Annotated in this window: 40 protein-coding genes, 7 tRNA genes and 1 pseudogene; 11 read left to right on the top strand and 37 right to left on the bottom strand. The window is 51.6% G+C overall.

The annotated features are described in order from the left end of the window. Positions 1-160: 160 nt before the first annotated feature. Together KU854_RS22550 and KU854_RS22545 are read right to left on the bottom strand one after the other, a co-directional pair. Positions 161-1,075, bottom strand: a complete 915-nt coding sequence (locus KU854_RS22550) for an acyltransferase (RefSeq protein WP_218360535.1) — start codon at positions 1,073-1,075, stop codon at positions 161-163. Positions 1,076-1,191: 116 nt separating this feature from the next. After that, positions 1,192-2,717: pseudogene (locus KU854_RS22545) on the bottom strand (YifB family Mg chelatase-like AAA ATPase). Positions 2,718-3,170: 453 nt separating this feature from the next. Here KU854_RS22545 and ilvG point away from each other — a divergent pair. Genes ilvG through ilvA form a run of 5 tightly spaced genes read left to right on the top strand, consistent with a single transcriptional unit; the run spans position 3,171 to position 9,443 of the window. Further along, entirely contained in the window at positions 3,171-4,817 is a 1,647-nt protein-coding gene (gene ilvG, locus KU854_RS22540) for an acetolactate synthase 2 catalytic subunit (RefSeq protein WP_218360534.1), read from the top strand. Further along, positions 4,814-5,062 carry an acetolactate synthase 2 small subunit gene (ilvM, locus tag KU854_RS22535; RefSeq protein ID WP_054780035.1) on the top strand — a complete coding sequence of 83 codons (249 nt, stop codon included), beginning with the start codon at positions 4,814-4,816 and terminating at the stop codon, positions 5,060-5,062. Before ilvG ends, ilvM begins: the two co-directional genes overlap by 4 nt. Before the next feature lie 20 nt (positions 5,063-5,082). After that, a complete protein-coding gene (ilvE, locus tag KU854_RS22530; protein ID WP_054780036.1) occupies positions 5,083-6,018 on the top strand; it encodes a branched-chain-amino-acid transaminase in 936 nt (311 codons plus the stop codon). A gap of 21 nt (positions 6,019-6,039) precedes the next feature. Continuing rightward, on the top strand, positions 6,040-7,881 hold the full coding sequence (ilvD, locus tag KU854_RS22525) for a dihydroxy-acid dehydratase (RefSeq protein ID WP_218360533.1): 1,842 nt from the start codon (positions 6,040-6,042) through the stop codon (positions 7,879-7,881). Between the two features lie 2 nt (positions 7,882-7,883). Further along, a complete protein-coding gene (gene ilvA, locus KU854_RS22520) occupies positions 7,884-9,443 on the top strand; it encodes a threonine ammonia-lyase, biosynthetic (protein ID WP_218360532.1) in 1,560 nt (519 codons plus the stop codon). A gap of 48 nt (positions 9,444-9,491) precedes the next feature. On the opposite strand, the gene KU854_RS22515 is transcribed toward ilvA, so the two are convergent. The 32 genes from KU854_RS22515 to rpmH all read right to left on the bottom strand — a co-directional run bounded on the left by KU854_RS22515 (position 9,492) and on the right by rpmH (position 33,415). Then, a complete protein-coding gene (locus tag KU854_RS22515; protein ID WP_218360531.1) occupies positions 9,492-9,863 on the bottom strand; it encodes a helix-turn-helix domain-containing protein in 372 nt (123 codons plus the stop codon). A gap of 226 nt (positions 9,864-10,089) precedes the next feature. Next, positions 10,090-10,461, bottom strand: coding sequence for a helix-turn-helix transcriptional regulator (locus KU854_RS22510; RefSeq protein ID WP_016960921.1), 372 nt, complete (start codon positions 10,459-10,461; stop codon positions 10,090-10,092). A gap of 301 nt (positions 10,462-10,762) precedes the next feature. Continuing rightward, positions 10,763-12,598: a glutamine--fructose-6-phosphate transaminase (isomerizing) gene (glmS, locus tag KU854_RS22505; RefSeq protein ID WP_218360530.1), complete on the bottom strand. Its 1,836-nt coding sequence runs from the start codon at positions 12,596-12,598 to the stop codon at positions 10,763-10,765. A gap of 12 nt (positions 12,599-12,610) precedes the next feature. After that, a complete protein-coding gene (locus KU854_RS22500) occupies positions 12,611-13,375 on the bottom strand; it encodes a DeoR/GlpR family DNA-binding transcription regulator (protein WP_218360529.1) in 765 nt (254 codons plus the stop codon). 215 nt (positions 13,376-13,590) lie between these two features. Further along, positions 13,591-13,675 (bottom strand) — tRNA-Leu (locus tag KU854_RS22495). A gap of 45 nt (positions 13,676-13,720) precedes the next feature. Beyond that, positions 13,721-13,807, bottom strand: a tRNA-Leu gene (locus KU854_RS22490). Positions 13,808-13,889: 82 nt separating this feature from the next. Further along, positions 13,890-13,966: transfer RNA gene (locus tag KU854_RS22485), tRNA-Met, on the bottom strand. 11 nt (positions 13,967-13,977) lie between these two features. Next, positions 13,978-14,052, bottom strand: a tRNA-Gln gene (locus KU854_RS22480). Positions 14,053-14,089: 37 nt separating this feature from the next. Then, a tRNA-Leu gene (locus KU854_RS22475) sits at positions 14,090-14,174 on the bottom strand. 36 nt (positions 14,175-14,210) lie between these two features. Beyond that, positions 14,211-14,287 (bottom strand) — tRNA-Arg (locus KU854_RS22470). Between the two features lie 4 nt (positions 14,288-14,291). Next, positions 14,292-14,366: transfer RNA gene (locus KU854_RS22465), tRNA-Gln, on the bottom strand. Between the two features lie 126 nt (positions 14,367-14,492). Next, complete coding sequence (gene glmU, locus KU854_RS22460) at positions 14,493-15,854, bottom strand: bifunctional UDP-N-acetylglucosamine diphosphorylase/glucosamine-1-phosphate N-acetyltransferase GlmU (protein ID WP_218360528.1); 1,362 nt, start codon at positions 15,852-15,854, stop codon at positions 14,493-14,495. A gap of 210 nt (positions 15,855-16,064) precedes the next feature. Beyond that, positions 16,065-16,487 (bottom strand): F0F1 ATP synthase subunit epsilon, encoded by a 423-nt coding sequence (locus tag KU854_RS22455; RefSeq protein WP_054780040.1) that lies wholly within the window; start codon positions 16,485-16,487, stop codon positions 16,065-16,067. Between the two features lie 18 nt (positions 16,488-16,505). After that, positions 16,506-17,909 carry a F0F1 ATP synthase subunit beta gene (gene atpD / locus KU854_RS22450; protein ID WP_218360527.1) on the bottom strand — a complete coding sequence of 468 codons (1,404 nt, stop codon included), beginning with the start codon at positions 17,907-17,909 and terminating at the stop codon, positions 16,506-16,508. 35 nt (positions 17,910-17,944) lie between these two features. Then, positions 17,945-18,811, bottom strand: a complete 867-nt coding sequence (gene atpG, locus KU854_RS22445) for a F0F1 ATP synthase subunit gamma (RefSeq protein ID WP_218360526.1) — start codon at positions 18,809-18,811, stop codon at positions 17,945-17,947. Between the two features lie 45 nt (positions 18,812-18,856). Further along, positions 18,857-20,398, bottom strand: a complete 1,542-nt coding sequence (gene atpA, locus KU854_RS22440; protein ID WP_054780041.1) for a F0F1 ATP synthase subunit alpha — start codon at positions 20,396-20,398, stop codon at positions 18,857-18,859. A gap of 16 nt (positions 20,399-20,414) precedes the next feature. Then, positions 20,415-20,948 (bottom strand): F0F1 ATP synthase subunit delta, encoded by a 534-nt coding sequence (gene atpH, locus KU854_RS22435; protein WP_054780042.1) that lies wholly within the window; start codon positions 20,946-20,948, stop codon positions 20,415-20,417. A gap of 15 nt (positions 20,949-20,963) precedes the next feature. Further along, positions 20,964-21,434 carry a F0F1 ATP synthase subunit B gene (atpF, locus tag KU854_RS22430; protein ID WP_054780043.1) on the bottom strand — a complete coding sequence of 157 codons (471 nt, stop codon included), beginning with the start codon at positions 21,432-21,434 and terminating at the stop codon, positions 20,964-20,966. Positions 21,435-21,479: 45 nt separating this feature from the next. After that, positions 21,480-21,734, bottom strand: coding sequence for a F0F1 ATP synthase subunit C (gene atpE, locus KU854_RS22425; RefSeq protein ID WP_002540812.1), 255 nt, complete (start codon positions 21,732-21,734; stop codon positions 21,480-21,482). Between the two features lie 71 nt (positions 21,735-21,805). Then, a complete protein-coding gene (atpB, locus tag KU854_RS22420) occupies positions 21,806-22,609 on the bottom strand; it encodes a F0F1 ATP synthase subunit A (protein ID WP_218360525.1) in 804 nt (267 codons plus the stop codon). Positions 22,610-22,617: 8 nt separating this feature from the next. Continuing rightward, complete coding sequence (locus KU854_RS22415) at positions 22,618-23,007, bottom strand: F0F1 ATP synthase subunit I (protein ID WP_054780044.1); 390 nt, start codon at positions 23,005-23,007, stop codon at positions 22,618-22,620. Between the two features lie 181 nt (positions 23,008-23,188). Beyond that, positions 23,189-24,082, bottom strand: coding sequence for a ParB/RepB/Spo0J family partition protein (locus tag KU854_RS22410; RefSeq protein WP_054780045.1), 894 nt, complete (start codon positions 24,080-24,082; stop codon positions 23,189-23,191). A 9-nt stretch (positions 24,083-24,091) separates the two neighbouring features. Beyond that, the gene (locus tag KU854_RS22405) at positions 24,092-24,892 is read right to left on the bottom strand and encodes a ParA family protein (RefSeq protein ID WP_218360524.1); all 801 of its coding nucleotides are present in this window, start codon (positions 24,890-24,892) and stop codon (positions 24,092-24,094) included. 22 nt (positions 24,893-24,914) lie between these two features. Beyond that, positions 24,915-25,529 (bottom strand): 16S rRNA (guanine(527)-N(7))-methyltransferase RsmG, encoded by a 615-nt coding sequence (rsmG, locus tag KU854_RS22400; protein ID WP_218360523.1) that lies wholly within the window; start codon positions 25,527-25,529, stop codon positions 24,915-24,917. Positions 25,530-25,535: 6 nt separating this feature from the next. Further along, positions 25,536-27,425, bottom strand: coding sequence for a tRNA uridine-5-carboxymethylaminomethyl(34) synthesis enzyme MnmG (gene mnmG / locus KU854_RS22395; protein WP_218360522.1), 1,890 nt, complete (start codon positions 27,423-27,425; stop codon positions 25,536-25,538). A 419-nt stretch (positions 27,426-27,844) separates the two neighbouring features. After that, the gene (gene mioC, locus KU854_RS22390; protein ID WP_218360521.1) at positions 27,845-28,291 is read right to left on the bottom strand and encodes an FMN-binding protein MioC; all 447 of its coding nucleotides are present in this window, start codon (positions 28,289-28,291) and stop codon (positions 27,845-27,847) included. Positions 28,292-28,356: 65 nt separating this feature from the next. Next, the gene (locus KU854_RS22385) at positions 28,357-29,484 is read right to left on the bottom strand and encodes a GGDEF domain-containing protein (RefSeq protein ID WP_255555692.1); all 1,128 of its coding nucleotides are present in this window, start codon (positions 29,482-29,484) and stop codon (positions 28,357-28,359) included. Positions 29,485-29,580: 96 nt separating this feature from the next. Then, positions 29,581-30,945, bottom strand: coding sequence for a tRNA uridine-5-carboxymethylaminomethyl(34) synthesis GTPase MnmE (mnmE, locus tag KU854_RS22380; protein WP_218360520.1), 1,365 nt, complete (start codon positions 30,943-30,945; stop codon positions 29,581-29,583). A 116-nt stretch (positions 30,946-31,061) separates the two neighbouring features. Beyond that, positions 31,062-32,681 carry a membrane protein insertase YidC gene (gene yidC / locus KU854_RS22375; protein ID WP_218360519.1) on the bottom strand — a complete coding sequence of 540 codons (1,620 nt, stop codon included), beginning with the start codon at positions 32,679-32,681 and terminating at the stop codon, positions 31,062-31,064. Positions 32,682-32,683: 2 nt separating this feature from the next. Then, positions 32,684-32,944 carry a membrane protein insertion efficiency factor YidD gene (yidD, locus tag KU854_RS22370; protein WP_218360518.1) on the bottom strand — a complete coding sequence of 87 codons (261 nt, stop codon included), beginning with the start codon at positions 32,942-32,944 and terminating at the stop codon, positions 32,684-32,686. After that, positions 32,908-33,267, bottom strand: a complete 360-nt coding sequence (gene rnpA, locus KU854_RS22365; RefSeq protein WP_218360517.1) for a ribonuclease P protein component — start codon at positions 33,265-33,267, stop codon at positions 32,908-32,910. The genes yidD and rnpA overlap by 37 nt, the downstream gene beginning before the upstream one ends. A 13-nt stretch (positions 33,268-33,280) precedes the next feature. Next, entirely contained in the window at positions 33,281-33,415 is a 135-nt protein-coding gene (rpmH, locus tag KU854_RS22360) for a 50S ribosomal protein L34 (protein WP_002540783.1), read from the bottom strand. A gap of 544 nt (positions 33,416-33,959) precedes the next feature. On the opposite strand from rpmH, the gene dnaA reads away from it, so the two are divergent. From dnaA to gyrB, 4 genes are read left to right on the top strand one after another with little or no spacing between them, the layout of a single operon-like run. Further along, positions 33,960-35,348 carry a chromosomal replication initiator protein DnaA gene (gene dnaA, locus KU854_RS22355; RefSeq protein ID WP_054780051.1) on the top strand — a complete coding sequence of 463 codons (1,389 nt, stop codon included), beginning with the start codon at positions 33,960-33,962 and terminating at the stop codon, positions 35,346-35,348. Between the two features lies 1 nt (position 35,349). Continuing rightward, entirely contained in the window at positions 35,350-36,450 is a 1,101-nt protein-coding gene (gene dnaN, locus KU854_RS22350; RefSeq protein WP_218360516.1) for a DNA polymerase III subunit beta, read from the top strand. 1 nt (position 36,451) lies between these two features. Further along, entirely contained in the window at positions 36,452-37,528 is a 1,077-nt protein-coding gene (recF, locus tag KU854_RS22345) for a DNA replication/repair protein RecF (RefSeq protein ID WP_218360515.1), read from the top strand. A 19-nt stretch (positions 37,529-37,547) separates the two neighbouring features. Further along, on the top strand, positions 37,548-39,965 hold the full coding sequence (gyrB, locus tag KU854_RS22340; protein WP_218360514.1) for a DNA topoisomerase (ATP-hydrolyzing) subunit B: 2,418 nt from the start codon (positions 37,548-37,550) through the stop codon (positions 39,963-39,965). Positions 39,966-40,527: 562 nt separating this feature from the next. Here the strand turns inward: gyrB and KU854_RS22335 are convergent. From KU854_RS22335 to glyQ, 3 genes are all read right to left on the bottom strand, one after another. Continuing rightward, positions 40,528-41,778, bottom strand: coding sequence for a valine--pyruvate transaminase (locus tag KU854_RS22335; RefSeq protein ID WP_218360513.1), 1,251 nt, complete (start codon positions 41,776-41,778; stop codon positions 40,528-40,530). A 282-nt stretch (positions 41,779-42,060) separates the two neighbouring features. Continuing rightward, positions 42,061-44,127, bottom strand: coding sequence for a glycine--tRNA ligase subunit beta (glyS, locus tag KU854_RS22330; RefSeq protein ID WP_218360512.1), 2,067 nt, complete (start codon positions 44,125-44,127; stop codon positions 42,061-42,063). Position 44,128: 1 nt separating this feature from the next. Next, on the bottom strand, positions 44,129-45,046 hold the full coding sequence (gene glyQ / locus KU854_RS22325) for a glycine--tRNA ligase subunit alpha (protein ID WP_054780054.1): 918 nt from the start codon (positions 45,044-45,046) through the stop codon (positions 44,129-44,131). Positions 45,047-45,406: 360 nt separating this feature from the next. On the opposite strand from glyQ, the gene KU854_RS22320 reads away from it, so the two are divergent. Both KU854_RS22320 and KU854_RS22315 read left to right on the top strand, forming a co-directional pair. After that, entirely contained in the window at positions 45,407-45,964 is a 558-nt protein-coding gene (locus KU854_RS22320; protein WP_218360511.1) for a TMEM165/GDT1 family protein, read from the top strand. Between the two features lie 100 nt (positions 45,965-46,064). Beyond that, the gene (locus KU854_RS22315) at positions 46,065-46,328 is read left to right on the top strand and encodes a hypothetical protein (RefSeq protein WP_218360510.1); all 264 of its coding nucleotides are present in this window, start codon (positions 46,065-46,067) and stop codon (positions 46,326-46,328) included. Positions 46,329-46,491 lie beyond the last annotated feature (163 nt).

The following is a 46,491-nucleotide window of genomic DNA, read 5'->3' as shown; positions in this document are numbered from 1 at the left end:
CGCGAGGGTAAGGGCTGTGGTCAATTGCAAAATAAAAGGCTCTAAGTATGGGGACTTAGAGCCTTTATAAGCCATCTGTTGGATCGTTCAACCGATCATTTATCTCTTAACTGATCGGCATTAGCCAGATGGCCCTTTTTTGTTTTCTCTTTCCGGATTATCACGCGATACGTTTAGCTTCAGCCGGCTCAGATACCACTGCTGGCTCCGGCGCATAAATAGCCCCCAGAGTCCGGTCTTTACGTTCCCAAACCCCATTCAGCCATTGGTTGAACTGGCGCTTGTACACTTTGTCATTGAAATAGTCCCCAGTCACCGAAGCATCCACCGGTAAGGCATCAATACGCACCACGATTTTTTTCATCTTGCCGCCAAGCAGGTCTTTAAACGGCAGCTCACGGTTTTCCGGGTAAGCCATGGTCACATCAATAATGGCATCAAACTGATCGCCCATCGCGCCCAGGGTGTAGGCGATACCGCCGGTTTTCGGTGGCAACAGATAACGGTAGGGTGAACGGGTCGACGTTTTCTTGTCTGCGGTAAACCGGGTGCCTTCAACAAAATTGACCACTGTAGTCGGGGTATGACGGAACCGCTCGCAGGACTTGCGTGTGGTTTCCAGGTCACTGCCGCGCTTTTGTGGGTGCTTTAACAGGTACTGGCGGGAATAGCGTTTCATAAACGGCATATCAACTGCCCAGCAGGCAAGACCGAGGAATGGCACGTACAAAAGCTGCTGTTTCATGAAGAACTTGGCCATCGGGATACGGTTGCGGAACACCGAAAAAATCACCACGATATCTGTCCAGCTCAGGTGGTTGGCAATCAGCAGGTACCAACCATCTTTGTTGAGCGACTCCCCACCCTGAATATCCCATTCCACATTCGATGTCGCGTTCAGCAGCTTAAGATTCAGTGTCGCCCACGCCCACATAAAACCATTACACAGCCGGGTGATGGCACGTTGAAGCGGCGCAAACGGCAACACCATTTTGATCAGGGCAAAACAGCAGATCAGCACTGACCAAAATGCAGTATTTATGCAAACCAGAAAGGTATTCAGAACAAGTAACAAGGGCTTTCTCTCGCAGTGTTTTCGCGGTTGTTATCAGGCCGTAATCATACGATGCCAAAATAAAAAACACCATTCAGTTACAAGTGGTCGCATCAGTGCAAAGGCTACCGGAGTGATTAGCTGGCCAGTGCTGTTAACTGTTTGAGTAAACGGTCCATAGCGCGATAGCCCAGCGCCTCAGCAAGGTGTCCGCGCCGGATGTTCTCCTCACCGGCCAAATCAGCAATGGTGCGCGCCACTTTGATAATGCGGTGGTAGGCACGGATAGAAAGCCCCAGGCGGTGCAGCGCGGTTTCCAGGAAATCGGCGTCCGCTTTATCCAGCGGGCAATAGGTTTCAATCTCGCGGCTGGAGAGCAGGCTGTTCACTTTTCCGGCGCGCGCCAACATCACTTCACGCGCCTTTTCTACCCGCGCCTTGATGACCGCTGTCGGTTCACCACGATCGCCCCCTTCGGTCAGGGTGCCGCGGGGCAGCGCCGGAATTTCTATCGAGAGATCAAAGCGGTCAAGAAAAGGACCCGATAAACGGTTGAGGTAGCGGAGCGTCGCCTGCGGATTGGAGCGGGCCAGCTGGCCTTCATAGTGACCGGTCGGACTCGGATTCAACGCACCGATAAGCTGGAAACGGGCAGGAAAGCAGGTTTTACCGTTGGCGCGGGAGATCACCACTTCACCGGATTCGAGCGGCTCACGCAATGAGTCCAGAACCTTGCGTTCAAACTCCGGCATTTCATCCAAAAATAGAATCCCGTTATGGGCAAGGGAGATTTCACCGGGTTTGGGCATAGAGCCGCCCCCAACAAGCGCAGCCATGGAGCTTGAATGGTGCGGGGTGCGGAATGGTCGCTGACGCCAGTTCCCTTCGTGCAGAGGCTTTTCGGTGAGCGAAGTAATGGCCGCGGCTTCCAGTGCTTCCTTATCACTCATCGGTGGCAATAGATCGGCCATGCGTGACGCCAGCATGGTTTTTCCGGTTCCAGGTGGCCCTAAAAATAACAGGTTGTGAGCACCGGCAGCCGCAATTTCCAGCGAGCGTTTCCCCTGCTGCTGGCCGATGATGTCCTGCATACAGCGGTTGGATAAATTGACCTCCTGACCAATATCCTCAGGCTCTTTGAGCATCAGATCGCCTTGACCACACAGGTGGCGGCAGACAGAAACCAGATCCGGCGCAGAAAGGTGCACGTCGCGCCCCACCAGGGCAACCTGCCCACCATTGTCATCCGGCACGACTAGGCTCCGCCCCTCTTCGCGGCAGGCTACCGCGGCGGGCAAGGTGCCTTTCACCGCACGAAGCTGCCCGGAAAGCGCCAACTCACCCACAAATTCGTGGCCGCCAAGGCGAGTCATGGGGATTTGTCCCGAAGCAGCCAGGATGCCAGGGCAATGGGTAAATCGAAACGTCCACCCTCTTTAGGCAGATCGGCGGGTGCGAGATTGACAGTTATGCGGCGGGCGGGAAATTCAAAACCGGAGTTAACGATGGCGCTGCGTACCCGGTCACGCGCTTCCTTGACGGTGGTTTCTGCGAGCCCTACCAGGGTAAAAGCAGGCAGTCCGTTGCTGATATGCACTTCCACCGTCACTTGCGGCGCTTCGACGCCGACACAAGCACGGCTTTGAATAATAGCGAGATTCATAAGGCAGATTGATTACTTAGTTATTTATCAGAAAGTTAGATGCATAAATTCATAGTATTACTGCATTACGAGGCGGAAATTGGAGAAACTGGCGACTTTTTGCTTGTCATGCGACAGAAGTCTGTGATACCACTAAAGGCGAGCAATATCTGTGCAAACAAACAGCGATACAATAGACAGCACCGACAATTTCGGTGGAAAAAGAGACAAAATGAATCACCTATCTCGCGCCCTAGTCATTATTATTTCAATTATCGTGGTGGTACTACCGCGAGGGGCAGCGACGGTTAGAAAATAACAAACAAACATCGCAACCAGCCCCCGCATCGAAAGGTCCGGGGGCTTTTTCACATAGGAAGTCCGGTTGCAAAACGCACAAGGAAAACGCGGTATGGAACCTACGCAGGATACAGAGCAAAGAGCCTCCCAGTCAGGATGTCGCAGGAGGTTAAAATGACAGGTGCACAATTGGTGGTTGAAGCACTGCGAAAGCAAGGCGTAACAACCATTTTCGGTTACCCGGGCGGTGCCATCATGCCCGTGTACGATGCCCTCTATGATGGCGGTGTCGACCACGTATTGTGTCGCCACGAACAAGGCGCAGCGATGGCCGCCATCGGCTATGCCCGCGCGACCGGCGGTGTCGGTGTTTGCCTGGCCACCTCAGGCCCCGGCGCAACAAACTTAGTGACAGGTCTTGCTGATGCGCTGATGGACTCTGTCCCTGTCGTCGCTATCACCGGACAGGTTGCCAGCCCCCTTATCGGTACCGACGCCTTTCAGGAAGTGGATGTGCTCGGCCTCTCCCTTGCCTGTACCAAACACAGTTTTCTGGTGACCGATACCACCAAACTCGCTGCTACATTGGCTGAGGCCTTTGTGGTCGCCAAAGAAGGCCGCCCAGGACCTGTGCTGGTGGATATCGCCAAAGATGTGCAACTTGCTCAGATTGATGAGGCACTGGCTATCATCGCCCAGCAGCCTGCTGCGCCGGACGTTTCCCAGACAGCCTTACAGGAAGCCAATGCGCTGATCGCTGAAGCAAAGCAGCCAATGGTTTACGTCGGCGGCGGTATCCAGCTTGGCCATGCCACCGATACCCTGCGCCAGTTTTTAAACCACAGCCAAATCCCGGCCACCAGCACCCTCAAAGGCTTAGGCTCGGTGGATAAGGATTACCCTTATTACCTCGGTATGCTCGGCATGCACGGCACCAAAGCCGCCAACCTTGCGGTGCAACAATCAGATTTATTGATTGCCATCGGCGCGCGCTTTGATGATCGCGTCACCGGTAAGCTGGATACGTTCGCCCCCAATGCCAAAGTGGTACATATCGATATCGATGCGGCAGAGTTCAACAAACTGCGCCGCGCCAATGTCGCGCTGCGTGGTGAACTCAACGCGATATTGCCCCAGCTTGGCGAACCTGCGGATATCCGTGAGTGGCAGCAAAGCGTACTGGCGATGAAAGCCGACTTCGGCTGGCGTTATGACCACCCCGGCGATGCCATCTTCGCCCCGCTCCTGCTCAAACAACTTTCCGACATAATGCCGGACTCCACCGTGGTCGCGACAGATGTTGGCCAGCACCAGATGTGGGTCGCGCAACATGTTGAGCCCAGACGCCCGGAAAACCTGCTCACGTCCGCCGGTCTTGGTACCATGGGCTTTGGCCTGCCCGCTGCCATGGGCGCAAAAATGGCGCGCCCGGACGACCAGGTCGTATTAGTTTCGGGAGACGGTTCATTTATGATGAACATTCAGGAGCTTGGTACCCTGAAACGCCGTAATATACCCGTTAAGATAGTGCTGCTGGATAACCAACGCCTCGGCATGGTTCGCCAATGGCAACAGCTGTTCTTTGCAGAGCGCTACAGTGAGACCAACCTGTCGGATAACCCCGACTTTGTCACCCTGGCCAGTGCGTTCAATATTCCGGGTAAAACCATTACCTGCAAAGACGAAGTTGTGCCAGCGCTCAAAGCGCTGCTTGCCAGCGACACAGCCTATCTGCTGCATGTTGCAATCTCAGAGGAAGAGAACGTATGGCCACTGGTTCCCCCCGGTGCCGCCAACCAGGATATGTTGGAGCGAACATGAGCCAGTCACACACCCTGCTTATTGATGCAGACGACCAACCGGAGTTGCTGGAACGTTTGCTGCGCATTGTCCGTCACCGTGGATTCCGCCTGACGAGTCTCGACATGCACCACACCGACGACAGCAATGCGGTTGAAATTACCCTGCAAGTCAAAAGCGATCGCCCGATCGCCAACCTGCAAAGCCAGTTAGACAAATTATGGGATGTTTCTCGCGTACGCCTGCTCCCGCCAGCACAACAGTAATGCGTTAAAGGATTAATAAAATGGCAAACACAGCAGATTATATTTGGTCAAACGGGGAGCTTATCCCCTGGCAAGACGCCACGGTTCACGTGCTCACCCACGCCATGCACTACGGTACCTCGGTATTTGAAGGGATCCGTTGCTACGACACGCCAAACGGCCCGGTGGTATTTCGTCACCGTGAACACATGCAGCGCCTGAAAGACAGCGCCAAAATCTACCGCTTCCCTATCCCTTACTCCATCGATGAGCTGATGGAAGCGTGCCGTGAAACCCTGCGTGCCAATGAGCTGCGCTCTGCCTACATTCGTCCGCTGGGCTTTGTTGGCAATGTAGGCCTCGGCGTTTGCCCGCCGCCGGACACCAAAATGGATTTGATCATCGCCGCCTTCAGCTGGGGAACCTATCTCGGTGAAGACGCACTGGCAAACGGTGTCGATGCCATGGTCTCAAGCTGGAACCGCGCCGCACCCAATACCATTCCAACCGCCGCCAAAGCAGGTGGAAACTACCTTTCAAGCCTTTTGGTGGGCGGCGAAGCCCGTCGCCACGGCTATGCAGAAGGCATTGCCCTGAGCGTTGACGGCTACCTGTCAGAAGGTGCCGGTGAGAACCTGTTTGTGGTGAAAAATGGCGTGATTTCTACGCCGCCCGCCACCAGCGCCATCCTGCCCGGCATCACCCGCGACTCCATCATGACCCTCGCCAGAGACATGGGCTATGAAGTGCGCGAAGAAAATATCGCCCGTGAAGCACTCTATCTGGCAGACGAAGTCTTTATGACCGGCACCGCCGCGGAAATCGTACCGGTGCGCAGCGTTGACCAGATCACTGTCGGCGAAGGCAAACGCGGGCCTGTCACTGAACAAGTGCAAACCGCTTTCTTTGGCCTGTTCAATGGCCAGACAGAAGACAAATGGGGATGGCTGGATCCGGTCTCGCCAACCGACGAATAAGCCGTTTAGAGGAATAAGGAAATGCCTAAGTACCGTTCAGCCACCACCACCCACGGCCGTAATATGGCCGGTGCCCGCGCCCTTTGGCGTGCGACCGGCGTAAAAGATGAAGATTTCGGCAAACCTATCATCGCCGTGGTGAACTCCTTCACCCAGTTTGTGCCAGGTCATGTGCACCTGAAAGATCTGGGTCAGTTGGTCGCCAAAGAGATTGAATCTGCCGGTGGCATCGCCAAAGAATTCAATACTATCGCCGTCGATGACGGTATCGCCATGGGGCATGGCGGCATGCTCTACAGCCTGCCTTCGCGCGAGCTGATTGCCGACTCTGTCGAATACATGGTCAACGCCCACTGCGCCGATGCCATGGTCTGCATCTCCAACTGTGACAAGATCACCCCGGGGATGCTGATGGCATCAATGCGTCTGAATATCCCGGTGATCTTTGTTTCCGGCGGTCCAATGGAAGCAGGTAAAACCAAACTCTCGGATCAGATCCTGAAGTTGGATCTGGTGGATGCCATGATCCAGGGCGCGGATCCAAATGTGTCAGATGAACAAAGCGAACAGATCGAGCGCTCTGCCTGCCCGACCTGTGGTTCCTGCTCAGGCATGTTTACCGCCAACTCCATGAACTGTCTGACCGAAGCGCTGGGTCTTAGCCAGCCGGGTAACGGCTCACTGCTGGCCACCCACGCTGATCGCGAAAAACTGTTCCTGTCTGCTGGCCAGCGCATTGTTACGCTGACAAAACGTTACTACGAGCAAGACGATGCCTCGGTACTGCCACGCAATATCGCCACCAAAGCCGCGTTTGAAAACGCCATGGCGCTGGATATTGCTATGGGCGGCTCTACCAACACGGTATTGCACCTGCTGGCTGCTGCGCAGGAAGGCGAGGTGGACTTTGACATGTCTGACATCGACCGCATGTCCCGTATCGTCCCACACCTTTGTAAAGTGGCGCCATCGACCCAGAAATATCACATGGAAGACGTGCACCGTGCTGGTGGCGTGATTGGTATCCTGGGTGAACTTGACCGTGCCGGGTTACTGAACACCGACGTGCCAAACGTGCTCGGTGAAACCATGGCCGATACCCTGGCCAAATATGACATTGCAGTGACTGACAGCGAAGAAGTGAAAACCTTCTTCCGCGCGGGACCTGCCGGCATCCGCACCACTAAAGCGTTCTCACAGGATTGCCGTTGGGACAGCGTCGATGATGACCGCGCTGAAGGCTGTATCCGCACCCGCGAACACGCCTACAGCCAGGACGGCGGTCTGGCCGTGCTGACCGGCAACATTGCACTGGATGGCTGTATTGTGAAAACCGCCGGTGTGGAAAAAGAAAACCTCACCTTCCGCGGCCCGGCTCATGTATTCGAAAGCCAGGAAGATGCCGTAAATGGCATTCTGGGCGGCAAAGTGAAAGCCGGTGAGGTCGTCGTGATCCGCTATGAAGGCCCGAAAGGCGGCCCAGGCATGCAGGAAATGCTCTACCCAACCACTTACCTCAAATCCATGGGGCTTGGGAAAGCGTGTGCGCTGATCACCGACGGACGTTTCTCCGGCGGTACCAGTGGCCTGTCTATCGGGCACGTCTCTCCGGAAGCGGCGAGCGGCGGCACCATTGGCTTGGTGAAGCAGGGGGACATCATCGCTATCGACATTCCAAACCGCTCTATCGTGCTGGAAGTAGACGAGGCAGAACTCGCTGCCCGCCGAGCTGATCAGGATGCCAAAGGCTGGAAGCCAGCGTCGCGTGAACGCCAGGTTTCTTTTGCCCTGAAAGCTTACGCCAGCATGGCCACCAGCGCGGACAAAGGCGCAGTGCGCGATAAAAGCAAACTGGAGGGGTAAGCATGAGTCAGGCCCAGCAACAAAGTGAAGCTGCACCACTTAGCAACGCGCAGTACCTGCGTGATATCTTGCGTGCCCCTGTTTATGAGGCCGCGATTGTCAGCCCGTTGCAGGACATGCCGAGACTTTCACAGCGTTTAAGCAATACCATTCAGCTAAAACGCGAAGACCGTCAGCCGGTGCATTCCTTTAAATTGCGCGGTGCCTACAACATGATGGCCCAGCTAACCGAAGCACAGAAAAATGCCGGGGTGATCGCCGCCTCGGCAGGCAACCACGCCCAGGGCGTGGCATTGTCCGGCAGCAAACTGGGCATTCAGGCTACCATCGTCATGCCGCGCACCACGCCGGACATCAAGGTCGCGTCTGTGCGTGGCTTTGGCGGCAATGTGGTGCTTCATGGCAACAACTTTGATGAAGCCAAAGCCAAAGCCGTGGCGCTTGCTGATGAAAATGGCTACACCTTTGTCCCGCCGTTTGACCACCCGTTGGTGATCGCCGGTCAAGGCACCATGGGCATGGAAATGCTGCAGCAAAACGGCCATCTGGAATATATTTTCCTGCCTGTCGGGGGCGGTGGTATCGCAGCCGGGGTCGCTGTACTTATCAAACAGTTAATGCCGGAAATCAAACTGATTGCAGTAGAAGCAGAAGATTCCGCCTGCCTGAAAGCAGCGCTTGATGCGGGTGAACCGGTGACCCTCGACAATGTCGGCACTTTTGCTGACGGTGTGGCTGTCAAACGTATTGGCGATGAAACCTTCCGTCTGTGCCAGCAGCACCTTGATGACATCATCACCGTTTCCAGTGACGAGATCTGTGCGGCGGTGAAAGATATCTTCGAAGATACCCGCGCCATTTCTGAGCCTGCTGGTGCCTTGTCGCTGGCAGGTCTGAAGAAATACAGCGAGCTACACCAGCTTAAAGGCAGGAAGATGGCAGCAGTGCTTTCAGGTGCCAACACCAACTTCCACAGCCTGCGCTATGTGTCAGAGCGTGCTGAACTCGGTGAAAAACGTGAAGGCCTGCTGGCTGTGACCATCCCCGAGCGCACTGGTGCCTTCCTCGAGTTTTGCAAAATCCTCGGTGGCCGGGCGGTTACCGAGTTCAACTACCGCCACAGTGACGATACCCTCGCCAGTATTTTTGTCGGTGTGCGTTTGCAGAGCGGACAAGAAGAATTGGATGCCATCATCACGGATCTGCGCAAGGGTGGCTATCCAGTGCAGGATTTGTCGGATGACGAAATGGCGAAGGTGCACATCCGCTATATGATTGGCGGGCGCCCTACCAAGGTGATGAAAGAGCGTCTTTACAGCTTTGAGTTTCCGGAATATCCCGGCGCCCTGCTGCGTTTTCTCAACACCCTAGGCACCCACTGGAATATCAGCATCTTTAACTACCGCAACCACGGTGCCGATTATGGCCGTGTGCTGTGTGGCTTTGAACTGGATGATAAGGATCTGCTTTCCTTTACTGCACACCTGCGCGAGCTCGGTTATGGCTGGAAAGATGAGACAGATAACCCTTCGTACCGCTTCTTTCTCGCCAATACCCGATAAGCGAAAAAACAAAAAGCCCGGCAAACACGCCGGGCTTCCTTTTTCTTTCTACTTATCGCCTTTAGGTGGCGTCATCGAGATCATGTACTGCGCTAACAACAACGCCTGATCCATGACCAGAGTGCGCGCTGACTCGGGGAGTTGATTGAATAACGCCAACAGGGTATTCAAATCATCTCGGTGCGTGAAGGCAATATCGCTTCGCGTACTTTCACCGAATAAAAACCAGTTCAATGGTCGGCCTGTGACGTCTGCAATTATCGCCAGTGACGACACTTTAGGCTCTGTTTTACCGGATTCGATATCCAGATAGGTTTGACGCGCAACATCCAAATGTTGCGCCATTTCTACCTGCGTAATATCTCGATATTCCCGCGCTTCCCGAATGCGCTGTGCAACATGAGCTTTGACAATATACATCGCTTGCCCCACAACTCGGCGCCCGACTCATTCCCAAACAGGTTTGAGAACTGGAACGCACTTTACTGCTAGATCCTGCATTATGCACAGCGTGGTTGCCTTCACATGCAAAGCGTTGTTGAAGTGTGAGTTCAGGCCATTGTTGCCCAAGCCAAATGACAACGAAATTGTGCAATACCCATTTTGCAAGGCAAGACATGGCAGCGCTTGCCAAGTAAGTAAGTGCTTAACCTCGTTGTGCTGATTTGGAGTAGTTCACCAAGAACGACGCCATATTTACACTCTGATTCAGGATTGCCGTACGCGCTTCGTGCGGCAGCTTGGAGAAATGCTCCAGCAGGCGGTTTACATCCTGTTTGTACTGCACATCGTGCAATTCAACGTCCGCATCACCATAAACGAACCAAACCAGCGGACGTTCGGTGATTTCAGCAATTTCGGACAACATGCGCACGCGAGGCTCTGTCTTACCGGTTTCTATATCCAGGTAAGTCTGGCGCGCTACATCAAGAAGTTTTGCCATTTTGACCTGAGTGATCCCTTTCCACTCACGTGCTTCTTTAATACGTTTTGCTACTTGTGATTTCGAGTCGATCATACTTCACTCCCTACGACTTACAGCTCTGGTTATCGTTTTGCTGTTTTTCGGTAATATGCACAATGTAGGCCAACTATTTAGACAATGAGAATTTCATTATAAAACATCATATTAGATAAACAGGTCACACTCCTGTTTATCTTTCTGGGCGCGGTGTCTTATTAAAGATGCGAAATGATTTGCAAAATGCAAATAACAGTTCTATTTACCAAGTTGCAAATAGCGACAGAATTTATGTGATGTATTGCATATAAGACAAAAGGGAGCGATATCGCTCCCTTCAGATGGTTGGAAAATTCAATTATTCCACAGTAACGGCTTTGGCCAAGTTTCTTGGCTGATCCACGTCAGTGCCCTTTATCAATGCCACATGATAAGACAGCAACTGCATTGGCAAAGTATAGAAAATCGGTGCGGTAACTTCGTCAACATGTGGCATGGCGACAATCGTCATTCCCTCGCTGGCTTCAAACCCAGCATCGGTATCAGCGAAGACATAAAGCTGTCCACCGCGGGCGCGCACTTCCTCAATATTGGACTTCAGTTTTTCCAACAAGTCATTGTTTGGTGCCACTACGATTACCGGCATATCTGCATCAATCAATGCCAACGGGCCATGTTTGAGCTCGCCGGCCGCATAGGCTTCCGCGTGAATGTAAGATATTTCCTTGAGCTTGAGTGATGCTTCCATTGCTATCGGGTAAAACTCCCCGCGGCCAAGGAACAAGGCATGGTGCTTGTCCGCAAAATCTTCCGCCAGCGCTTCAATTTCCCTGTCGAATGCCAGCGCCTGATCCATGACAACCGGCAGGCGGTGCAGTGCCTGTACAATAGATTTCTCTTTCGCTTTATCAACAATCCCTTTCTGCTTACCTACCGCCGTCACCAGCATCAGCAAAGATGCGAGTTGAGTGGTAAATGCTTTGGTGGATGCTACACCGATTTCAGTGCCGGCACGGGTCATAAAGGCCAGATCGGATTCGCGCACTAAGGACGAGCCTGCGACGTTACAAATCGTCATGGCGGCCATAAAGCCACGCTCTTTGGCCAGACGCAGCGCTGCCAATGTGTCGGCCGTTTCACCGGACTGCGACAGGGTGATCAACAGGCTGTTTGGACGGGTCACAAAGTTGCGGTAACGGAACTCAGAGGCAATTTCCACGTCGCAACTGACACCGGCAATGCCTTCAAACCAGTAACGCGCCACCATACCGGCATTGTATGAAGTGCCACAGGCCACAATCTGGATGTGTTCAACCTGCTGGAGAATGTCCGTCGCACCATGGCCGATGCTTTCAACAACGACTGAATCGGCATCAATGCGCCCTTCCAGCGTGTTGATAAGCGCTGATGGCTGTTCAAAAATTTCTTTTTGCATGTAGTGGCGGTACTGGCCTTTATCAGCCGCATCATGCTCCGCCGACGACTCATGCACCTGACGTTCAACCGGCTGGCCAGCAATATCGAGAATGTTCACTGCGCGGCGTGTGATTTCAGCCACATCCCCTTCTTCTAGAAAGAGAAAACGGCGGGTCACGTTCAACAGAGCCAGCTGATCGGAAGCAAGAAAGTTTTCCCCGATCCCCAAACCGATCACCAGCGGACTTCCAGAGCGCGCTGCGATCAATCTTTCTGGATCGCGTCTGTCCATCACCACGGTGCCATAGGCGCCGTGAAGTTGTTTCACCGTGCGCTGGAAGGCTTCCAGCAGCGAACCGCCCTGTGCCAGCTCCCAATCCACCAGGTGGGCAATCACTTCTGTATCTGTCTGGGAAGTAAAAACATAGCCACGGGATTTGAGCAGTCCACGCAGTGGCTCATGGTTTTCAATAATGCCGTTGTGGACAATGGCGATGTTCTCACCAGACATATGTGGGTGGGCGTTGGCTTCGCTCGGCTCACCGTGGGTAGCCCAACGAGTGTGGGCAATACCGGTTCCACCCGCCAAAGGCTCTTGTTCTAAAGCTTCTGCCAAAGCCTGAACCTTACCCAGACGGCGCAAACGGCGCAGCTGGTTTTCGCTGTCAGTGACCGCAAGGCCGGCTGAGTCATAACCGCGATACTCCAAGCGGCGCAGACCTTCCAACAGAATTTCCGCCACATCCCTTTGCGCGACTGCGCCCACAATTCCACACATACACTATCCCCGTTAATCTGGGGCGCAGATAACCTCTGTGCCCGTCTTTTCAATGGCAAGTTTGGTGGCAGCGTCGAGTTGGCTATCGGTGATCACGGTTGTCACAACATCCCATGGCAGTTCAAGGTTCGGGATTTTACGCCCGATCTTGTCTGATTCGATCATCACCACCACTTCACGGGAAACATCCGCCATTACGCGGCTCAGTCCGACAATCTCATTGAAAGTCGTTGTACCGCGGCTAACATCAATGCCATCAGCACCGATAAACAGCTGGTCAAAGTCATACGCACGCAGCGCCTGCTCAGCAACCTGCCCCTGAAATGCTTCAGAGTGTGGGTCCCAGGTCCCCCCGGTCATCAGCAGTGTGGGTTCATTTTCCAGCTCTTTGATTGCCTGAGCGACATTCAGTGAATTGGTCATGACCACCAGACCGCGTTTTTGCTCCAGCAGGGGAATCAAGGCCGCGGTTGTCGAACCGCTGTCCACCACTATTCGATTATGGTCGCGGATCCGGGATGCTGCCATTTTTGCGATTGCTAACTTTTGTTCCGAAACTTTTACCGCACTTTCCGAAACCATTTCATGAGGAACAGGTACCGCACCACCATAGCGACGCAACAACAACCCATTTTTCTCAAGCTCAGCAAGGTCTTTACGGATAGTTACCTCTGAGGTTTCGAACAGGTTGGAGAGCGTATCAACGCTCACTTCGCCCTTTTCGGTCAGCATGGCAACAATCGCATGGCGACGTTGTTGAGTATTGCGTTTCGACATGTAACCACCAAACTTTCGTTTCGAAAGATAATATAAACTTTAAGCCAAAGATCAAGGGTAAAATGCGAGACACATCACTCCGACCATGATCTGCCGCACAGATCGAAGATTATACAGGGAGTGAGACACAGGAGAGAGTAATTGCTGGGGGATAGAAGGACACTGGGTAAATCGCAGATAGAAAAAAAGCAGGCTAAAAAGCCTGCTTTAAATCATGGTGCGGAAGGAGAGACTTGAACTCTCACACCTTGCGGCGCCAGAACCTAAATCTGGTGCGTCTACCAATTTCGCCACTTCCGCAAATTGTTTTACCTACCCCTTCAAAAAGAAGGTTTAAGTGATGTTTGGTGCGAAGGGAGAGACTTGAACTCTCACGTCCGTAAGGACACTAACACCTGAAGCTAGCGCGTCTACCAATTCCGCCACCATCGCAATTTTTTGCCCGATTTGGGTTATCCCCACAGACACTGGTAGTGTGTCTTATCAAGCGGAAAGTCAGAGACTTTCGAATAAGTGGTGGCTACGACGGGATTCGAACCTGTGACCCCATCATTATGAGTGATGTGCTCTAACCAACTGAGCTACGTAGCCAACCTGAAATATGGCTGGGGTACCTGGATTCGAACCAGGGAATGGCGGCATCAAAAGCCGCTGCCTTACCGCTTGGCGATACCCCAACAGCAACCACGCTATACAAGCATGATCTTTAAATCATGGTGCGGAAGGAGAGACTTGAACTCTCACACCTTGCGGCGCCAGAACCTAAATCTGGTGCGTCTACCAATTTCGCCACTTCCGCATACAAATTGTTATCTCAACCTTTAAAAGGAGGAGATGGCGCGACCGGGAGGATTCGAACCTCCGACCGCCTGGTTCGTAGCCAGGTACTCTATCCAGCTGAGCTACGGTCGCGTTCTGGCTGGGGTACCTGGATTCGAACCAGGGAATGGCGGCATCAAAAGCCGCTGCCTTACCGCTTGGCGATACCCCAACAGAGGCGCGTATAATATTGCGGATTCGAAAAGCCGTCAACCCCCCAAAATTCGTTTGCTGAGGATTTAACCAGCCAAAACGAAAAAACACCGCATTTGCGGTGTTTTTAATCGAATCAGGGGAATTATTTCTGTTTCTGCGGGCGTTGCCAACCGTCAATGGTACGTGCACGGGTACGCGTGATCACTAATTGGCCTTCATCCACATTGCTGGTCAGGGTAGTCCCCGCACCCACTGTTGCACCTTTCTTGATGGTTACCGGTGCCACCAGCTGGCTGTCTGAGCCAACGAACACATCATCTTCAATAATGGTTTTGTGTTTGTTAGCGCCATCATAATTACAGGTAATCGTGCCTGCACCGATATTTACGCGCTCACCAATCTCTGCATCGCCCAGATAGGTGAGGTGGTTGGCTTTAGAGCCTTTACCGATACGTGCGTTTTTCACTTCGACAAAGTTACCGACATGGGCATCTTCCACCAGCTCGGCGCCTGGGCGCAGGCGGGCGAATGGCCCCACGGTACAATCTTCACCGACAGAGGCACCTTCAATCACGCTGTAAGGACGCACAATCGTGTTGTCGTCAATTTCGCAGTCCTTCAGCACACAGCCCGCGCCGATAAAGACGTTATCACCCAAGGTCACAGAGCCTTCAATGATGACGTTCACATCGATTTCGACATCCGTACCACATTGCAGGTCACCACGCAGGTCAAAGCGGGCAGGGTCTCGCAACATCACACCGCTTTCCAGCAACTTCTCAGCCTGCGCCGCCTGGTAAGCACGTTCCAGTCGCGCCAGTTGAATGCGGTTGTTGACACCTTCCACTTCAATCGCACTTTCAGGATGTACCGCTTCGACTGCTCGGCCTTCATCGTGTGCAATGGCAATGACATCTGTCAGGTAGTACTCACCCTGGGCATTGTCGCTTTTTACTTCATTTAACCAGCGGCGCAAGTCACGCCCGGTTGCAACCATGACACCGGTGTTGATTTCCTTGATAAGCTTTTGCTCTTGGGTCGCGTCTTTATCTTCAACAATTGCTACAACAGGGCCATTGCGGCGGATAATACGGCCATAGCCGGCAGGATTGTCCAACACCACGGTCAGCAAGGCAATGCCGCCATCAGGCTGTGCATCCAGCAGGTTTTCAATGGTTTGTTCTGAGATAAGGGGAACGTCACCGTAAAGCACCAGTACCTGTTCATCATCCGCAAACTCAGGTGCCGCCTGGTTAACAGCATGACCGGTACCCAGCTGTTCTGCCTGCAATACCCAGTTAACCGGCTCTTCTGCCAGCGCTGCTTTCATGGCATCACCGCCATGGCCATACACCAGATGCAGGTTCTTCGCGCCCAGAGAGGTACAGGTGTCAATCACGTGCTTGACCATCGGCTTACCAGCCAAGGTATGGAGTACTTTTGGCAGGTTGGAGTACATACGGGTTCCTTTACCCGCAGCCAGAATAACGGCACTGAAGTTCATGGTTGAATTGTCCTTCCTATGGTGAAGCTACTTCAAAAAATTTGGGGCATATTGTAACTGTGAAAGAGGTCAAACGGGATTTATATCAGTAAAAATAATCAATTTTTCCGTCATGTTGTAGCAATTTTCAGGCGCAATCTCACAGTTAGAAAACAAAGAAAAAGGCGACCTGTAGGGTCGCCTTTTTTATCTTTGTGCATCATCGGGCGCTTAGCGTGCCTTTTTGGTCAGCTCAATAACACGGAGCTGGGCAATCGCTTTCGCCAGATCACTGGCCGCCTGAGCGAAGTCCATATCGCCGTGCTTATTGAGGATTCGATCCTCAGCGCGGCGCTTCGCTTCTTCTGCCTTCGCTTGATCCAGGTCGATACCACGAATCGCGGTATCCGCCAGCACAGTCACTGTGCTGGGTTGCACTTCCAGCGTACCGCCAGAGAGGTAGATGACCTCTTCATGGCCGTGTTGCTTGGTAATGCGGATCATGCCCGGCGTGATGGCGGTCAGCAGCGGGGTGTGGCCAGGGAAAATCCCCAGTTCACCTTCGCTACCAGTTACCTGGATAGATTCAGCACGACCGGAAAACAGTTGTCTCTCTGCACTTACTACATCCAGGTGGAAGGTTATCGCTGCCATTTCGCCTCCTACCGGCAATTACAGTTTCTTCGCTTTTTCCAGTACTTCTTCGATACCGCCACAGTACAGGAATGCCTGCTCTGGGATATCGTCGAACTCACCACCCAGCAGACCTTTAAAGCCCGCGATGGTTTCTTTCAGCGAAACGTAAACGCCTGGTTGGCCAGTGAAGACTTCTGCTACGTGGTAAGGTTGCGTCAGGAAACGCTCAATCTTACGTGCACGGGCAACAGTCAGCTTGTCAGACTCTGACAGCTCATCCATACCCAGGATAGCGATGATGTCTTTCAGCTCTTTGTAACGCTGCAGTACAGACTGTACGCCACGCGCAACATCATAGTGCTCTTGACCAATAACCAATGGGTCCAGCTGACGAGAGGTGGAATCCAGTGGGTCGATCGCAGGGTACAAACCCAGCGCCGCGATGTTACGGGACAGAACAACGGTTGCATCCAAGTGCGCAAACGTGGTCGCTGGAGACGGGTCAGTCAAGTCATCCGCAGGTACGTATACCGCCTGAACCGACGTGATCGAACCAGACTTGGTTGACGTGATACGCTCCTGAAGCACACCCATCTCTTCCGCCAGCGTTGGCTGGTAACCTACCGCAGAAGGCATACGACCCAACAGTGCTGATACTTCAGTACCTGCAAGGGTGTAACGATAGATGTTATCGATAAACAGCAGTACGTCACGGCCTTCGTCACGGAATTTCTCCGCCATGGTCAGACCGGTCAGCGCTACGCGCAGACGGTTACCCGGTGGCTCGTTCATCTGACCGTAAACCATTGCTACTTTTGATTCAGCTGGATTCTCAACGTTTACAACGCCCGCTTCCTGCATCTCAAAGTAGAAGTCGTTACCTTCACGGGTACGTTCACCAACACCCGCAAATACTGACAGACCAGAGTGCTGCAGTGCGATGTTGTTGATAAGCTCCATCATGTTTACGGTCTTACCTACACCCGCACCACCGAACAGACCGATTTTACCACCCTTCGCAAATGGGCAAACCAGGTCGATAACTTTTACGCCGGTTTCCAGCAGTTCAGTCGCGTTCGATTGGTCTTCGTAGCTTGGCGCTTCACGGTGGATGGAGTAACGCTCTTTCTCACCAATGTCGCCACGCTCGTCGATTGCATCACCCAGAACGTTCATGATACGTCCCAGAGTCTCTGTACCTACCGGCACTTCAATCGGCTTACCTGTGTTCTCTACTTCCAGTCCACGACGCAGACCATCTGACGAACCCATTGCGATGGTACGGACGATACCACCACCCAGCTGCTGCTGAACTTCCAGCACCAGACGCTCGCCTTCACGTTTCACGTTCAGGGCATCATATACCTGAGGTACAGATTCCTGCGGAAACTCCACGTCGACTACCGCACCGATGATCTGAACGATCTTACCTGTAGCCATCGTTAATCCTCTAAAATGTTTCGTTGGCCCTTGCCTTACACCGCCGCTGCACCGGAGACAATCTCCGACAGCTCTTGGGTAATTGCAGCCTGACGGGCTTTGTTATACACCAGTTGCAGTTCATCAATCAGATTCCCTGCATTGTCTGTTGCAGCCTTCATCGCAACCATTCGCGCTGCTTGTTCACACGCGAGGTTTTCCACAACCCCCTGGTAAACCTGAGATTCAACATAGCGAACCAGCAGGGTATCCAGCAGAGGCTTAGGCTCGGGCTCATAGATATAGTCCCAAGAGTGGTTGCGCTGCATTTCTTCGTCTTCCGACTTAGGCAAAGGCAGCAATTGATCGATCACTGGTTCCTGAGTCATGGTGTTCACAAATTTGTTAAACACCAGATACAGGCGATCCAGTTGGCCTTCATCATATTTCTTCAGCATCACACCGACCGTACCGATCAGGTCTTCCAGCGAAGGGCTGTCGCCCAGGCCAGAAACTTGTGCTGATACTTTACCGCCGTAGCTGTTAAAGAATGCGGTCGCTTTAGAACCGATCAGGGCAGTTTCAACTTCCACCCCTTTCTGGCTCCATGACTGCATGTCGTTGATGGCACGTTTGAACAGGTTGATGTTCAGGCCACCACACAGACCACGGTCTGAAGATACGATGATGTAACCGACGCGCTTGGCTTCACGCTCTTCCAGGTATGGATGGCGATATTCAAGTTTACCAAGTGCGACATGACCGATCACTTTGCGCATAGTAGTCGCGTATGGACGGGAGCTCTCCATTGCGTCTTGCGAACGACGCATTTTTGAAGCAGCGACCATTTCCATCGCTTTGGTGATCTTCTGTGTACTTTTTACACTTCCGATCTTGTTACGAATTTCTTTTGCGCCGGCCATCGTTACTCTCCGTTATCAGAAGGCCGCAGAGCGGCCTTCTACGCATTACCAGGTTTGCGTTGCCTTGAAGTCTTCAACCAGCTTAACCAGTTGCGCTTCAATATCGCCGTTGTAATCGCCTGTCGCATCGACATTTGCAACCAGCTCAGCAAACTGACCTTTAGCATATGCAAGCAGAGCAGCTTCGAAGTCACCCAGTTTGGTGATTTCTACGTCTCTCAGATAGCCTTTTTCAGCTGCAAAAATCATCAATCCCTGCTCAAACACAGACATTGGTGCATATTGCTTCTGCTTCATCAGCTCGGTCACTTTCTGACCGTGATCCAGCTGCTTCTTGGTTGCGTCGTCAAGATCAGAAGAGAACTGAGCAAATGCTGCCAATTCACGGTACTGCGCCAGCGCGGTACGGATACCACCGGACAGTTTCTTGATGATCTTGGTCTGCGCAGAACCACCTACACGTGATACCGAAATACCTGGGTCAACCGCTGGACGGATACCTGCGTTAAACAGCTCCGTTTGCAGGAAGATCTGACCATCGGTGATCGAGATAACGTTGGTTGGTACGAATGCCGATACGTCACCCGCTTGGGTTTCGATGATAGGCAGAGCAGTCAGAGAACCGGTTTTACCTTTCACTTCACCGTTGGTGAATTTCTCAACGTAGTCAGCGTTTACACGCGCAGCACGTTCCAGAAGGCGAGAGTGGAGGTAGAAAACGTCACCTGGGAATGCTTCACGGCCTGGTGGACGACGCAGCAACAGAGAAATCTGACGGTAAGCAACAGCTTGCTTGGACAGATCATCGTATACGATCAGTGCATCTTCACCGCGGTCGCGGAAGTATTCACCCATCGCACAACCGGCGTAAGGCGCCAGGTATTGCAGTGCCGCTGCTTCAGAAGCAGATGCCACAACAACGATGGTGTTTTTCAGCGCGTCGTGCTCTTCCAGTTTGCGCACCACGTTTGCGATGGTTGACGCTTTCTGGCCGATAGCAACATAGATAGAGTAGATACCAGAGTTCTTCTGGTTGATGATCGCATCGATTGCCAGAGCCGTTTTACCAGTCTGACGGTCACCGATGATCAGCTCACGCTGGCCACGGCCGATTGGGATCATGGCGTCAACCGCCTTGTAACCGGTTTGTACTGGCTGGTCTACTGACTGACGTGCGATAACGCCAGGTGCAATCACTTCTACAGGAGAAGTCAGTGCCGCATTGATAGGACCTTTACCGTCGATTGGCTCACCTAGGGTGTTTACCACGCGACCCAGCAATTCAGGACCCACTGGAACTTCCAGAATACGGCCTGTACCGGTAACTTTCATGCCTTCCTGAAGGTCAGCATAAGGACCCATAACAACCGCACCTACAGAATCACGCTCAAGGTTAAGCGCCAGTGCGTAACGGTTGCCAGGTAGTTCAATCATTTCCCCTTGCATAGCATCTGCAAGGCCATGGATGCGAATGATACCGTCGCTGACTGACACGATGGTACCTTCGTTGCGCGCTTCACTAACAACGTTGAATTTTTCAATACGCTGTTTGATCAGGTCGCTAATTTCCGTGGAATTAAGTTGCATGCTCCAATTCCCCAAATCAAGACTGCAATGCATCGCTCAGGCGGCGTACTCGGCCGCGCACTGAGTTATCGATGACCAAGTCTCCAGCTCGAATCACAACCCCGGCAACCAGGGTCTCGTCTACACTACAGTTCAGCTTCACTTTGCGCTCAAGGCGGGCTTCAAGCTTGTCAGCAATAGCGTCCAATTGCGCTTGTTCCAGCGCGATAGCAGACACGACCTCAACGTCGACCTGCTTTTCATACTCATGGCGAAGCGCCATGAATTGGGCACATACTTCTGGCAACGCTTTTAAACGTCCGTTTTCAGCCATCACCTTTATCAGGTTCTGGCCAAATTCATTGAGCTGCTCACCGCACACTGAGATAAAAATCTCAGTCAACTTTTCAGCTGAATGCATACCACCAAGAAAATCTGCGATGGTTTCATTGCGGGCAACTTCTGCTGCGAAAGTCAGCATTTCAGACCATTGGTCTAATTCGCCTTTTTCCACAGCCAAGTCGAAGGCTGCTTTAGCGTAGGGGCGTGCGATGGTAGTCAGTTCAGACATAGCTGCCCCTCCTTCTTAAAGTTCTGCAGTGATTTTATCGAGAATATCTTTATGAGCGTTCGCATCGATGGAACGCTCAAGGATTTTCTCAGCACCGATTACGGCCAGAGTGGCAACTTGTTTGCGCAGCTCATCACGGGCACGGTTGCGTTCAGCTTCCAGTTCAGCCTGTCCTTGGTGAAGGATATTGTCGCGCTCAGCGTTAGCTTCTTCGCGGGCTTGATCCAGAATTTGCGCTTTACGCTTATTCGCCTGTTCAATGATCTCAGTTGCAGCGCGTTTTGCTTCTTTCAGTTGATCAGAAGCATTAGCCTGGGCCAAATTCAGGTCTTTCGCGGCACGTTCGGCGGCCGCAAGACCGTCAGCAATTTTCTTCTGACGCTCTTCAATCGCCTGCATGATAGGTGGCCATACATATTTCATGCAGAACACCACAAACATGAAGAATGCGATCGCCTGGCCAAATAGAGTTGCGTTGATATTCACAACAGCGCCTCCCAGTTAGTTAGCTACAGGTACGATACAGGCGACTTAACCCAGCTGACCGACGAATGGGTTTGCAAAGGTGAACAGCAGCGCGATTACGATACCGATCATTGGAACCGCATCCAGCAGACCTGCGATGATGAACATTTTAACTTGCAGCATTGGCGCCATTTCTGGTTGACGAGCAGCACCTTCAAGGAATTTACCGCCTAGCAGTGCGAAGCCGATCGCTGTACCCAGGGAAGCAAGACCTACAATGATGCCAACGGCAATTGCAGAAAAGCTCAATAAAGTTTCCATCACTATCTCCAGTTTCTTGTTGTCGGCTTATTTGCCGGAAGGTCTAACAAAGTTGCTTACTAAAAAATCTATTAATGTGAGTCTTCGTGGGCCTGAGACAGGTACACGATGGTCAGCATCATAAATACGAACGCTTGGATGGTAATAACCAGAATGTGGAAGATTGCCCACGGTAATGAACCCAACCATTTCGCCCACCACGGCAGTAGTGCCGCAATCAGGATAAATACCACCTCACCGGCAAACATGTTACCGAACAGACGCATACCAAGTGAAATAGGTTTCGCCAGCAGCGATACTACTTCAAGCAGCAGGTTGAACGGGATCATGACAGGGTGATTGAACGGGTGAAGTGCCAGCTCTTTAGCAAAACCGCCCAGACCTTTCACCTTGATGCTGTAGTAAATCATCAAGAAGAAAACGCCAAGCGCCATTGCCAGGGTGATATTTACGTCTGCTGTCGGTACCACTTTCAGGTAAGGAATACCAAGCAGTTCGGCTGGATAAGGAAGAAAATCGATGGGGATTAAGTCCATCGTATTCATCAAGAAAATCCAGACGAATATAGTTAGAGCAAGAGGCGCGATCAGCGGATTCTTTCCATGAAAGGTCTCGCGGACGTTTTCGTCTACGAATTCAACCAACATTTCCACAAAACACTGAAGCTTGCCTGGAACTCCGGTAGTCGCTTTCTTCGCCACAGAGCGGAACAGCCACAAAAAGCCGAATCCAATCAGGACAGAGAAAAACAGACTATCTATGTTCACCGACCAGAAGCTACCTTCACTTACCAATCCCAACTTCTCGGTAGAGAGGTTGGTTAAGTGGTGCGTGATGTAACTGGACGATGTAAGCGCTTCACCTGGCGCAGCCATAACTCATCCTATTTGTTGTTGTTAATGAATAAAACTGGTGCAAGGATGTTGATCCCGAGAACCAGCAAATAGGTCAGTTTGAGGGGAACAAGTTCCACCTCGGCATACAGGTAAACAACGGAAAACAGCGCGACGGTCAGCAAGATTTTGAGTACCTCACCGCTGTAGAAAGATGCTACAACGAGCTTGGCAGCTCTCGCTCCGCTAAAGAGGAATGCACACAATGCGAATGCTGCATTGGCAATGACAAAAATGCCACCGCCAATGAGTGCGGATATTCCCCAGTCGACATTGATGGTGGTCACCATCAAGATTGCCGTTGCTAACACGACGCACGCTTGTAACAGCAGCAACCTTTTCGCAAGCTTGCGACCTGGTCGCGCGAGCGTCGATACCATGTATTCGTTCCTCGATTCCTTTCCTCTTCGCACCTGATGTCGTGCTGGGAAAACTGCGAAAATTATACGGGTAGCCCTTTTTAATGCAATCTCATCACATCAAAAAGGGAGGCTAAATTTTACAACAGGGTAACCTGATCACAGTAAGCAAAAATATGTAACAAAATCCCAACGTGTTACGTCACATTTCTTCGCCTAACATTGCGAGAATTTGCATAAGTTTTTCGTGTTGATCAAAATTAATCACAAGCTTGCCGTTTCCTGACTTTCCTTGCGATAACGACACTTTTGTGCCCAGTTTCTCTGCAAGTCGATCCTGAACATTTGCAAGCTCAGGGGAAACCACTACTGGTGGCTTTTCCACTGCCGGTGTCAGCATTTTTTTCACCAGCGCCTCAGTCTGCCTGACGGTAAGCTTTTTGTTCACCGAGACCAAAGCCGCATCAATCTGCGCTTCACCTTCCAATGCCAACAGGGCACGGGCATGACCCATTTCCAACTGACGTCCAGACAGCAGTTTCTTTACGCCGGTCTCAAGACCATTCAAGCGCAGAAGGTTGCTGATGGTGGTGCGGGATTTGCCGAGAGCTTCGGCCAGTTGCTGGTGGGTCAGGGAGAAGTCGTTGATGAGGCGCTCAAGCGCTTCCGCTTCTTCCATCGCATTGAGATCTTCACGCTGGATGTTTTCAATCAGGGCGATAGCACTGGCTGCGCGATTATCCAATTCACGAACTAGACAAGGTACGTGAGTCAAACCGGCAAGTTTGGATGCGCGGAAGCGGCGCTCACCGGCAATGATTTCATACTGCTTGTCGGCAATACGACGGACGACAAGCGGCTGAATGACGCCTTGGGCACGGATAGATTCAGCCAGCTCATCCAGGGCTTCTTTCACCATATCCTGACGAGGCTGGTAGGAGCCCGGTTGCAAAACCGATAAAGGAAGCTGCTGTAACTCACTGTTATTCAGTGCTTCTTGTGTGTCCGCATTCAAATCTACCCGAGCTTGGGCACGGGCGCTGGTTGCGAGGAGCGCATCAAGCCCCTTACCCAATCCACGTTTGGTGGCGTTCATTCATGTTCCTTAAGACGCATTGGCAACACTGGTGCTTTGTCTGACATGTTCTTCACGGCGTAGCATTTCTCCGGCAAGCGCCAGATAAGCTTTCGCTCCGCTGGACAGTTTGTCGTAATACATGGCCGGTTTGCCATGACTTGGTGCTTCCGCCAAACGTACATTACGTGGAATCACAGTGCGGTAGACCTTGTCACCGAAGTGTTTCTTAATCTGTTCAGACACTTCTGTCGCCAGACGGTTGCGGGGATCGTACATGGTTCGTAGCAATCCTTCTACGTGCAAATCTGCGTTCACCACGCTGGCTAACTTGCTGATGGTATCCATCAACGCCGTCAGTCCTTCCAGTGCAAAATATTCACACTGCATCGGCACCAGCACAGAGTTTGCAGCCGTCATGGCATTGATTGTAAGAAGGTTAAGAGAAGGGGGACAATCAATGAAGATGAAATCATAGTTTTCACGAACGTCAATTAACGCATTGCGCAATCTCACTTCGCGGGCGAACACTTCCATCAGTTTTATTTCCGCGGCGGTCACGTCGCCATTGGCCGCGATCAGATGATACCCGCCGGTGGTTTCCGTTACCACCACATCGTTAAACGGGGTTTCTTCCACCAAAAGGTCGTAAGCGGTGGCATGGACATCATATTTGTCCACACCACTTGCCATGGTGGCGTTTCCCTGAGGGTCAAGGTCAATTACAAGCACCTTGCGCTGTGTCGCTGCGAGCGACGCCGCCAGGTTAATACAGGTCGTTGTTTTTCCAACGCCGCCTTTTTGGTTTGCAACTGCAATGACTTTTCCCACAAGTAAACCCCGCCGAATAATCTTATCTGGTCAAGATTACTAGATGACGTTGACCTTCCAATCCGGGAACCATCAAAGGTTTGATATCGGTCACAGAACAATCAGCAGGTAATGCGTCAATTTCGGTCTGGTCGACTTGTCCTTTCAACGCCAGGAACTGACCGCCAGCGTTTGGCAGGTGATGACACCAGGTCACCATGTCTGTCATTGAGGCGAAAGCACGGCTCAATACACCATCAAACCCTTGTTCTGGTTGAAAATCTTCAACGCGGCTCTGTACAGGCGTAACATTGGCGATTTTCAGTTCATGCAAGACCTGACGGATAAAACGGATACGCTTACCCAGACTGTCGAGCAGGGTAAATTGCTTGTCCGGGTTGATGATGGCCAGCGGAATCCCCGGCAAACCAGGTCCTGTGCCTACATCGATGTATGTCTGTCCTTCAAGGTGTTTGCTTACCACGATGCTGTCCATGATGTGCTTGACGATCATTTCCTGCGGGTCGCGCACTGACGTGAGGTTGTAAGCTTTATTCCATTTGTGGAGCATTTCAACATAGCCAATCAGCTGGGCTTGTTGCTCGGCAGGGATCTCCATCCCTGCCTGTTCAATCAGTTGTGCAAGACGTTGTTTCACGAAGGATCAGGCTCCCTTTTTCAGCATGCCTTGTTTTTTCAGATGCACCAGCAGAATAGAAATGGCTGCTGGCGTGATACCGGAAATGCGCGACGCCTTACCGATAGTTTCAGGGCGGGTATCCTGAAGCTTAGCCACCACTTCATTCGACAACCCTTTGATTTGGCGGTAATCCAGCTCAAACGGCAGTACGGTATTTTCATGGCGGGTCGATTTTTCAATTTCTTCTTTTTGGCGGTTGATGTAACCGGCATATTTGACCTGGATTTCGACCTGCTCAGAAGCCTGAGTGTCTTCATGGGCCGGTGCAAACAATGGGTTAGCGACCAGTTGATCGTAGGTCACTTCCGGACGGCGCAGCAGATCCTCACCGTTTGCCTCGCGGGACAGCGGCGCTTTAAGGATCGCATTCAGTGCCTCAGCATGTTCAGAGGTTGGGTGGATCCAGGTATTGCGAAGGCGCTGTGCTTCCTGCTCCATGTTTTCCAGTTTCTGGTTGAAACGGGCCCAACGCACGTCATCCACCAGACCCAGCTGACGGCCAGCTTCGGTCAGGCGCAAGTCGGCATTGTCTTCACGCAGCAGCAGGCGGTATTCCGCACGGGACGTGAACATACGGTACGGTTCTTTGGTACCCATGGTCGACAGATCGTCAATCAACACACCCATGTAGGCCTGGTCACGGCGAGGACACCAGCCTTCTTTGTCCTGAGAGAACAACGCAGCGTTGGTACCAGCCAGCAAACCTTGTGCCGCAGCTTCTTCGTAGCCTGTGGTGCCGTTAATCTGACCCGCAAAGAACAGGCCTTTAATAAATTTGGTTTCGAACGTTTGTTTCAAATCACGCGGATCGAAGAAATCATACTCGATCGCATAACCTGGGCGGATCACCCTCGCGTTCTCGAATCCCTTGATCGAATGGATGATCCCCATCTGCACATCAAACGGCAGGCTGGTGGAGATCCCGTTCGGGTAGAGTTCGTTGGTCGTCAGGCCTTCCGGCTCAACGAAAATCTGGTGTTTATCCTTGTCAGCAAAACGCATCACCTTGTCTTCGATAGACGGGCAGTAGCGTGGGCCAATCCCTTCAATCACACCGGCATACATCGGACTGCGGTCCAGGTTATTACGGATCACATCGTGCGTTTTTTCATTTGTGTAGGTGATGTAACACGGTACCTGACGTGGGTGTTCTGACACGTGGCCCATAAAGGAAAATACCGGGCATGGGTTATCACCATGCTGCTCTTCCATCACGCTAAAATCGACGGTACGCGCATCAATGCGCGGTGGGGTGCCGGTTTTCAGGCGATCAACACGAAACGGCAGTTCACGCAGGCGATCAGCCAACGCGATCGACGGTGGATCACCGGCACGGCCGCCGGCGTAGTTTTCCAGACCAATGTGGATTTTACCGCCAAGGAAGGTACCAACGGTTAAAACAACCGCACGGGCACGGAATTTCAGACCCATTTCGGTCACGACACCCGTAACCTGATCCTGCTCAACGATCAGATCAGTGACTGCTTGCTGAAACAGCATCAGGTTTGGCTGGTTTTCCAATGCTTCACGTACCGCTGCTTTGTAAAGTGCGCGGTCTGCTTGGGCGCGGGTCGCCCTGACAGCTGGGCCTTTGGATGCATTCAGCGTACGGAATTGAATGCCACCCTTGTCGATAGCACGGGCCATCAGGCCACCCAATGCATCGACTTCTTTCACCAGATGTCCTTTTCCGATCCCGCCGATAGCTGGGTTACATGACATTTGCCCCAATGTATCAATGTTGTGTGTCAGCAGCAGGGTCTGTTGACCCATACGCGCAGCAGCCATTGCCGCTTCCGTGCCTGCATGACCACCACCAACAACGATGACATCAAAGTTATCCTGGTAAAACATGGTGTGACCTCAATAAGGAATGTGTTGATCGGTTTGATGAGCAAAAGAGGATCATTCTACCGCTTTTCCAAATTGGAGAGAACCAAAAGTGTGATCTTTGATCGAAGGGAGGCTCTTAAATATATATAAAGATCTTTATATAGATCTTTTATTTTGATCTCTTATTAGGATCGACGATCTCTGTGGATAAGTTTTAAATGATCAACATGATCATGCGTTTAAGAGGGATCAATTTCTGTGTGTGAGCTTGGATCAAATCCGGTACAGTCTGGGATCAAAATGGCTAGTTATCAACAGGGCGGGAAATCTGGAAAAGTTGTTATTGGGATAACTATAGGTTTAACACCGGTTAGATCTATAGTTATCCACAATGTCTAGATCACGAAATGGAATAATTATCGAGACCTTATTACAGTAATTTATTCACAAAATGCCTGCTTGTGTTGGGATAACCAGGTTTCCGCAGGTTCTTCAGGTAAAGGGGATTCGAGAATGTCAATTTCCAGCATAGGTGCGAGAGGTTTGGCTCCGAGCCTGGTAAGCAAGCTCTCTGCAGCGCGTCCTGCACCACAAAAAGTGTCATAGCTTGAATCACCAATGGCGATAACCGCAAACTTCAGGTTGCTGAGATCGGGGGCATCCTTCGCCAGCTGCTCCATCAGCGGTGCCAGGTTTTCAGGGTAGTCACCGGCGCCGTGGGTTGATGTGATCAGAAATAAGATCCTGGCATTGAGGACGTCGTTGATCGCACCTTCATTGATCACATCAACCGGGATGTTTTCCTGGGTCATCAGATCGCTGAGGTGATCACCGACATATTCAGCGCCGCCTAGGGTGCTTCCGGTGATCAGGGTAATGTTCTGCATGGGTTGCTCTCTAACCTGTTGGGGTAAAAACAGCCAGTATTCAGGCCTGAGGTCTGAGCGTCAAGTCAGCTTGGTTGGTAATTTTCACTGCGGTACAAGGCGTTGATCCCTTTGGGCGTCAAGGACTGTATTTTGTTTTTTCCGCGCTTCTTGGCGTTGAACATGGCGGTCATGGCCGTATCAATAAGCTGGAAGCCTGCCAAGCACCCTTCATTGGACGTCGTGACACCTAAGCTGGCAGTCCGTTTGACGGCTGTGTTGTCCAGCAACACGACACTTCGCCCGATTGCTACCTTGAGATGCTCAGCGATTCTCAATGCGTCATTGGCCTGGGTATCACGCAGCAAAACCACAAAATTGTCTGCGTAAAGCCGCCCCAGCGGTGTGGCGGGCGGCAAGTGTTCTTTAAGCAAATCAGCGACATGCATGAGAACCCGGTCACCTGTGTTTCTTCCGTGCATATCGTTGATTTGTTTGAAATCATCCAGGTTGATTGCAATCACTGACAGCGGTTGGCTGCGTCTTTGAGCCTGAAAGTAAAGCTCATCGGCTTGGTTATAAATACTCTGGCTGTTGGACGTTTCTGTCAGCAAATCGTCATGGATAAGGCGGCGGGATGAATCATCTATCGACTTCAAATCGACAAAATAAAAATCAGTCAGTGATACCGAGGCGAGGACAAAAAGCAGGATCACACACAGGTAGGCGGTGCGGGCATTGGTGTCCGTCAAGATCAGGATTGGGTCTGACGAAGGAATGGTCTTGGCCAGAAACAGAAGCACAATGGCGACCAGGGACAAGGTGTATCTGGGCAAGCGTTCATTGGGATCAAACACCAGAACGACAGTAGTGGGAACCACCAGCAACAGCAGTTCTGTTTCAAAATTGTCTGACAGGACAAACAGGGGCAACAGCATTTGCTGTAAGAAGAAAACCACGAATATCCAGTACTTTGCTATCCACAGTATCCCTTCGCGTGTCAGTACAAAGGTGATGATGTAAAGGAAAGCAAACAGGCCGTTGAGCAGGGCAGCTGTGCTGCTGCCAAAAGCAAACCAGAACAGGGCAGAGAACAATAGGGTGCCACCGACAGACAGACTGGCCAGGAGATTGACCATGCGGAGGTGGTGAACCTGCAGTTTGTCGCAGCGTTCAATCCCTAGATTGAGAAGAGGGCTTAAGCTGTTGATCATTACTTCGTCTGGATTGGCTGAATATGTGATCAAGTGTAGCAAAGGTGGGATGTTTCGTCGGAGGAAAGCGGGGCCTTCGTTGGCCCCGCTGGCAGGTTATTTTCCGATGCAGAAAGAGCTGAATATGCGTCCCAGCAGATCGTCTGAGCTGAATTCACCGGTTATTTCTGACAGATGTTGTTGCGCAATACGCAGCTCTTCCGCCAGGATTTCACCGGCCATGTAGCCTTCAAGTTGTTCTTTGCCAATATCCAGATGGCGCGCTGCGGCATCCAGCGCTTCCAGGTGACGGCGGCGGGCCATAAAGCCGCCCTCTGTGGCGCCAGAGAAGCCCATACAGGCTTTCAGGTGTTCACGCAGGGCATCGACCCCTTCACCGGTTTTGGCACTCAGGCGAATCAGTGTAGGTTGGCTGGCGTGGCAAATACCCAGTGGTTCACCGGTCATTTCGGCCTTGTTGCGGATAACCGTCATGCCGATATTTTCCGGCAGACGATCGATAAACTCCGGCCAGATTTCTTCTGGTGAGGTTGCACTGGTGGTGGTGCCATCCACCATAAACAGCACACGGTCAGCCTGTTTGATTTCATCCCAGGCGCGTTCGATACCTATGCGTTCTACTTCATCAGAGGCGTCACGAAGACCTGCAGTGTCGATGATGTGCAGCGGCATACCATCAATATGAATATGTTCGCGCAGTACGTCTCGGGTAGTGCCGGCTATGTCGGTCACAATCGCACTCTCTTTGCCGGAGAGGGCATTCAGCAGGCTCGATTTACCGGCGTTAGGGCGACCTGCAATCACCACTTTCATCCCTTCGCGCATGATAGCGCCCTGGTTAGCGGCTTTGCGCACGTCATCGAGGGAAGTGATGATCTCGTCGAGCTCTCCGGCCACTTTTCCGTCTGACAGAAAGTCGATTTCCTCATCGGGAAAATCAATGGCGGCTTCGACATAGATACGCAGGTGAATCAAGGCTTCCACCAGGGAGTTGACCTTGGTGGAAAACGCGCCTTGCAGGCTTTGCAGCGCACTTTTCGCCGCTTGCTCAGAGCTTGCATCAATCAGGTCGGCGATCGCTTCTGCCTGCGCCAGGTCCAGTTTGTCGTTCAAGAATGCACGCTCGGAAAACTCTCCCGGACGGGCAGTGCGCACGCCGTCGAGTTCAAGGATGCGTTTGATCAGCATGTCCATGATAACCGGGCCGCCGTGGCCTTGCAGTTCAAGGACATCTTCGCCGGTAAAGGAATTCGGGGCTTTGAAATACAGCGCGATACCCTGGTCGATGGCGTTGCCGTCAGTGTCTTTAAACGGCAGGTACTCGGCGCGGCGAACCGGCAGTTCGCGGCCAGTAACGGCCTGAGCAACAGCAAGGGCCTTAGGGCCGGAGACGCGGATAATGCCGACACCACCGCGTCCCGGTGGTGTGGCCTGCGCAACAATAGTGTCTGAATGGGTCATGGAGCGTTACCTGCTGCGTAAATTTTGGGGATTAGTGTATACCAAAATAAGGTTTCATCTGGTGTCATAAAAGCACAAAGGCGGCCCTGGGGCCGCCTTGTTACTGTGCGTTGGCATTACTTACGGCTGTGTAGGCCTTTTTTCTCCAGCGCGCGGTAAATCAGCGTCTGCTGGATAAGTGTCACGATGTTAGACACCAGCCAGTACAGAACCAGACCTGCTGGGAACCACAGGAAGAACACGGTGAACATCACAGGCATGAAGTTCATGATCTTCTGCTGCATTGGGTCGGTCACTGTGCTTGGGCTCATCTTCTGGATCATGAACATTGACGCACCCATCAGCAGCGGCAGCACATAGTATGGATCTGGCGCAGACAGGTCGTGAATCCACAGCATGAACGGCGCATGGCGCAGCTCTACGGATTCCATCAATGCCCAGTAAAGTGCAATGAAGATTGGCATTTGAAGAAGCAGAGGAAGACAGCCACCCAGCGGGTTCACTTTCTCTTTCTTATACAGCTCCATCATTTCCTGGCTCATGCGCTGGCGGTCGTCGCCGATACGCTCACGCATTTCTTGCAGTTTTGGCTGCAGAAGGCGCATTTTCGCCATCGAGGTGTACTGCGCTTTAGTCAGCGGGTACATCGCGCCACGGACGATGAAGGTCAGGATAATGATTGCCACACCCCAGTTACCCACGAAACCGTGGATAGTCGACAGCAACCAGTGCAGTGGGCTCGCAATAAACCACAACCAGCCGTAATCCACAGTCAGATTCAGGTTTGGTGCCACTTTCGCCATTTGGTCCTGAAGCTTAGGACCTACCCACAGGGTCGAATCCAAGGTCACTTCTTTGCCTGGTTCAACCGTGGTGGTTGGGTAGCGGACACCGATAAAGCCAAGGCCATCGCTGGTGCGGGTGTAAAGGTTCACGTCGCCGGTTGCATGAGGGATCCAAGCCGCAACGAAATAGTGTTGCATCATGCCCGCCCAGCCATCTTTGGTGATAGTCAGGTTCAGGTTTCTGTCCTTCATATCATCAAAGCTGTATTTCTCGTATTTTGACTCGTCAGCAGAGTACACACCACCACGGTAGGTAGGCATGGTCAGGCTGCCGCCGTCATCCATCAGATTCTGTTTCAGCTGTGCATACATCTGAACGCTGGCTGGCTTATCGCTCTGGTTGTTGATGGTGTAATCCACATCAACCGCGTAGCTGTCGCGCTTCAGGATGAATGTTTTGGTGTAAGTGATGCCATCTTTCACCACGGTCATTGGAACACGCAATTCGTTCTGATCTTTGCCCATGACAAAATCAGTGCCGTCAGTGGTGTATTGAGCACGGCCGCTTACGGTGTCGATACCGTTAGAACCGATCAGGCCACTTTGCGCTTCGAAAACGTGGTTAGGCTGGTTCTTCAGTAGAACGAATTTTGCTTCTGAATCCAGTTCTGCATCGTAATCGTTCAGTTGTGCACGAACGATGTCACCACCATGTGTGTCAACGGTCAAAGTCAGCACATCACTTTGCAGGGTGATCAGTTTGTCAGAAACCTTGTCCTGCGTCAGAGGCGCATTGGCATCGGCGCTGGCGGGTACATCACCACTGTGTTGTGCTTGCTGAGTGACGCCCTGTCCCTGTGGTTGGGGGTTGGTTGCTTCCGTCCAGTTGAGGTACAACATGAAGGATACAAACATTAGGGCAATCAACAGGATATTGCGTTGAGAATCCATTGTTAATTGTCTCGATTATTAGGATGACGCGGGGGTACAGGATCGTACCCACCATTATTTAGAGGATGGCATTTTAATAAACGTTTGCTGGCTAACCAACAACCTTTTATCACACCGTGACGGTTGACCGCTTCTATGGCGTATTGAGAGCATGTCGGCGTAAAGCGACAGCGAGGCCCCAGAAGTGGGCTGATGAAGAGTTGGTATGCGCGAAACAGTCCGACGACTATTTTTTTCGCGGCGGTCTGGACAAACGTTGCCATAACTTATCGAGCAGCGCACTCAGTTCTTCGTTACTGAGCTCATTGGCACTTTTCTTGGCAATCACAACAAAATCTTTTGCCGGTAGCGAATGCTGGTTCAAACGAAAACTTTCACGTACAAGACGTTTAAAGCGATTTCGATCGACGGCAAGTTTGATTTGTTTTTTAGGCACAGCTTGACCCAAACGAGGACGTTCGAGACTGTTGTTGCGAGCAAGAATGGTTAAGTGGGGTGAGCCAGCGCGATGAGGTTGCTGGAAGACAAAGTTGAAATGTTCGGGAGTTAACAGACGTAACTCCCGAGAGAAAGCTAGCTTCTTCACAAATCGCTAAGGATTATTTTGAAAGCTTGCTACGGCCTTTCGCACGGCGAGCGGCGATAACCTTACGGCCGTTCTTAGTCGCCATGCGCGCACGGAAACCGTGAGTGCGCTTACGCTTTAGAACTGAAGGTTGAAAAGTGCGTTTCATGGTTTCTACCTTATTACTGATCAGTTTTTAGGTTTGTTAACCCGACGTGGGACAAAAGTCCGACGCCTCTCAACAAAGAGGGCGGATTGTAATCACTGACTGAGATATAGTCAATGTTAAAACCACGGATGGTTATAATCCTGCCTTCTCGGGCGCGCAATTATACGTGCTCGTTCGTCGAGCGCAAGGATCCTTTTGCGATCTTATCCACTTTGGGTTGTGTAATTTCTGTGCCGAAAGTATGGATGACCGGGTATAAAGCGTAAATAAGTGTGCAAAAGGAATTTTTCTTTCTGATGATCATCCGTCACGTTTTGTGGATGGAAAGGGATAACCTTGTGATCGGATCTTCGGAATTTTCGACCAGAATCGAATAATTCTGTGAGTAAGTGGGGCATTAGGTGTGCTGATCTCGTCACAGCTTGTGCGATCTGTGTGTATAACTTCGATCTTATTCACTGCAAACGGGATCTTCTTGCTGGCGATCCGCCTCGTACAAGTATAAAATTACTTCCCTTTTCGATTATTGAGTGTGGAGTCAGACGTGTCATCTTCGCTTTGGTTGCAGTGCCTTCAACGCCTTCAGGAGGATCTTCCTGCGACAGAATTCAGCATGTGGGTTCGACCGCTTCAGGCGGAGTTGAATGACAACACCCTGACTTTATTTGCGCCTAACCGTTTTGTACTGGATTGGGTTCGCGATAAATACATCAACAGTATCAATCAATTGCTGAATGATTTCTGCGGTAATGATGTGCCTATGCTGCGCTTTGAAGTGGGCAGCAAACCTGTGGTGGCGACAGCGCCGCCAAGTCAGCCAGTGGCTCCGGCACCTGCTGCGCCAGTAGCCAAGCCCGCTGTTGGACGTACCTGGGAGCCAGCACCATCGCCAGTACAGTCTGACGTCAACCACCGCTCAAACGTCAACCCGAAACACAAGTTTACTAACTTTGTAGAGGGTAAATCGAACCAACTGGCACTGGCAGCAGCCCGTCAGGTGGCGGACAATCCTGGCGCAGCATATAACCCGCTGTTTCTTTACGGCGGTACTGGTTTGGGTAAAACCCACCTTTTGCATGCAGTAGGCAATGCGATTTCTGATCGCAAGGCAGACGCCCGTGTGGTTTACATGCATTCTGAGCGTTTTGTTCAGGACATGGTAAAGGCGCTGCAAAATAACCAGATTGAAGAGTTCAAACGTTATTACCGCAGTGTTGATGCACTGCTGATCGATGACATCCAATTCTTTGCCAACAAAGAGCGTTCTCAGGAAGAGTTTTTCCATACCTTTAATGCGCTCTTGGAAGGTAACCAGCAAATCATCCTGACCTCTGACCGCTATCCAAAAGAAATCAGCGGCGTGGAAGATCGCCTGAAATCACGTTTCGGCTGGGGTTTGACCGTCGCTATCGAGCCTCCTGAGCTTGAAACCCGCGTGGCCATTTTGATGAAAAAAGCCGAAGACCATAATATCCGTCTGCCGGATGAAGTGGCCTTTTTCATTGCCAAGCGACTGCGTTCCAATGTTCGAGAGCTTGAAGGGGCGCTTAACCGCGTGATAGCGAATGCTAACTTCACCGGCCGTGCTATCACCATTGATTTCGTCCGTGAAGCGCTGCGTGACTTGCTCGCGCTTCAGGAAAAGCTGGTGACTATCGACAACATTCAAAAGACCGTCGCCGAATACTACAAAATCAAAATGGCGGATTTGTTGTCCAAACGTCGTAGCCGCTCTGTGGCCCGTCCCCGCCAGGTGGCGATGGCGTTGTCAAAAGAGCTGACCAACCACAGCTTGCCGGAGATCGGTGATGCATTTGGTGGCCGCGATCATACTACGGTGCTTCACGCCTGCCGAAAAATTGAACAGTTGCGCGAAGAGAGCCACGATATAAAAGAAGATTATTCCAACCTGATCCGGACTTTGTCGTCTTAATATGAAATTTACCGTTACCCGTGACCTATTCTTGAAACCCCTGCAGCAGGTATCTGGTGCATTGGGGGGACGACCGACACTGCCAATCCTTGGCAATATCCTGCTGAAAGTAGAGTTCGGTCAGCTGTCGATGACCTGTACTGATCTGGAAGTGGAATTGATTGCCAACCTTCCGCTGGAAGGCGATGCGGTTGACGGCGCAGTTACCGTGCCTTCGCGTAAATTCCTGGATATTTGCCGTGGTCTACCGGAAAGTGCTCCAATTCATTTCGCGCTAGAAGGCGACAGGGCGGTGATCCGCTCCGGCCGCAGCCGTTTTACGCTGTCGACCCTGCCAGCCGCAGATTTCCCGAACATTGAAGATTGGCAAAGCTCTGTTTCTTTTACTTTGCCACAAGCAAGATTACGACACCTCATTGAAAGTACTGCGTTTTCTATGGCCAATCAGGACGTGCGTTACTTCCTGAACGGTATGCTGCTGGAAACTGACGGCACCACGCTGCGCTCGGTTGCGACAGACGGTCACCGTATGGCTGTGGGTACAACCACCTTGGATGCCGAGATGGCTGGCCAGCAAGTGATTGTACCGCGTAAAGGGGTGATGGAATTGATGCGTCTCCTGGATAATCCGGACGCACCGGTTACCATCCAGATTGGCAGCGCCAATATCCGTGCTGAAGTAAACCAGTTTGTGTTCACCTCCAAGCTGGTTGATGGCCGCTTCCCGGATTACCGCCGCGTCATGCCGCAAACCTCAACCAAAATCATGGAAGCGGGCTGTGACGAATTGCGTCAGGCATTCTCACGTGCTGCGATTCTTTCCAATGAAAAATTCCGTGGTGTGCGCCTGAACCTGAGCTCAGGTCAACTTCGCATTTCTGCCCACAACCCGGAGCAGGAAGAAGCGGAAGAGTTCGTCGACGTGAATTACGACGGTGACGATCTCGAAATCGGTTTCAACGTCAGTTATGTGCTGGACGTACTCAACACCCTCAAGTGTGACCAAGTACGTTTCTCTATGACAGATGGCACCGCAAGTGCGCTGGTAGAAGATTGCAACAAAGATGACGCTGCGTACGTCGTGATGCCAATTCGTCTGTGATATGGCGCTATCGCGACTCGCTATCCACGATCTAAGAAATATTGAAGCCTGTGACCTTAGCCTGTCATCAGGCTTCAATTTTCTTGTCGGCCCCAATGGCAGCGGCAAAACCAGTGTGCTTGAGGCTGTGTACTACCTCGGCCATGGCCGCTCTTTCCGCAGTCCGCTGACGGGCAGGGTGATTCGTCACCAGCAAGACCGCTTGGTGGTGCACGGCCGCGTTCAAAACGGTGAAACACTATTGCCTGTTGGCCTGCAGAAAAACCGTGATGGTAGCACCGACGTTAAAATCGGTGAAGAGAAAGGCCAGAAGCTGGTGCAGCTTGCAGAAGTATTGCCGATGCAGCTCATCACCCCTGAAGGGTTTGAGCTGCTTACTGGCGGCCCGAAGTTTCGCCGTGCGTTTATAGACTGGGGTGTGTTCCACGTGGAACCTCAGTTTTATCCCGCCTGGGCGCGGGTAAAGCGATTGACTAAACAACGCAACGCGCTGATGAAAACCGCCCGCAGCTATCGTGAACTGAGTTATTGGGACGCTGAATTGGCACCGTTGGCACATCAAATCGATCAGTGGCGCAAAGACTATATTGATAAACTTGCTGAGCGCGCTGCAAAGCTTTGCGAAGCCTTTTTGCCAGAATACGAAATTAAGCTCAGTTACAGCCGCGGTTGGGATAAAGAAACAGATTATGCCGACTTGCTGCGTGACAATTTTGTCCGTGACCAGCAGTTGGGTTATACGGTAAGTGGCCCGCACAAAGCCGATCTCAGGCTTCGTGTGGGTGGCACGCCGGTAGAAGATGTGCTGTCCCGTGGACAGCTGAAATTGATGGTATGTGCACTGCGTTTGGCGCAGGGACAACAGCTTACCGAAGACAAGCAGAAGCAATGCATCTATTTGATCGATGACTTTGCGTCCGAGCTGGATAGCCGGCGTCGGGCGTTGTTGGCTGAGCAGTTAAAAGCCACGGGCGCACAGGTGTTTGTCAGTGCCATTAGTGCCGATCAGGTCGCTGAAATGTGCGACGAAAATAGTAAGATGTTTCATGTGGAAAACGGTAAAATAACCGCAGAATAAATTAAGCGAGAGTAACTCAATGTCCAACAATTACGATTCATCGAGTATCAAGGTACTCAAGGGTCTGGATGCAGTACGAAAGCGTCCGGGGATGTACATCGGTGATACTGACGACGGTACCGGTCTGCACCACATGGTCTTTGAGGTAGTCGATAACTCTATCGATGAGGCTCTCGCAGGTCATTGTAATGATATCGTGGTAACTATCCACGAAGATGGCTCAGTGTCAGTGAAAGATGACGGCCGTGGTATTCCTGTCGATATCCATGAAGAAGAAGGCGTGTCTGCAGCAGAAGTTATCATGACTGTCCTGCATGCCGGCGGTAAGTTTGACGATAACTCGTACAAGGTTTCCGGTGGTCTTCACGGCGTAGGTGTTTCCGTAGTGAACGCCCTGTCTGAAAAACTTGAGCTGACTATCTGGCGTCACGGCAATATCCACCAGCAAATCTACGTTCATGGTGTACCCCAAGCCCCATTGGCTCCAATTGGAGAAACAGACGAAACAGGTACCCGCATCCGATTCTGGCCAAGTGACCAAACGTTTACCGACACGACTTACCACTATGACATTCTGGCTAAACGCCTTCGTGAGCTGTCATTCCTGAACTCGGGCGTTTCTATCAAGCTGATTGATGAGCGTGAAGAGAACAAGCAAGACCACTTCATGTACGAAGGCGGTATCCGTGCGTTTGTAGAGCACTTGAACCGTAACAAAACGCCTATCCACCCAACCGTGTTCCATTTTGAACATGAACGTGAAGACGGCGTGTCAGTAGAAGTCTCTATGCAGTGGAACGATGGTTTCCAGGAAAACATCTACTGTTTCACCAACAACATTCCCCAGCGTGATGGTGGTACCCACCTTGCGGGCTTCCGTGCAGCACTGACACGCACGTTGAATTCCTTCATGGAAAAAGAAGGCTATTCGAAGAAAGCCAAAGCCGCGACCTCAGGCGATGATGCCCGTGAAGGTCTGACTGCGGTTGTTTCTGTGAAAGTGCCGGACCCGAAATTCTCTAGCCAGACCAAAGACAAACTGGTGTCTTCAGAAGTGAAGTCTGCCGTTGAGTCAGCCATGAACGAGAAGCTGTCTGAGTTCCTGATTGAGAACCCACAGGATTCAAAAATCGTTTGTAGCAAAATCATCGATGCTGCCCGTGCCCGTGAAGCGGCGCGTAAAGCACGTGAAATGACCCGTCGTAAAGGTGCGCTGGACTTGGCGGGTCTGCCAGGCAAGCTTGCTGACTGCCAGGAAAAAGATCCTGCGCTGTCTGAACTCTACATAGTGGAGGGTGACTCTGCGGGCGGTTCCGCCAAGCAGGGCCGTAACCGTAAGAACCAAGCTATCCTGCCTCTGAAAGGTAAGATTCTGAACGTAGAGAAAGCACGTTTTGACAAGATGCTTTCTTCTCAGGAAGTAGCAACGCTGATCACTGCATTGGGTTGTGGTATCGGTCGCGACGAATACAACCCGGATAAACTGCGTTACCACAGCATCATCATCATGACCGATGCGGACGTCGACGGCTCGCACATCCGTACGCTGCTGTTGACCTTCTTCTACCGTCAAATGCCTGAGCTGATCGAGCGTGGTTACATCTACATTGCTCAGCCGCCACTGTACAAAGTGAAGAAGGGCAAGCAAGAGCAGTACATCAAAGATGATGAAGCGATGGAGCAGTACCAGGTTGCACTGGCGCTGGAAAATGCATCACTGTTCGTTAACCAGGATGCACCAGCCCTTAACGGTTTGGCACTGGAAGAGCTGGTGAAGCAATACAACGGTGTGATGAAGCTTATCAAGCGTATGAACCGCCGTTACCCATACGCGCTGCTGAACGAGCTGTTCTATCAACCACGTCTTTCCGTTGATTCGCTGGCGGATGAAAATCATGTTCGCGGTTGGATTGACACTATCGTTGATACCCTGAACAAGAACTCAACCGGTGAAAGCCAGTACCGCGCGGAACTGAAGTTCGATGAAGAGCATCAGGTTTACCAGCCGGAGCTTATTGTTCGTACCCACGGTGTCGACCACGAATATCTCATTAGCTACGATCTGCTGAACTCAAAAGAGTACGGCCGTATTGCTGATTTGTCAGAAGCGCTGGATGGTCTGCTTGATGACACAGCTTACATCCAACGTGGTGAGCGTAAGCAACCAGTGAAGAGCTTTGCTGATGCACTGGAGTGGCTGATCAAAGAGTCCAACCGTGGTCTGTCTCGTCAGCGCTATAAAGGTCTGGGTGAGATGAACCCGGATCAGCTGTGGGAAACCACCATGGATCCAGAGTCACGCCGCATGATGCGAGTAACTATCCAAGATGCAGTAGCAGCCGATGAGCTGTTCACCACCTTGATGGGCGATCACGTAGAACCACGTCGTGCGTTTATCGAAGATAACGCCCTGAAAGTGGCAAACCTGGACGTGTAACGACGCGGCTCTACGCAAATTCTGAGTACCTAACGCCGCTTATGCGGCGTTTTTTTTACGTAGAGTAAGATCTTGGCTTAACTCGTTGATAAATAATAATTAATTTTGCTATGTGAGTTGTTTGAGTATCTCACCCAGCCCCGGATGAATAGTGCGGCTTTGATCGTTGTAAGATACAAGGTTGTCTTCAAGGTTTGAATGACAGCTGACCAAGACCTGGTTCATGGTGGGGATGATATGTAGTTCGCTCGATGGTGAAGTTTGGCATACAGCATTTGTGAATCGAACGCAAAACTCAACGAGTCATTTATAAGCATAGCGATTAGAAGCATTAGCATGGATAGGGATGCCTCACAGTGTTTCACGTGAAACACTGGGTGCAAACGAGTAGAGCTGGATGTTGCGAGGGTTGTTGCAGTGGCTGATGTATAAAGCACAAAGAGAAGCGCATTTCTAACTCGTCGATCTTGAAAAACTAAACATGGTATTCAGCATGCCGCCAAATACCGTGTTTCACGTGGAACCTTGGTAGAGCTTAGAAGTCGGAGGTGCCTAGAAAAACCTAAGAACCAGCGTAAGCTTTCGAGACCTCGTCCGCGAGGATTTCGATGCCGCGCTCAATCAGTTCGTCAGGCTGAACATAGTTCATGCGCAGACACTCATGGGTATGGTCCCAGTCGAGTTCTGAGCCAATAAAGAAGTACTCGCCCGGCACAACCAATAAGCCGCGTTGTTTTAGACGTTGATAGAGTTCTTTGGTCGGAATTGGCAAGCCTTCAAACCAGAGCCACAAAAAGATGGCACCCTCCGCTTTGTGGATTTTGAAGCGGCTATCGGGAATCGCCTGCTGCAATTTAGCGATAGTGCGTTGTGCCTTGTCCTGATAGAAAGGCTTAATCACATTCTCACTCAGCGTGAGTAAGTCGCCGGTTTTAATCATTTCCTGCGCCAACGCTGGACCAACACCGCAAGGCGCAAGACTGACAATCCCATTGATGTTCGAAAGCGCAGTGATGATGTTTTCACTTGCGATAATGATACCGCAACGCACACCAGGCAAGCCGAGCTTCGACAGGCTGGAGCATAGGATAGTGTTGCTGTTCCAGAATGGCGTGACGTCTTCGAAGATAATATTGGGGAAGGGCACGCCATAAGCGTTGTCGATAATAAGTGGAATACCGTGCTTTTGAGCCAGTACATCCAGTTTTCTTACTTCTTCATCTGTCAGTACATTGCCGGTTGGGTTTGTGGGTCTAGACGCACAAATAGCGGCGACTGACTCATCTATTTCCAACGCATCAAAGTCCACATGGTATTTAAACTGGCGGTTGTTGAGGTGCTCGATTGTCGGTTTAAAGCTGGTGAAAATTTCCGGCGTAAGACCTGAATCGGCATAGCCAATATATTCCGGTGTGAGCGGCAATAGTATTTTCTTAAAACTGCCGTCGTCATACTGACCGCCGAAAAGGTTAAACAGGTAGAAGAAGGCACACTGACTGCCGTTAGTCAGCATGATATTTTTCTCGCTGATCGGCCAGCCATAGGTATCGCTGAGTAGCTTGGCTAGGGCAGAAATAAATGATGATTTACCTTGGGGGCCATCGTAGTTAGTAAGCGCAGATACCAGCGAACCATCTTCAACCATTCGCTGGCTAAGATGGGTAAAGTGCTCAATCATCTCAGGGATAGCGGCTGGATTCCCTCCACCGAGCATGATCGCGTCAGGGTTCTGTAGGCCGTCATTCAAATCATCCATTAATTGGGTGATACCGGAGTGTTGCGAAAATTTCGTACCGAACGTTGAAAACTGCATATCAGCGAGACCTATTCAATCCTTGTCATCTCTCAATTTGTCGACAAACCATAACCGATTGCTTGCACAAAATGAATGCAAATTGAGGTTCTTTTTTGAGCCTTTTAAACGATGCTGTTTTGTATTATTGGGATCGAGTACGGCGATGTTTCACGTGGAACATTCAGCAGAAACTTCTATGTATACGAGAGCCAAGCGCTAAGCGCATGTCGCTGGTGGCAGATAAACAAAAGCCCCGCGAATGCGGGGCTTTAATAGCGGAATATCAGTTAGTCTGAACCGTTATTTTTGCAGCAGGGAAATATCTGCTACGTTCATGAACTGGCTACGCAGAGTATTCAGCAGTGCCAGACGGTTTGCTTTCAGCGCTTCGTCTTCTGCCATTACCATCACGTTGTCGAAGAAGGTATCGACAGGTTCACGCAGTTCTGCCAGTTGCGTCAGCGCAGCTTGATAGTCGCCTGCCGCAAATACTGGTTTCAGCGTTTCTACCATTGCAGTCACTTTGTCTGCCAATGCTTTCTCTGCATCTTCCACAAGCAGTTCGTGGTTGATGGTTGCAGAAAGTTGACCGTCGAATTTCGCCAGGATGTTACCTACACGTTTGTTCGCGGCAGCCAGTGACTCTGCAGCGTCCAGAGAGCGGAAGTGGGTTACCGCTTTTACGCGTTTGTCGAAATCAGCAGGTTGGGTAGGGCATAGTGCCAGTACCGCCTGAATCGCATCAACACTATGACCTTCGTCTTGGTACCAAGCGCGGAAACGGCCAAGCATGAATTCAATCACGTCGGTATCTACGTTTTCGTTAGTCAGGCGATCACCAAACAGAGACTTGGCTTTTGCTACCAGGTCTGTCAGATCCAGATCGTAACCGTATTCAACGATGATACGCAGAACACCCAGAGATGCACGACGCAGTGCGAATGGATCAGAACCTTTCGGCGCTTGGCCGATACCGAAAATACCAACGATGGTATCCAGTTTGTCTGCCATTGCCAGCGCAGCAGAGACACCGTTACCTGGCAGTTCATCACCGGCGAAACGCGGCATGTATTGCTCGTTCAGGGCAACAGCCACTTCTTCCGCTTCACCATCGTGGCGCGCGTAGTGCATACCCATCACGCCTTGGGTTTCAGTGAACTCGAATACCATAGAGGTCATCAGGTCACACTTCGCCAGAAGGCCTGCGCGTTTTGCTTTTTCAACATCAGCGCCAATCTTGTCAGCAATGTAGCCAGCAAGTTCAGTGATGCGGTCAGTCTTGTCTTTGATGGTACCCAGCTGCTGCTGGAAAATTGCCGTTTCAAGCTGAGGCAGACGGTCAATCAGAGGACGTTTGCGGTCAGTGTTGAAGAAGAACTCTGCGTCCGCCAGACGTGGACGAACCACTTTCTCGTTACCTTCGATAACGTGGCGAGGCTCTTTGGATTCGATGTTCGAAACAAAGATGAAGTTCGGTAGCAGTTGCTTGTCTTCGCTGTAAACAGGGAAGTACTTCTGGTCACCTTTCATGGTGTAAACCAGCGCTTCTGCTGGCACTTTCAGAAACTCTTCTTCAAAGGTCGCGGTCAGTACGACTGGCCATTCAACCAGAGAGGTCACTTCTTCAACCAGGTCATCTTCAAGATCAGCAATACCGCCAACCAGCTCAGCCGCTTTCTTGGCGTCTGCAATGATGGTGGCTTTACGTGCTTCGTAGTCGGCGATGACTTTACCGCGTTCTTCGAGGATTGCCGGGTATTGGTCTGCGTTATCGATACTGAACTCTGCTTCACCCATAAAACGGTGACCGCGGATAGTGCGCGCTGAATCCACACCCATGATGGTGCCTTCAATCAGCTCGTCACCCAGCACGATAGTCAGGGTTTTTACCGGACGTATGAACAGGGTGTCTTTGTCGCCCCAACGCATTGGTTTGGCGATTGGCAGGTTAGCCAGCGCTTTGTCAGCCAGTGCAACCACGATTGCTTTGGTGTCTTGACCTTTCACTTCTTGCTTGAACAGCAGCCATTCGCCTTTGTCCGTTGCAATGCGGTCAGCTTCAGAAACGTCGATGCCACAACCACGTGCCCAGCCTTGCGCGGCTTTGGTTGGGTTTCCTTCCGCATCAAATGCTGCAGAGACCGCTGGGCCGCGTTTTTCAACCAGCTTGTCAGCTTGTTGCTCAGCCAGTGCTGCCACTTTCAGTGCCAGGCGGCGAGGGGTCGCGTACCAAGTGATGCCTTCGTGAGTCAGCTCTGCGTCTTTCAGCTCTTGCTCAAAGTTCGCTGCGAATGCTTCTGCCAGTGTACGAAGTTGCGTTGGTGGCAGCTCTTCCGTACCCAGCTCAATCAGAAAATTCTTTGCCATCTTACTTCTCCTCACCCTTTTTACACATTGGGAAGCCAAGCGCTTCACGGGATGCGTAGTACGCTTCTGCCACTGACTTGGTCAGGTTGCGGATGCGCAGGATGTAGCGTTGACGCTCGGTCACTGAGATGGCTTTACGTGCGTCCAGCAGGTTGAATGCATGGCCTGCTTTCAGGATGCGCTCATACGCTGGCAATGGCAGAGGCTTCTCCAGTTCAAGCAGCTTTTTACACTCTTTCTCACACTGGTCGAAGTAAGTGAACAGGAAGTCCACGTCTGCGTATTCGAAGTTGTAGGTCGACTGTTCCACTTCGTTTTGGTGGAAGATATCGCCGTAGGTCACTTTGCCGAACGGGCCGTCTGTCCATACCAGATCGTAAACAGAGTCTACGCCCTGGATGTACATCGCCAGACGTTCGATACCGTAAGTGATCTCACCGGTCACCGGCTTACACTCAAGGCCGCCCACTTGCTGGAAGTAAGTAAACTGCGTTACTTCCATGCCGTTCAGCCACACTTCCCAGCCCAGACCCCAGGCACCCAGAGTCGGGTTTTCCCAGTTGTCTTCTACGAAGCGGATATCGTGAACTTCAGGGTCAATGCCCAGTACACGCAGCGAACCCAGATACAGTTCCTGAATGTTGTCTGGAGACGGCTTCAGGATGGTCTGGAACTGATAGTAATGTTGCAGACGGTTAGGGTTTTCACCGTAACGGCCGTCTGTCGGACGACGAGAAGGTTGAACGTAGGCTGCTGCAATTGGCTCTGGGCCAAGTGCACGCAGACAAGTCATCGGGTGAGAGGTGCCAGCACCTACCTCCATGTCGAGCGGTTGTACGATGGTACAACCTTGTTGGGCCCAGTAATCCTGCAGCGCGAGGATCATGCCCTGAAAAGTTTTAACGTCGAATTTTTGCATCGTCAGGTTCGCGCGATTTAATGAAGTGAAAATAACACGCGATTATAACGCGCCGGGCTTGGGATAAGTAGGGGTAATGGCGGTTTTTTGTCCTTTGTGGGTCAAGCGGGAGAGAGGCGTCGAAGAGGTCGTCTGAGAAGGCTTGTATTTCATCCGGGATAACGGCTAAAATGCGCGCGCTCTTGGGGAGTAGTCTCTCGCGCCAGCGAGGCCATTATCAACATAGTTGCAGCTCATCTGCATGGTAATGGCGACACACGACAGTGGGTTTGACGAGACCAATGACAATCAGCACGAACCGGGCGGGGCGTGGGATTTGTCATGGTTTTCGAATAATAAACCCTGCCCAGGAAGACAATAATGAGTGTTTTAGCTATCTCAATGGCCACCGTCGCCCTGGCGGAAATCGGCGATAAAACCCAACTGCTTTCACTGCTGCTTGCCAGCCGTTACCGCAAACCTGTACCCATTATTCTTGCCATTTTGTTTGCTACCTTGCTAAACCATGCACTTGCTGCCTGGCTGGGTGTGGTGGTGGCCGATTACCTGACTGAAGATGTGCTGCACTGGGTGTTGATAGTCAGCTTTGTAGCGATGGCCATTTGGGTGCTGATCCCGGACAAGTTGGATGATGATGAAAGCATCTCAAACCGTGGCCCGTTCGTCGCAAGTTTCATTGCATTTTTTATCGCAGAGATTGGTGACAAAACACAAGTCGCCACAACCGTGCTGGGGGCGCAAAATGCCGATGCCCTGACGATGGTGGTGATTGGTACCACGCTTGGTATGTTGCTGGCGAATGTGCCCGTGGTGTTGCTGGGTAAGAAAGCCGCCAATGCACTGCCACTGAATATCGTACGTTATGTCACCGCCGGGCTTTTTGCTGTGTTGGCGATTGCGACCTTTTTGATGCGCTGACGCTACCGGTCAAACGGCTGATTGTGTGAGTTTCACGACAACCTCTTTTGCGTTTCCATGCTAGCGTAAGTTCAGAGTGATGGTGATTGAGGAGCGTGTTATGGAGCGGTTTCTGGCAATCAGCCCAAAAAGCCAACTGTGGTTGTTTCATTTTGCACTGGCGCTGAACATTCTGGGCATGGTACTGACAGATATGTGGGTGCCGATGGTGGTTGGTGCAATAGTAACCACTTACTTATCTATCGACGCCATGGTGCGGGTTCGTTACGTGTTACCGCTGAAAAAAGAGTTACGGGAACTCGAGCAGGAGAACGCCACACTCAGGCGCAAAGTCAGGGAAGTGGAGCAGGTCAGCGACTACTGAATTATCCCTTCAAGTACACAGCAAAAAGGCAGCCTGGGCTTAATGCCAGTCAGTTAAGCTGACTGGCTTTCTTTTTATTGGGGTATTTCTTTGCCTTAGGCTTCACGGCTCTCGGGTATATTCGATCTTCTCGCTTAATGGGCAACACATGATGTATCGCCTC

This window comes from Enterovibrio paralichthyis (assembly GCF_019209835.1).
GTDB classification, from domain to species: Bacteria; Pseudomonadota; Gammaproteobacteria; order Enterobacterales; family Vibrionaceae; genus Enterovibrio; species Enterovibrio paralichthyis.
This window is presented reverse-complemented; position numbering and strand designations above follow the sequence as displayed.

Coding starts and splice junctions, on each gene's coding strand:
- ilvG (WP_218360534.1), top strand. CDS start 3,171: ATGACAGGTGCACAATTGGTGGTTGAAGCACTGCGAAAGCAAGGCGTA.
- ilvM (WP_054780035.1), top strand. CDS start 4,814: ATGAGCCAGTCACACACCCTGCTTATTGATGCAGACGACCAACCGGAG.
- ilvE (WP_054780036.1), top strand. CDS start 5,083: ATGGCAAACACAGCAGATTATATTTGGTCAAACGGGGAGCTTATCCCC.
- ilvD (WP_218360533.1), top strand. CDS start 6,040: ATGCCTAAGTACCGTTCAGCCACCACCACCCACGGCCGTAATATGGCC.
- ilvA (WP_218360532.1), top strand. CDS start 7,884: ATGAGTCAGGCCCAGCAACAAAGTGAAGCTGCACCACTTAGCAACGCG.
- KU854_RS22515 (WP_218360531.1), bottom strand. CDS start 9,863: ATGTATATTGTCAAAGCTCATGTTGCACAGCGCATTCGGGAAGCGCGG.
- KU854_RS22510 (WP_016960921.1), bottom strand. CDS start 10,461: ATGATCGACTCGAAATCACAAGTAGCAAAACGTATTAAAGAAGCACGT.
- glmS (WP_218360530.1), bottom strand. CDS start 12,598: ATGTGTGGAATTGTGGGCGCAGTCGCGCAAAGGGATGTGGCGGAAATT.
- KU854_RS22500 (WP_218360529.1), bottom strand. CDS start 13,375: ATGTCGAAACGCAATACTCAACAACGTCGCCATGCGATTGTTGCCATG.
- glmU (WP_218360528.1), bottom strand. CDS start 15,854: ATGAACTTCAGTGCCGTTATTCTGGCTGCGGGTAAAGGAACCCGTATG.
- KU854_RS22455 (WP_054780040.1), bottom strand. CDS start 16,487: ATGGCAGCGATAACCTTCCACCTGGATGTAGTAAGTGCAGAGAGACAA.
- atpD (WP_218360527.1), bottom strand. CDS start 17,909: ATGGCTACAGGTAAGATCGTTCAGATCATCGGTGCGGTAGTCGACGTG.
- atpG (WP_218360526.1), bottom strand. CDS start 18,811: ATGGCCGGCGCAAAAGAAATTCGTAACAAGATCGGAAGTGTAAAAAGT.
- atpA (WP_054780041.1), bottom strand. CDS start 20,398: ATGCAACTTAATTCCACGGAAATTAGCGACCTGATCAAACAGCGTATT.
- atpH (WP_054780042.1), bottom strand. CDS start 20,948: ATGTCTGAACTGACTACCATCGCACGCCCCTACGCTAAAGCAGCCTTC.
- atpE (WP_002540812.1), bottom strand. CDS start 21,734: ATGGAAACTTTATTGAGCTTTTCTGCAATTGCCGTTGGCATCATTGTA.
- atpB (WP_218360525.1), bottom strand. CDS start 22,609: ATGGCTGCGCCAGGTGAAGCGCTTACATCGTCCAGTTACATCACGCAC.
- KU854_RS22415 (WP_054780044.1), bottom strand. CDS start 23,007: ATGGTATCGACGCTCGCGCGACCAGGTCGCAAGCTTGCGAAAAGGTTG.
- KU854_RS22410 (WP_054780045.1), bottom strand. CDS start 24,082: ATGAACGCCACCAAACGTGGATTGGGTAAGGGGCTTGATGCGCTCCTC.
- mnmG (WP_218360522.1), bottom strand. CDS start 27,425: ATGTTTTACCAGGATAACTTTGATGTCATCGTTGTTGGTGGTGGTCAT.
- mioC (WP_218360521.1), bottom strand. CDS start 28,291: ATGCAGAACATTACCCTGATCACCGGAAGCACCCTAGGCGGCGCTGAA.
- KU854_RS22385 (WP_255555692.1), bottom strand. CDS start 29,484: ATGATCAACAGCTTAAGCCCTCTTCTCAATCTAGGGATTGAACGCTGC.
- mnmE (WP_218360520.1), bottom strand. CDS start 30,945: ATGACCCATTCAGACACTATTGTTGCGCAGGCCACACCACCGGGACGC.
- yidC (WP_218360519.1), bottom strand. CDS start 32,681: ATGGATTCTCAACGCAATATCCTGTTGATTGCCCTAATGTTTGTATCC.
- yidD (WP_218360518.1), bottom strand. CDS start 32,944: ATGGCAACGTTTGTCCAGACCGCCGCGAAAAAAATAGTCGTCGGACTG.
- rpmH (WP_002540783.1), bottom strand. CDS start 33,415: ATGAAACGCACTTTTCAACCTTCAGTTCTAAAGCGTAAGCGCACTCAC.
- dnaN (WP_218360516.1), top strand. CDS start 35,350: ATGAAATTTACCGTTACCCGTGACCTATTCTTGAAACCCCTGCAGCAG.
- recF (WP_218360515.1), top strand. CDS start 36,452: ATGGCGCTATCGCGACTCGCTATCCACGATCTAAGAAATATTGAAGCC.
- gyrB (WP_218360514.1), top strand. CDS start 37,548: ATGTCCAACAATTACGATTCATCGAGTATCAAGGTACTCAAGGGTCTG.
- KU854_RS22335 (WP_218360513.1), bottom strand. CDS start 41,778: ATGCAGTTTTCAACGTTCGGTACGAAATTTTCGCAACACTCCGGTATC.
- glyS (WP_218360512.1), bottom strand. CDS start 44,127: ATGGCAAAGAATTTTCTGATTGAGCTGGGTACGGAAGAGCTGCCACCA.
- glyQ (WP_054780054.1), bottom strand. CDS start 45,046: ATGCAAAAATTCGACGTTAAAACTTTTCAGGGCATGATCCTCGCGCTG.
- KU854_RS22320 (WP_218360511.1), top strand. CDS start 45,407: ATGAGTGTTTTAGCTATCTCAATGGCCACCGTCGCCCTGGCGGAAATC.
- KU854_RS22315 (WP_218360510.1), top strand. CDS start 46,065: ATGGAGCGGTTTCTGGCAATCAGCCCAAAAAGCCAACTGTGGTTGTTT.